Source organism: Shewanella sp. SR1 (assembly GCF_020447145.1).
GTDB lineage: Bacteria > Pseudomonadota > Gammaproteobacteria > Enterobacterales > Shewanellaceae > Shewanella > Shewanella baltica.
In genome coordinates, this window is sequence record NZ_JAJAEF010000024.1 from 1 (window position 1) to 57671 (window position 57671).

Genomic DNA, 57671 nt, shown 5'->3' on the forward strand with positions numbered 1-57671 from the left:
TAGTGTGGGGTCTCCCCATGTGAGAGTAGGTCATCGCCAAGCGCCTAATTATCTCATTGAGATGTAACGAAGCCAGCTGAATAAGCTGGCTTTTTTGCGTCTGCAATTTGTTAAATCAGCGTTAATACAGAACATTGTTCTATTCGTTTTAGCTCTGGTCATTTCGCTAGTTCTTTACGTTTTTTCCTTCCTATATTTCAGACTTTTATACTCTAAGTTCATTATTTACATCAAGATCTCGCTTAGTTTGATAAGTCCTTTTGCTTAGTGGTTAGTTTCCCGTTAGCATACAAAAACTATTCACATTTTTGTTAAAGGCTGTCTGTTGCCTATGCTTCGTAAGCTTTCGCTCGCGGTACTGCTCCCTCTGTGTATGCTGACACTATATTTAGTGTTGGTCATAGGCGAGTACCTGTTTGAAAGCGATCAAGTGCGTGCTGAATTGGCGCAGCGACAATCGACACTGATAAAGCAGCAGTTGTTCCGGATGCAGAATGTGGTTCAATCGGCGCAGGCTTTACAGGATGTGGAGCGGATCGAGCAGGAGGTTTCCTTAGCTGCGCTGGATATGGGCACTATGGTTTATATCTTAGTTGATGCTGATAGCCGTATTCGTTTTGCAAACCATACTGTTTGGCGCGATAGCAATGCCATGCAAGTCATTGATGGTTATGATGCTACTCGTCATCGTGCTGTGGTTCAGGCTTTCCTGCCACAAATTCTTGTTAATCTCGAACGCTTAACCATTCAAGCATATTATCCCGTCTTGCCTCAGTATGGTGGTGCGGTTGATTTGATTTATCTTGAAGCCGATTTAGCGCCTTTAGTCGCCGAAGCTTCCGCTAAGTTACAACAACGTTTTATGCGGGTTTGGGGGTTGGGTGGATTATTACTGATTGGTTTTACCTTCATTCTCTATTTCCTGTTGATCCGTCCATTCCAAATATTAAGCGAGGCCGCTAAACAGGTAGGGACTTCTTCCTTTTCGACATCGATCCCATGGAGCTCATCAGAAGTCTTATCATTGCAAGCCAGTTTGCAGCAGGTACATGAACGTTTGAGTCGTGCCGTGAAACAGTTGAATGACAGCGAACTGCGCTGGCTGTTTGCGGTGGAAGGCTCGCGGAACGGTATTTGGGATTGGGATATCAGTACGGGTGAGGTTTTTCTGTCTGATCGCTGGAAAGAGATGATCGGTTATGCGCCGGATGAATTAGCGGGCGTATTCCAGACTTGGGAAACGCGGTTACATCCCGATGATAGGGATATCGTACTTGATGCGTTGCAGGAGTACGTTAGCGGTAAGAGTAAAGAATTTGAAAGTGTCCATCGCCTGCGACATAGAGAGGGGCATTATGTGTGGGTGCTTGATCGCGGCATGCTGGTTGATTGGGACCCTCAAGGACGTCCGACTCGGATGATCGGCATTCATATGGATGTGTCAGAAAGTGCCAAGAACCATGCTGCGATTAATGAACTTGTGGATCAATCTGTTACGGGTCGTAAAATTTTGCCCGATGTCTTTATGGCGCGACTGTCGCAATTTTTAACCCAAGGTAATAGTTCAGGTCAATGGGGGGCATTGTTACTCGTTGAAGTGGATAGATTAGGCTTGGTCGCGACTCTAAACTCCCACGAATTAGAGCGCTTACTCACGCAAGTGGCTGCACGTCTATCGAGTTATTTCACTGAGAATATTACCGTTGGTCGATTGGAGTCCGGTGATTTTGTTTTGCTGGCGAAAGACTTAGCGATTGATGCTTCAGTGGCTGCGCGTCGTGCTTTAGCGCTTGCGAGTGAGTTAAGGCAAGTGATTGCTCGACCATTCCATTACGGTCATCATCACTTTGAGCTCAGCGCGAATGTGGGGATTTGTTTGCTCGACAGCATAGAGACCTTAGATCCAGCTTTAGTCATGCGCCGCGCCGAGCTAGCAACCTTGAGTGCTAAGCGACCTGGGCAAGCGGGATGCGCTTTCTATCATGCTGAGATGGATTTACGTCAGAGCCGTGATGAACAGTTACAACAGGAATTACAGGCGGCATTACAGCAAGATAGTATGACGTTAATGTTCCAACCTGTGATGAATGCGCACAGTGAATTGGTCTCGGCTGAAGTGCTCACGCGTTGGTATCGTGCCGATGGCGAGTTTATCCCACCTGCAGAGTTCGTGGCGTTAGCCGAACAGGGAGGAATGATTGCTGAACTCGATTTTTGGGTCGCTAATCGTGTGTGTCAGTTTATTCAGACATCCCATGCCCAAGGCCGGAGTTTGCCGACTTTAACTCTTAATATCAGTGCATTCTCATTTGGTCAGGCAGATTTTGTTGATGCATTGGTTGCGTTAGTTAAAGAGCATGGCATTACGGCTCATCAACTGGGTATTGAACTCAATGAGGCCGCATTGTTAATGCAACCACAGTTTGTGGCTGAGCGCGTGTCTAAGTTAGTTGATGCAGGGATAGGCATCGTCCTCGATCATTTCGGTTCTGGCTCGAGTGCTTTAAGTTGTTTAGCCAACCAGCCATTAGTTGCGGTTAAATTGGATATGAGTTGTATTGATTCATTAGCCGCAATGCCACAAAGAGTGAAGGCGTTAATTGTCTCTGCGCAGCAGTTTAATTTGCACGTGGTGGCTAAAGGCGTTGAATCACCCCAACACTATCAAGCCTTTGTTGAATTTGGCTGTGATGGTTATCAGGGCTATTTATTCAGCCGAGCGCTAAACCAAGCGGACTTTATCCAGCTTGTTTGTCCTCGTCCTTTATTGCGAAGCGTTTAAAGAAGTCGAGCGCATAATTTAAGGCTTGGTTCCGATAGGCGTCTTTTTCCATAAAAATCTCATGGGCAGCCCCTGCGATCACCTTCAATTGGCAATGAGTGCTCACCGCAAGATTTTGGGCCGCATTATCAACAATCTTATCTTCACTCGCTTGTAGTATCAGGATCGGCGTGCGAATTTGCGCCGTTGCCAGTACGCAGGTGTCTGCCGCGTCTAAAGACTCTGTCAACCAACGGTTAGTTGGGGAACCGAGTTGTAACTTAGGGGCCGCGTCATACAAGTCTCGATAGGCTTGGTATCTACTTTGGCAATGGGTTAGCTCATTTCCTTTGAAGGGAACCGGTTTATAGTTCTGTCCTCCAAGCACATAATTAGGTTCGCCGCCATTGAGAGTGGTATCGAGCTTACTGGCTAACCAGCGCACGAATGCTTTTGGCATAGGTAATTTGATGCCATACATAGGCGCTGAAAATGCCGCGGCGGTAAAAATATCGGGATGCTGTTTGAGATACAAAGTGCCAATCGCGCCACCCATTGAATGGCCAAGTAGCATGAGCTGTTTGTCGTTTTGTGGTAACACTTTCTTTTGCATAAACAGTGCAAAATCATCAATATAATCATTAAATCTTCGCACGTGACCCATGTGCGGATTGATTGTCATACGATCCGACAATCCTTGGCCACGGTGATCGATGGCATAAACTGAGTAACCCTGTTGGTACAAGTCGAAGACTAATTCTTGGTACTTTAAATAGGATTCAACTCGGCCACTACTGAGAACGATTGCGGTATGAGCTTGGGGATGTTTGACCATCATATAGGCCAGCGTGATGCCATCGGCTGTGATCAGCGTGTCTTGAACAACGCTTTTCCAGAAGGCTTGCTGCTCTGAGGTATTTAAATCGTGTTCTGTCGAAAATGTCGCTTTGGCTTGGCTCATACTCAGTCGCAAATCATTTGGCTTGAATGGTTTGCTAGAGTGTAACAGACAACCATGGGAGTCTGAAAATAACGACTCCCATGGTTGTGATTAACTTAGCGTGTCGCCTTTTTAGCTTCAATAAAATCATTGATTTGCTGTTCGAGGATCGACATAGGTACTGAGCCATTTTCTAGCACAGCGTCGTGGAAGGCGCGAATATCAAACTTGTCGCCGAGTTCTTTTTCTGCTCTGGCACGTAACCGCTTGATCGTTAACTCGCCAATCTTGTAGGACAAAGCTTGTCCTGGCCACGAAATATAACGGTCAATTTCGGTCGTGACATTGTGCAGTGATAGCGCGGTATTGCTGGCCATAAAGTCGATGGCTTGTTGACGACTCCACCCTTGAGCATGCATACCTGTGTCTACTACTAAACGCGCCGCCCGCCACATTTCATAGGTTAAGCGGCCAAAGTTACTGTAGGGATCTTGGTAGAAGCCAGCCTCCAAACCTAAGTATTCGCAATACAGACCCCAGCCTTCACCGAAGGCAGAGATATAGCCATAACGACGGAAGTCAGGGAGTGACGTTAGCTCAGAGTTGAGTGATATTTGCAGATGATGACCGGGTACGGCTTCGTGCAAAGTTAAAGCTTCTAACTCGTAGAGTGGGCGTTTGTCCAATGCATAAGTGTTGACCCAGTAGTAACCGGGTTCGTCATCGCTGTTCGATCCTGAATATCGTCCTGTGGTGTATTTCGGCGCAATTTCGGCGGGCACTGGCGCTATACCATAGGGTTTACGGGGAAGTTTGCCGAAGTACTTAGGCAGCATGGCATCGGCTTTTTTGGCAATAAATGCCGCTTCTTTGAGTAACTGGTCGGCACTGGTGGTGTAGAACTGGGGATCGGTCCGCAGGAAATGTAAGAAGTCGGCAAAGCTGCCTTTAAAGCCAACGGACTTGATGATTTGCTCCATCTCTTGGCGGATACGCTTAACTTCTTTTAAGCCCAGTTCATGCACTTCTGCCGACGTCATATTCAAGGTCGTATAGTAACGTACTCGATTCTCATAAAACTCAGCACCGTTAGGTAAGCTGCTGGCCGCGATATTTTCCCGTGCATTGGGAATGTACTCTTTGGTCATAAAATCATAGAAGTTTTGATATAGCGGTAGGACTTTTTGCTCGACTAAGGCGCGACCTTCTTGGGTCAGCTGAGTTTTTTGTGCTTCAGTGAAATAGCTGGGGTATTGCGTAAAAGGTTTGAAATAACCGCTCTTTTCCATAGGGACGATATAAGCACTGATACTGTCTTCAAAGCCATTGAGTGTCACTTTAGGCGGCGTTATTCCCTCGGCGAGTCCTTTTTTTAGCCAGTGAGTTTGCTGGGCGAAATAGGTCGGGAGTGCATTGAGTTTGGCAATATAGTTGCGGTAATCCTCAAGGGTGTTGAATCTTCCCTGTGCGATTGAGGTGATATAAGCGTGGAAGCCGCTTTCCGCGGTAATGGGTAAGTAATAATCTTTAAAGCGATACAGGTCGACATCGTTTTGGATCTGATCTTCCAGTATTTGAGCGTTAATCTTATCTTCTTTACTCAAACTGCTGCGGTCGAGTGCTTTGAGCTGCGCTAATACTGCGATTTGGCCTTGATTGAGCTTAGCGAGTGCAGCTGGCGAGAGATCCGATAACTTTCCTGCGGCACTGGCATCCCCCATACTGTAAGCCATTTCAGGACTCGCGCTGAGCTGTAATTGCCAGCTTTGGTCGATAATCGCCTGCAGCGCGGGTGCTATGGGCTCAACTTGCGATTGTGTTGCTGATATTGCCTGTGGCGCTGCGGTTTGGCTATTTTTTGTGGCTTGAGTGGCACTGCAGGCGCTTAATGCGCATATCAATAAACTGGGGGTTAAGAGTTTATGCATAGTCGATCTCTGATATTTTCGTTGTTATTGAAGTCATTATGCCTGATGAATACGGCAGTTCCTTGTATGGATATTAAGCAGAATTGTGACTGAATGTGAATTTAAATGCGTTTGGCGCATAAATGCCCCTGAAAATGCGTGTTAAACTTAGTGTCCGCCCGCGACCAAATAACAAAAGCATTGGCTGGGTAGTTCAAATAGGGGTTAAATATGATTGATACATCCATTCCATTGGTGGATCTGCATCGTCACCTAGACGGTAATGTGCGAGTAAACACCATTTGGGAACTAGGACACCAACACGGCATTGCGCTACCTGCCGATACTTTAGAGACTCTCGCACCTTTTGTGCAAATTCAGGGGAAAGAAACTAGCTTAGTCGCCTTCTTAAAGAAGCTCGATTGGATGGTTGGTGTACTCGCTGACTTAGATGCGGTTAAACGCGTTGCCTATGAAAACGTTGCCGATGCGGCGTTGTCTGGCTTAGATTACGCTGAGTTACGTTTTAGTCCTTACTATATGGCGATGAACCATAAGTTACCGATTGAAGGCGTAGTTGAAGCGGTAGTCGACGGCGTTAAAGCGGGCTTAAAAGACTATAACGTGAAGATCAATTTGATTGGTATTTTGTCACGTTCATTCGGTCAAGCCGCTTGTACTCAAGAACTTGAAGGCTTACTCGCCCATAAACAACATCTCGTGGCTATGGACTTAGCTGGCGATGAAATGGGTTTCCCTGGCGAGTTATTTAACGAGCACTTTAAACGTGTTCGTGATGCTGACCTGGCGATTACGGCTCACGCCGGTGAAGCCGCGGGTTCACAAAGTATGTGGCAAGCGATTCAAGAACTTGGCGCGACGCGAATTGGCCACGGGGTGAACGCGATTCACGATCCTAAGTTGATGGAATATCTCGCTAAGCACCGTATTGGTATCGAATCTTGCCCAACCAGTAACTTGCATACTTCTACAGTCGCTTCTTACGCTGAGCATCCTTTCAGAACCTTTATGGATGCAGGCGTATTGATCAACTTAAATACCGATGATCCCGGTGTGAGCGCTATCGACATTAATCATGAGTATCGTATTGCTAAAGCTGAACTCAAATTAACCGATGCCGAGTTAGCGCAGGTGCAACGCAACGGCGTTGAAATGGCGTTTTTATCCGACAGTGAGCGTAAAGCGCTGTATGCCGCTAAGGTATAAGCTCTGAGTCATTAATAAAAATAGCTATAAATAAAAAATCCGACTCTAGAGTCGGATTTTTTATGAGCGTTCGCGAGTGCAGCGATAAGCGCTTTAGATCACGCGCGAGAACTGTTGCTGACGCGCTTTTTGACGATAGTAAAGGTCGAAGCACATACAGATATTGCGGATCAATAAACGGCCAGTTGGGCTGATAGTGATCTGTCTGTCGACGATTTCAACTAGCTTGTCATCGATAAATGTCTGCATTAACTTAAGATCTTCCGCGAAATAGGTTTCGAAGTTAATCCCCAGTTTCTCATCAATTTTCGCCATATCTAATTCGAAGTGGCAAATCAGCTGTTTAATCACTACGCGGCGGATTTCATCGTCACGGTTCAGGCTACAACCTTTCCACAAAGCATGGCCTTCCTTATCTATGGCTTCATAGTAAGGGCGGATATCTTTCTGGTTTTGCGCATAGCAGTCGCCAATCTGGCTGATGGATGACACGCCAAGACCTAACAAATCGCATTCTTCTTGGGTGGTATAACCTTGGAAGTTGCGGTGCAGTCTGCCTTCGCGCTGTAACTTTGCTAACTCGTCATCGGGTTTAGCAAAGTGGTCCATACCGATATATTGGTAACCCGCGCCAGTTAAGGTCTCGATAGTTTGGTGCAGCATTTCGAGTTTTTGTTTTGGCGAAGGTAAATGCTCGTCTTTGATCTTACGTTGAGCGGCAAAGCGCGCAGGTAAGTGAGCATAGTTAAATACCGACAGGCGGTCAGGTGATAAATCTAAAACGCGCTGCATAGTGACGGCAAAGGTTTCTGGCGTTTGGTGTGGCAAACCATAGATTAAATCTATGTTGGTTGACACAAAACCCATGGCTTTCGCTTTGGCCATCAAGTCGAAGATAAATTGCTCGTCTTGTTCGCGATTAACGGCAATTTGCACTTCTTTATTGAAATCTTGTACGCCAATGGAGATCCGGTTGAAGCCCGCTTCTTTCAATGTGTCGAGCATTGACAGTTCTATCTCGCGAGGATCGACTTCAATCGAGTACTCGCCTTCTTCCGCAAAGTTAAAGTTAGCTTTAATCAATGACGTAAGTTTAAGAATCTGCTCAGGATTTAAGAACGTAGGTGTACCGCCGCCCCAATGCATTTGGGTTACGCTGTAATGTTTAAACAGGGGCGCACGTTTAATAATTTCTTGGCTTAAATATTCAATGTACTGATCGGCTTTGTGTTGGTGGCGGGTGATGACTTTATTACAGCCGCAGTAATAACAAAGCTTGGCGCAGAACGGGATATGAATATACAGCGACAGTTTATCGCTTTTGCTATTTTCAATGGCCGTCAGCAGGTTTTGTTCGGTGAATGTGTCATCGAACTCCAATGCCGTTGGGTAAGAGGTATAACGGGGACCGCTGTAGTTATACTTTTCGATCATCGACTGATCCCAGCTAATCTGAGTGGGCTGCTTCAAGGCGTGTCCTCCGTGGGTAAATTAGCAACAAGCGAAGTATGCAAGGTTCTTAAGTAAATAACCTTGATCTAGGTTGTAAAAATGACGTCTGTCTTTTTAGAAGTTACGCAATATCTATCAAAAAAGTACGCTTGTCTGTCGATATGTGGTGGTTTTGTGCGCAGGCTCACGGGAGACAGCAGAGTAAGATTGGAGTGGGTTTTATCGAGATGACCTCAAAACCACAACATAAGTGGTCTTGAGGTATAACAATGAGCGGGTTTAATGCATCGCTTTGGCTTGGTAATCCGCCAGTTTTTTCGCGTCATCACTAATGCCTTGCTCTAATGCCGCTTCGGACTTCATTCTGATCAAATCTAACTTCATCCTTTCTTGCTTAGGCAAGGCTTGGCGAGCATCCATGATGGGATGATCTTTAATTAGCTCAAAGTGTTTGAATAATGAAGGGTAATCGGGAGCCACGCGCTCACTCAATGACAGGATTTCAAATAATCGCCCAATTCTGACCACACCTTCAGAGATCTCACAGCGGTCTTCAATCATGGCAGTGGCGATATAGCGGATATCATCTAAAACTTGGGCGCGTTTTGCATTCGCCGTGACTTCACGCTCGGCTTGTTCGGCCTGCTGACGCTTTTTTTGCTGCTTGAGTTTTAGGATTAAGAAGGTGGCGTAGCTACTAAGCGCTACTATGATGATAAAACCGAGAATAATGATAGCCGTAGACACAGAGACTCCTTATATGAATGGCATAAGGAGCACAGCTAAAAAACTGAGTTCCCTATGCCTTAGCACTGAGAGGTTTAGAACTTGTCTTGATAATCTTTCAGTAAGTCAGCGCCTGATTCGAACTTGTCGAACAACTCATCGTCAGATAAAGACTTAGCTGGTGATGAAGGTGCGTCATCATCCATATCGTCGCTAATGCCCAGTTTAACCATCAGAGCTTCAATCTTATTCAGCTGTTGATCTAACCATTTTTGATCTACATCGTTGAGATCACGGCCTTCTTCCAGCATATCTAACAGCTGATTTAGTCTTGGATCTTCTTCCAATTTCAGCAGTTTTTGCTCGTCAGTCAGCTTAGCTTGTTTCACTTTTGGCTGGGCGGCTTTATCTGTAACCACTGCCGCTGGAATCGCTAAAGCAATAGGCTTTTTGCTGCCATGACGCGGGTCTTTTTTCTTCGCGGCCTGCTGTTGCGGCGCTTGCGCTAAAATTAAGCTTTCGTTATGACGACTGCCTGATTTATTGCCAGAATCTTTACGTTTGCCAGTCGCTACAGCGCGATCTTGCTTCTTCACTCTTGGCTGTAACTTAGGGCTGTTCTCGCCGCCCTTGCGTGTTTTCTTGCTACGAGACATGGTCTTCTCAATTGTTTACAACGTATGGCCCCGCAGACTAAGGTTGAGCTTGTCTACAAGGTGCGAAATTAGGCCGAGTGTTATACCAGATTATGATGTTTTTTGCATCAAAACGAGGTCCTTTGCGGCAAATAATAGTTCAAAATCGCTATTGTTTGCTAGGTACTCGAAGGTTTGTCGCTGGTAAAAGCTCACATGGGTGAGGTTGTTCTTGTAATGCCACTTAGCAAAACCATCTAATTCAGTCAGTAACGGTGTGCTTATCGCTAACCAACCACCAGGATGCAGTAGTCGAGAGAGTAAGGCCCACTCTTTTATTGGGTACTGAAAATGCTCAAAAACGCGATAACAGCAGATAAAATCATATTCTTGCTTTAACACATCATGATTCGGGGCAAAAAAGGGATCGTATTGGTTTAACTTGTGGCCCGCATTTTCTATGGTCGCTAAACTCTCATCATTGAGTATGCGTCCAAAATTCAATCCTAATAAACTACCAGCTTGCTGCTGCTCTAATTGCGCTAACAGCGGCAAAATAAATTGCGATAGCTGCTTTTGCTTCAACGCTATGCGTGAACGACCGTACCTTTGTTTCTCTGCCGCGGGTGGTAAATGGCTATTGGCATCCGCAAAGGTTAACTCACATGTCTTGCAAACATAAAAACTCCGTTTTTTATCTTGATGAAGGAGTTGTGTCTGACTGTTATGACAAAGAGGGCATCTGGGCATTGAGTCTGCTGAAGTGGTTATTAAGGCTTTGATTGTACCAATTATATTGGTCGAGTGCACATTTTAGACACTGGTGGTGTATTTACACCAAAGAAAAAAGGCGGCAGTTAAACTGCCGCCTTACAAAGGGTGCTTTAGCACCTTATCCTGATTCCAAGTATCCATACTTGCTATGCGACTTTCCCGGTCGGTATCCTTCTTTTTTTTACTGCTTTCCCTGCATTATTTTTGTTAACGGTCTTCCAGACACTTTATTTTTTCTGTCGCCATCCTGACCACAGTTTCCGTAGATGGTCTCGCGACACATCATTGTATAGCATCGTCATCATTGACGTTTAGTTAACCATCCGTGTTACTTAAGTACCTTCCAGTGATAACAAGCATCCAGCCAGTGCATCCTAAGCTTATCGCTTCCTTTGCTACAGTTTACATCATGTAAACTGTGTCCTGATGGGGCAAGTTACCCTGAGTGTAAGGCGTTTTGCTAGAAGCAAATTGGCGTTATCGGCCATCCCTTACAAAATTGTGCTGACCTGGATTTCAAGTGGAAATCACGACTCTTGTTATTATTAGAGAGTGGTCTTAAGTATATTATTGTTATTGAGTGTCTTTATTCTTATATCTTGAATGTTAATTATACCGAAACCTGTAAGTTATTATTAATCTTTTTGTACAAACAGATGGGTTTATCTCGGTACGGGGCTTATTAAACCCAAATCTGTGATCTATGTCAAGCATGAATCTTATGCAGTTTACGTTCACGTCAACTTGGTGGTGTAAAAAAAGGGTGATAATACACCCCTTTCTTAACTGACTAAGATTACTTCAGGCTAGAAAGATACTTAGATAGTGCGTCGATATCGCTATCGCTTAGCTTTTTAGCCACATCTTGCATCATGCCGTTCAGATCATTATGACGACCCGCTTCACGGAATTTTGTCAGTTGGATCTTGATGTAGTTGGCGTGTTGGCCAGCTAATGTTGGGAAGCCTGCAAGTTCAGCGCCTTTACCATCTGGGCCATGACATGCCATACAAGCGGTAATACCACGTGAAACATCGCCACCTTTGTAAAGTTTAGCGCCTAACTCAGGGACATCTTTCGCTTCAGCCACTTGGATTGCTTGGCTAGAAAAATATGCAGTAATGTCGAGAATATCCTGATCGCTTAGAGGCATTGCCATGCCACTCATGATAGGATCCATACGACCGTCTTTACCGCCAGTTTGCGCTGCACTACGGAAATCATGTAGTTGCTTTTGGAGGTAAGTGGCGTGTTGGCCCGCAAGTTTAGGGTACATATCGATCATACTGTTACCGTCCATACCATGGCAGGCTGAACAGACAATGATTTTCGTTTTTCCCGCTTCAGCATTACCTTCAGCAATCGCAGGTGAAGATATGGCGGCAATTACAACAGACAGCGCAAGAGCTAGCTTTTTCATGGCGTTCCAACTTCTGGTTAAGATTATTATCCTGAGCTTACTAGGGTGACCCGCAAGCGTGGTAAAATATGATTAATGTGATCGGAGTAATATTTTACACGAAAACGTGGAAAAGTAAGTAATTCTTCATAAATTATGGTATTGCGTAGAAAAATTTCGGAGTAAATAGTGACTGAATCTCGTATAGATTTTCGTAGGGCAAAGTTTTTAATCAGTGCACCTGACATTGCACATTTGGATCAATATCTGCCCGGCGATGTTGGAGTTGAGATTGCATTTGCTGGCCGCTCTAATGCTGGAAAGTCTAGTGCACTCAATGCATTAACTGAGCAAAAAAGTTTAGCAAGAACCAGTAAAACCCCTGGCCGAACTCAATTAATTAACGTATTTGAGTTAGATGCTCAGCGTCGTTTAGTTGACTTACCTGGCTATGGTTTTGCACAAGTCCCGCTTGCGTTGAAAAATAAATGGCAGCAGGCATTAGGTGAATATTTGCAAAAACGCGCTTGTTTAAGTGGCGTGGTTGTCTTGATGGATATACGTCATCCACTAAAAGATCTCGATATGCAGATGATCGAGTGGGCGGTTGCCAGTGAAATCCCTGTGTTAGCTTTGCTGACCAAGTCAGACAAATTAGCTCAAAGCGCTAAGATGAAAACGGTCAATGAAGTGCGTCTGGCGTTGAGTGAGTTTGGTGACTGGGTACAAGTTGAGCCTTTCTCATCGCTTAAAGGAACCGGTAAGCCTAAAGTGTTGGCTATTCTAAATGAATGGTGTCATCCGCAATGGTTGACTGATGAGTTAGATGCGGCGAACAACGCCGAATAATATTGCCTGTTTTGGCATACATGGTCGAGTTTGACTGTGTATGCCGCCCCTCTGTTTTTCCTGTAATTTTTCCTTATCTTTCCCTCTTGTTAAGCTTTTATCCCTATTAACTTTTCGTCAATTTCAGGCAAAAAAATAGCCGATGACAGTGTCACCGGCCAAAAATATTAGCTCTTTTGGGGAGAAGCTAAATTCAACAAGACTCAAGCACCACCAAATTAGCTTCAATGGTTCTCAATGAAACTAGCATACAGCCAATTTACTTTTTATTAAAGTAAATACTCTAAAATTTACCTAAAGTCTGAAAAAAGAGCAAAAAAAAGCCTCAGCAAACAAGTTGCTGAGGCGCCAGAATTTGGCTCATCACTATAAGTGAAATAAAGGTCTGAAAGATAGAACATCTTAACCTCTGTACCCTACGCAGAGAATATTACTCCATTTATCTTTAAATGGAAAACAGTTTTTTCAAAAAAGAGGTAATTATGTGCGCTTGATCTCAGGTTTTGAGTGAAAAAGCATCTTAAATTGATCTTAAAATTTCATTAAAAATGCTTAATCGGCTGATTTAGCGGGGTAATCCGAAATTTATATACAAAAGAGATCAATATTTGAGATTTAATGTTTTTACTCTAAATCTGGCTTAATGTTTTAGTGTACGCGTGAGAGAACAACCGTTATGACACTTTTGAGCATATATAGCTGGCTTTAACGCCGTTTCGATTCGCGTAATCACAACCTTGAGTCTCCATCTGCTGCGGCAGTGTATCGATGAGCTCTACTGCTAAATGTATCAGGTAAAGATTGTGTGGTAGTGAGTTATGCATATTGCTGCCGATGAAGTTGCATCGTACTTAAGGCTCTAGTGTTTGTGGGGAAAGGAATGTTTAGTTGTGAGTCATGGTTTGTGTCGTCTGTTAAGTTGCGCTGCGCTTAACGAACTCGCGTGTTCGGAATGCAGATTGTTTGGCTGTGAGTCATACATTATGTCGCCAGTTAAGTTGCGCCGAACTTAACGCTCTAAAGCGTGCGGAGTAGAGATTGTTTGGTTGCGAGTTAGGTATTGTGCTGCCGATGAAGTTTTGCCTAACTTAACGATCTGATTTGTATTGTGAAAAGATAATTTGCGCACAGTAATAAAAGGGACTCAGTATTGATGTGCTTAGAGATGATTAAGACGGGAGAGAGCTAACCTGAGTTCAAAATATTGAATTCAGGTTAGCTTTATTTACTTTAAATCATATTGATAGTGCTAGTTTTGATTTTAATGTCACTAAGGTTAGTGGGCTTCATCCCAGTTATTACCAATACCCGCTTCGGCAAGCAGTTCAACATCGAGATCGGCGGCTTGTGCCATTAAAGTACAGATTGTCTTTTTAAGCGCTTCTGCTTTATCCGCATCGACTTCAAACACCAATTCATCGTGAACCTGCATGATCATAGTGATTTCGCCTTGGGTTTCTGTCTTGATCCACTGGGCGATATTGATCATGGCCTTTTTGATGATGTCGGCAGCCGTGCCTTGCATTGGTGCATTAATCGCAGCACGTTCAGCACCTTGGCGGCGCATCGCGTTACGATCACGGATTTCGGGTAAGTAGAGACGACGACCAAACAGAGTCGATACGTAACCTAGGTCGGCTGCCCCCGCACGCGTTTCTTCCATATAACGTAATACGCCTGGATAACGGGCAAAGTAGGTGTCGATATAGGTTTGTGCTTCATGGCGCGGGATATCGAGCTGGCGCGCTAAACCAAAGGCTGACATGCCGTAAATTAAGCCGAAGTTAACCGCTTTGGCGCGGCGACGCTGTTCTGTGGTTACTTCATCAAAGTCAGTGCCAAACACTTCGGCAGCCGTAGCTCTGTGAATGTCTTTGCCCTCGGCGAAGGCTTTGAGTAAGCCAGCATCTTGGGATAAATGCGCCATGATCCGTAGTTCGATTTGCGAGTAGTCGGCGGCCAAAATTTTACGACCATCTGGTGCGATAAAGGCTTGGCGAATACGGCGACCTTCTTCGGTGCGGATAGGAATATTCTGCAGGTTAGGCTCGCTCGATGATAAGCGTCCTGTTGCCGCATTGGCCTGATGATAGCTAGTGTGCACACGACCCGTTTTAGCGTTGACCATTAGTGGCAGTTTATCTGTGTAAGTGCTCTTTAATTTAGATAGGCTGCGATGCTCGAGGATCACCTTTGGCAGAGGGAAATCTAACGCCAATTCGACCAACACTTCTTCCGCGGTCGATGGTGCGCCCTTGGGGGTCTTTTTGGTGATCGGATAACCTAGCTTTTCAAAAAACAATACTTGCAGTTGCTTAGGCGAGCCAAGGTTAAATTTCTCACCGGCAATGTCGTAGGCTTTTTCTTCTAAGGTATCGATTTTACGCGCCAGCTCGTCGCTTTGTTGGCCGAGTAACATGCTGTCGATTAATACCCCTTGGCGTTCAATATCCGACAATACTTGGATCAGCGGCAATTCGACTTCGGTAAACATAGCGGCCAGTTCCGCTTCTTTTTCAAGTCTTGGCCACAAATGTTGGTGTAAACGCAGGGTGATGTCGGCATCTTCGGCCGCATAAGGCGCAGCTGTTTCTAGTGGAATTTGGTTGAAGGTCAGCTGTTTTGCACCTTTGCCAGCGATTTCTTCGAAGCTGATATTCTTATGGCCTAAGTACTTGAGCGCTAAGCCATCCATATCATGGCGCGAAGCTACTGAGTTGAAAACATAGGATTCGAGCATAGTGTCGAAAGCGACGCCCTGCAGTTTGATACCCGCATTGGCTAAGATACTGATGTCGTACTTAAGATTTTGACCGACTTTCTTAAGTTTTGGATCTTCAAGCAGTGGACGCAGTTTTTCTAGCGCGACGGTTTTATCGATTTGAGTCGGTGCGCCAACATAATCATGGGTCAAAGGCAGATAAGCGGCTTTTCCTGCCTCAACGGCGAAGGAGATCCCGACTAATTCAGCCACCATGTAATCTAAGCTGGTGGTTTCAGTGTCTACCGCCATCAAGTCGGCTTGCTTAAGCTTAGCAATCCAAGCGTCTAATTCGGCTTCCGTGAGAATGCAGTCGTACTGCGTTGCAATCGCTTCAACTGGAGTTGAGTCTTCCTGTGTCTCGGATGCCGCATCAATTGGGGTATTTGCAGTGATTTTATTATCTAAGACTTCGGCTAACCAACGCTTAAACTCCATCTCGCCGTAGCATTTGATCAGTTCATCTTTGTCCGCAGGCTTGATGGTGAGTTCGTGCCAGTCTTGCTCAAGTTCGACATCGGTTTTGATGGTGGCGAGTTCGTAAGAAAGCTTGAGCATGTCGGCATTTTCAATGATCTTCGCCGCCATGGTTTTAGAACCCCTAAAGCCGAGCTCGGCGACTTTTTCGGGTTCCGCTAATAAGTTACTCACGCTGCCGGCTCCTGTGAGCATAGCGAGCGCTGTTTTCTCACCAACGCCGGGCAAGCCGGGAATGTTATCGGCCTTGTCGCCCATCAGCGCGAGCAAATCTATGATACGGTCTGGACCAACACCAAATTTAATCGCGACTTCTTCTGGGCCCATTATGGTGTCTGTCATGGTGTTGATGAGCGTGACGTTCTCATCGACTAACTGCGTCATGTCTTTATCGCCAGTGCTGATAAGCACTGCACGGTTTTCTAAACTGGCTTGGCGAGCAATAGTGCCGATCACGTCATCGGCTTCGACGCCGGAAATCGAAATCAGTGGTAAACCCAGTGCACGAATAATGCGGTGTAAAGGTTCGATTTGCGAACGTAGGTCATCAGGCATAGGTGGGCGCTGTGCTTTGTACTCGCTGTACATGTCATTGCGGAAGGTTTTGCCCTTGGCATCGAACACGACTGCGATATGGCTCGGCTGATAGCGAGTCAGCAAGCTGCGTAACATATTCACTACGCCATAAACGGCACCGGTTGCTTCGCCCTTTGAGTTTGTCAGGTGAGGAGGCGCATAATAAGCGCGATATAAATAGGAAGATCCATCCACAAGCACAAGTGGGTTTTTAGCGACGGTTGGCATAAGTATTTTTCGTTTATCGATGACTTAGATGGCGCTAAGCATGCCACATAAGCGCTATTTCAGCCACGGCAAAATGACTCCCAGCCTGTGGATAAGTCTGTGAGTGAAAAAGTCAACTGAGAATAATGGCGATGATTACGGCTTAGTGCGATATTTTTAAGTTGTTGTTTTTTATATTTATAAAAGATTTGTGTGAGTTCAATACTGTTTCTTAAAAAATCTTCCCAATTTGTGGATTTTTTATTGACTCCGTAAAATACATCTAAGGATTGGCTTAATTTTCGGCACCCGTCAGATTCGACGAATTAAGTTAGCACGATTTTTAATCAGATCAACTAGTTTGTTTGTAGTTTGTTAAAACTTAATGACATAAGAAGGATATTTTTAATGAAAAAAGTCGCAGTGTTACTGAGTGGATGCGGTGTTTTCGATGGAACAGAGATCCATGAATCGGTTTTAACGCTTTTATGCTTATCTAAAGCGGGGGCTCACTACCAATGTTTTGCACCTGATATCAAACAGATGCATGTGGTCGATCACCTCACTGGCGAGGTCGATGCGACAGCAAGTCGTAATGTGCTGGTGGAGTCGGCGCGCATTGCCCGTGGCGAAGTTAAAGCGACCACAGAATTAGCTATCGCCGAATTTGATGCCTTGATCATTCCCGGTGGTTTTGGTGCGGCGAAAAATCTGTGTAATTTTGCGACGAACGGCAGCGAGTGTGAAGTAGATCCGCTGGTGACTGATTTTATCAATGAGTTCATTCTGGCGAAAAAGCCCGTTGGCTTTATCTGTATCGCACCTATGATGATCCCGCGTTTATATCCCCATGGCGTAAAAGGCACTATTGGTAATGATAGCGATACTGTTGCGGCGTTCAATTTGATGGGTGGAGAGCATCAAGTCGCGACTGTGCATGAGATCATCGTAGATGAAGCTAATCGAATTGTCAGCACTCCCGCTTATATGTTGGCTGGAAGTATTGCTGAAGCGCATTCAGGCATCGAGAAGCTGGTTGCTAAGGTACTGGAGATGACTGACGCACGTTAGTTTGAGCGGTTTGTAGAAGTGTAAGAGCGCGTCATTGAACCAAGATAAATCCCCATGCGTTCTTCTGGATTTATCTTGGTATAACGGGATTAGACTGAGCTTGAGGACTTGCGGCTATCGAATAAACCTTGGGCTAACCCTATGAGTAAGCCACCAATGTGGGCACCGTTCGCAACGGCAACCCCTAGAATATCCGTGAATCCCAATGCCAACCAAATCATCATAAAGGCCATATATGATGGTGGAAAGTCTATTCCAGCAGCAGGTTTACGTATCCCCATGACCCAAGTGTAACCCACCACGGCATAGACAACGCCGGATAGCCCGCCAAAGTTAGGTCCACCGACATAAAATTGGATGACGTTTGGCAGTGTGCCCGCCACAAACAGCAAGATTAGCAATGGTGCTGTGCCGATTCGGGTTTCGATTTTACCGCCTAAATACCACCACCAGAGCAAGTTAAAGATGACGTGCATGGCTGAAAAATGCAGCAGGCTTGGGGTGAAAACACGCCAGAACTGGCTGAACTCTGAATTTGGTACCGCGCCAAAATAGGACAGTGCTGCGTAGGTTTGGTTGGCGAATCCTAAGTTCATCGCCGCAAAAATGAGTACGCAAACCGCAAAAACTATCAACGTGACTGGGCCTGCGCCGGTAATGAATTGGGTAAATAGCTGCAGCGAAGGCGCGCCGTAATCTATCTTAGTTTGGGTATCGCCGTGTTCCCACGAGGCTTGTAGATATTTACTGTCGTAGGGATGAGCCATGAAATGGGCAAACTCTTTGCGCGCTTGCTCCAGATCTTTGTCATGGATGACGAGAATGGCGACACCTTGCTCCAGCGGCTCAATTTGGCAGTCAATGTGTTCACCTTTGAGGTAATCGACAAATGCCTGCGCGGCTCTACTGTTGGGGAGTCGGCCAATTTCTATCATGCATTTGCCTCATGCCAAGCGCTATAGCCGCCGTCTAGACTGTAAACGTCATCAAATCCTTGCTCGCATAAATACTGCGCCGCATTTTGGCTGCTCATACCGTGGTAACAAACCACTACCAGTGGGCTGTCCATATCGGCTTGGCTAATAAATTGCGCTAGGTTTTCGTTATTCAGGTTAGTTGCACCTGCAATATGGCCGTTGGTGAAGCTATTGCCATCGCGGATATCGACGATTTGCACTGGCTGTGCTTCGGTCATTTGCAGCAATTGATTAACGCTTAAGTGTTTAAAGGAAGACATAATAAAACCTGACAGAGCTAAGAGATGGAAATCAAGATGGGATAAGTGTGCAACAAGGGGCTGCGAGTGTACAGCCCCTATCGAGGTTATGCTTTGCAGGATTAATCCCAGCTGAGGATCACTTTACCCGATTGGCCCGAGCCCATAGCGTCGAAACCTTGTTGGAAATCATCAATCTTGAAGTGGTGAGTGATGATAGGCGAAATATCTAAGCCCGATTGGATAAGGCTCGCCATCTTGTACCAAGTTTCGAACATTTCGCGGCCGTAGATGCCTTTAATGACCAAACCTTTGAAGATCACTTTGCTCCAATCAATCGCCATTTCGCCACCAGGAATACCCAGCATAGCGACTTTGCCGCCGTGGTTCATGGTATCTAACATGGCGTGGAAGGCTGATGGTACGCCAGACATTTCTAAACCGACGTCGAAACCTTCGGTCATGCCCAGTTCTTTCATCACGTCTTTCAGGCTTTCTTTAGACACATTTACAGCGCGAGTAGCACCCATTTTGCGGGCCAGCTCTAAGCGGTATTCGTTAACGTCGGTGATCACTACATGGCGCGCACCTACGTGACGACATACTGCCGCAGCCATAATGCCGATGGGACCAGCACCTGTGATCAACACGTCCTCACCGACTAAATCGAAGGATAATGCTGTGTGCACAGCGTTACCAAACGGGTCGAAGATTGACGCTAAATCATCGCTGATGTCATCAGGGATTTTAAAGGCGTTAAAGGCGGGAATCACTAAGTATTCCGCGAATGAACCTTCACGGTTTACACCGACACCTGAAGTGTTACGGCATAAATGGGTGCGGCCCGCGCGGCAGTTACGGCAGTGGCCGCAGGTAATATGACCTTCGCCAGATACGCGGTCGCCAATCTTAAAACCACGCACTTCTTGGCCGATATCAACCACTTCGCCTACATATTCATGACCAACAACCATAGGGACGGGAATGGTTTTTTGTGACCACTCGTCCCAGTTGTAGATGTGCATGTCGGTGCCACAAATCGCCGTTTTTTTAATTTTGATTAGCAGATCGTTGTGGCCCATTACTGGCTTAGGCGCATCGACTAACCAAATACCTTTTTCAGCTTTTAACTTGCTTAGTGCTTTCATTGTCTTGAGTCCTAAATAATGCCCATTTCTTTGGCAATACGGGTAAAGGCGGTGATCGCTTTGTCGAGTTGCTCACGGGTATGTGCCGCTGACATTTGCGTACGGATACGGGCTTGTCCCTTAGGAACCACAGGGAATGAGAAGCCAATAACATAAATATGTTCTGCTAATAAGCGGTTAGCAAAGTCGCCCGCCAGTTTCGCATCGCCAATCATCACAGGGATAATCGCGTGGTCTGCGCCGCCTAAGGTAAAGCCAGCTGCTGACATTTGCTCACGGAAATAACGGCTGTTTTCCCATACGGCTTCGCGCAGGGCTTGGCCTGATTTGAGCATTTCTAACACATGGATAGACGCAGTTACGATTGACGGTGCTAATGAGTTAGAGAAAAGGTAAGGACGTGAACGCTGGCGTAACCAGTCGATGACTTCTTTTTTACCCGAAGTGAAACCGCCCGATGCGCCGCCTAAGGCTTTGCCTAAGGTGCCTGTGATGATGTCGACTCTGTCCATCACATTGCAATATTCGTGGGTGCCACGACCATTTGCGCCAATAAAGCCTACCGCGTGAGAGTCATCGACCATCACTAGTGCGCCGTATTTATCGGCTAAATCACATACGCCTTGCAGATTAGCAATCACGCCGTCCATGGAGAATACGCCGTCGGTGGCGATCAAGATGTTACGGGCGCCTGCTTCTTTAGCGGCGATCAGCTGAGTTTCTAAATCGGCCATGTCGTTGTTGGCATAACGGAAACGCTTGGCTTTACATAAACGTACACCGTCGATGATAGAAGCATGGTTTAACGCGTCGGAAATAATCGCGTCTTCTGCATCTAACAGGGTTTCGAACAGGCCGGCGTTTGCATCAAAACATGAAGAGTAAAGAATGGTGTCTTCAGTGCCGAGGAATTCGCTTAGGCTAGCTTCTAGCTTTTTATGGATATCTTGGGTGCCGCAAATAAAGCGCACCGACGCCATACCAAAGCCGTGGCTGTCTAAGCCCTGTTGGGCGGCTTTGATTAGCTCTGGGTGATTCGCCAAGCCTAAGTAATTATTCGCGCAAAAGTTAATAACTTCTTGCTGATTAACTTGAATGGCAGTCTGTTGCGGTGAGGCAATAACACGCTCGCTTTTATATAAGCCTTCGGCTTTGATGTCTGCAAGCTGTTGATTAATCTGTGCGTAGAATGAGGTAGAGGCCACCTGATATCTCCTTAGTTAACTTTATTCTGATTTTGGGAGTGGCGGCATTCTAACTCTAAACCTAATCGGCCTACAGCCTTTTTTTCATGCAGGTTCGCAAGATAAACTAGTTTAGGGCTAAAGTGGTTTTTACATTATAAAAACTAATGTGCAACATAAGTTTGCCACTGTTTGGCTGAGTCTTCTTTTAAGGAATGTAGAGCGAAAAACGGGCTCGCACTCAGTACTATAATTGCTTTGAGTCTAGTACCGAATGCGAGTTCCCAACATAGGTGTTTGGGATGATGCTAGAGGGATTCTTGATTCGCTAACGCGTGATAATGCTGCTCTAGGCGAGTAAACGTTGCGACGGATGTCGGGGTTGCATAGGCTTTGAAAATCATCAGTACCCTCAACACACCTTCATAGAGCGTCGCTTTAGTGATGGTCGACGTGCTGGATTGCGTGAGTTGGTAACCAATCCAAAAGCTGACGATCATCTTGATGGTATCCGCCAGTGGCGTGATTTTGTCGCTCTCTAAGTGTAAAAAGCCATCTTGCTTAAGTTTATGCAGCACGTGGCTCGAACGCGTTAAAACTTGTTGCTGTGCATGCAAATAACGTTTTTTTAGCTCTTCATCGCGAGCGAGAATATCCGCAAGGTTGGCGTACATAAAGCGGAATTGCCACAGGGTATAGAACATCGCATCGAAGTAGCCGATTAACAGTTCTACATCCACTTGCTTATCTTCATAGGGTTGGAAACCCGATTCGAGATGATTCTCATATAAGCTGAAAATACAGCGGATAATGTCTTCTTTATTGCGAAAATGGTAATAAAGATTCCCGGGACTCATATTTAAGTGAGCGGCAATGTGATTGGTGGTGATGTTTCTTTCGCCATGCTCGTTGAACAGTTCAAGACTGGCATAGATTATTTTGTCGCGGGTTTTCATAAGTTATCCAAATTGCTAGTGAACGCCACATCATAGATAGAGTTAACCAACGACCGCCATACTGCTGGTAAATTATCCCTAATTTGGTGCATATGCTAACATTGCCGCCATTCAACAGGCAAAACTCATAAGCACGTTTTTAATGAATCGTTTTCTCTATTCCACGATCTTATATTTATTATCCCCTTTGCTAATCGTCTATTTAGCATTTCGTGCTATTAAAAGCCCTGATTACCGCGGTCGTTGGGGGGAGCGTTTTGGATTAACCCGACTAAAATCGACGGATTTACTGATCCATTCTGTGTCTATGGGGGAAACGCTCGCGGCAATCCCCTTGATCCGTTTGATTATGCAATCACACCCTGAGCTAAGCATTACGGTTACCACAACCAGTCCAACGGGATCTGCCGAAGTGCGCAAAGCCTTTGGTGACTCAGTGCAGCATTGTTATTTGCCCTTTGACTTACCTTGGTGTGTGCGGCGTTTCTTGCGCCAAGTCTCGCCCAAGTGGTGCGTGATTATGGAAACTGAGCTGTGGCCTAACTTAGTTGCTGTTGCTGCCAAACGCGGTGTGCGTTTGATGTTAGCGAATGCCCGCCTGTCGGCCAAGTCGGCGGCGCAATATGCTAAGCATCCAACACTCAATCGACCTATGTTGCAACGACTCGATGTTATTGCGGTGCAAACTCAAGTGGAAGCGCAGCGTTTTATTGAACTCGGTGTATCGCCAGACAGAGTGACAGTATGCGGTAGTTTGAAGTTTGATCTCAGTATTACGCCCGAGCGTTTAGCTAATGCCAAGCAGTTGCGTCAGGCTTGGGGGCGTGAAACATCGCCGATTTGGGTTGCAGGCAGTGTGCATCCTGGAGAATTTGACGCCATGCTCACCGCCCATAGGCAATTATTGGCTCAGTGGCCCGATGCCTTGATGATTATTGCACCGCGTCATCCTGAGCAGTTTTCTGCCGTTGCTGAGGTTGTTGCCAGCCAAGGTTTTGAATCTGTTCGTCGCAGCGGTAATTTTCCCGTGACGGCTACGACACAAGTGCTGGTGGGCGATACCATGGGTGAACTTCTGACCTTTTATGGCGCGGCGGATCAAGCTTTTGTCGGTGGTACGCTGATCGCTAATGGTGGTCATAATCCCTTGGAGCCAGTCGCTATGGGCATGCCTGTTATGGTGGGGCCGAACCATTGGGACTTTGCCCAAATTACGCAGATGTTGGCGGACGCTGGTGGGCTAAGGATTGTCGCTTCGGCGGATGAACTGGCGGCTAATTTGATTGCCTATTTTGCGAAACCTGAATTGCGCCAGCAGGCGGCAAACGCTGGATTAGCAGTGGTTGAGGCAAATCGCGGAGCCTTGCAACGACAATTTGCTTTAGTGCAATCTTTAATAAAGGCTTAATTCGAAAGGATAATCAGGCGCTTTGCATCGCCGCTTGGTAGCCCATCATCAGTGATGACCAGTTATCGGCGGTGAAGGCAAGACTTGGTAGCTTGCCTTGTTCTTTATTGAAAGAGCGTAACAGTCTGTCTAGATTCGATTGCTGCCATTGCGGGCTCGGTGTTTTTAACTCACCGCGGTCGAAATCGATAAGATAAAAGCGCTCTGGCGTTATGGGTGCAGTTTGCGCAGGCTGGAACAGAATATTTTTGGCATTGAGATCGGCGTGGTATACACCGCGCAGGTGGAATTGGGCGATAGTTGCTCCCAACGCCTGCCATTGCTCAGTGCTTATTATCCCTTTGCTGAGTTTAGCGACTAAATCTTCGGCGCCTTCGACCCGTTCGATAATGATATCGGCGCGGTAAAATAATCCATCGCGTACTATGTTGGCGGCAATCGGCTTAGGTACAGCAAAATCCTCGTGATACAAAATGTTTAATAAGCGTAACTCGCCCATAGCGCGGGTATTTTCGAGGCCAGTATAAACGTAAGCATCTTTGCTGAATTTCTCCATTAAGCCGCCACGCCAATAATGCCGCAATACCCAATGGCTGTGTTCAAATGCCACAAACCAAGTGGTGTAGCGGCCTTTGGATGAGCCGACGACAGCATCTTTAGCGCGCCAAAAATCCACCGCAAACCAAGCCGGAGCGATATCTGTTGGTGTATCTTGGCAAAGCGCTATGTGACCTTGGGCGGTTTTTATGATCTGTATCTGAGCATTCATGGGAGATTTGTTGACTTAAGCGTGGCACCTAGGGCCATTCTACATTAAGATCCTTAGCTTGCGCCAAATAACCTTAAGAGCTAATTAGCTTCAATCCCAATGAGTTTAAATCCCAATACCATGAATTCCCTTTGTTTGCTTCGCTTATCCGCAATCGGTGACGTCTGTCATGCCGTGGCTATGGTGCAGGCGATTCAGTGGCAATACCCCGAGCTCAAAATCACATGGGTGATCGGTAAACTCGAATATCAATTGTTGAAGCATTTACCCGGCATTGAGTTTGTTATTTTTGATAAATCTCAAGGATGGCGTAGCTATTTTAATTTACGTAAGGCATTAAAAGGCCGACGTTTTGACGTGCTGCTGCATATGCAGGTTGCGCTACGTGCAACTTTGGCTTCATTAGCCATCTCGGCAAAAGTACGCATAGGTTTCGATCGTGCTCGCGCTAAAGAAGGCCAGTGGCTAGTGACGAATCGTAGGGTTGAGCCCTTGGCCAAGCCCCATGTGTTCGAAGGATTTATGGGCTTCGCTAAGGCGATTGGCGTCAAGGATCTCACTCCCCAATGGCATATCCCTGTACCCATTGCGGATACTGAATTTGCTCAGACACAGATTAAAGACAATGAAAAAGTCTTTATCATTTGCGCCGCTGCCAGTAAGGCTGAACGTAACTGGTTGCCAGAGCGTTATGCCGCCGTCGCGAGCCATGCTATTGCGAAAGGATTTAGAGTCATGCTGTGCGGTGGCCCAACTCAACTTGAGAAGGATTTAGCAGAGCAAATTTTGCAGGCATGTCCATCTAAAATCGATAATTTAGTGGGCAAAACCAGTCTGGCTCAACTATTAGCCCTGCTAAAACGCGCTAGTTTAGTGTTAGCGCCTGATACAGGCCCAGCGCATATGGCGGTGACCCAAGGCACGCCAGTCATTGGCTTATATGCCCATTCAAATCCTGGGCGCACGGGTCCTTATCTATCGCAGCAATATGTGGCGAGCGTCTATGATGAGGCGATAGCATCCCAACATAGTGGCGAAGTTAAGTGGGGCACTCGCGCTAAAGGTGAACATTTGATGGCTTTGATCAGTGTTGAAGCCGTGATTGAGAAGTTTGAGTTAGTGGTGAATGATGGTCATGTATCAGACGGCATTTGCGGGTATTAAAGGGTATTTATGACAGTCCAAACGTCCACTAAATTTTTATTTATTCCCGTATCATCGGCCGAAGGCATTGGCGAATATATGCGTTCAATGATCATCGCCGATGAGGTGAAACGACTGTGGCCAAGTGCAGAGATCAAATTTATTTTGAGTCAACAGGCGCCCTATGCGGCTCAATGCCCTTATCCGGCAGTGCTACTTGAAGATACGCCGACTAAACAAGTCAAAGCTGTGAATCAAGTCATGTCTGATTACCTGCCCGATATTGTGCTATTCGATGCTTCTGGGCGTAAATCACAGTTAGCGCATGCCCATAAACTCGGCGCTAAGGTAATCTTTCTCAGTCAGCATAAGCGTAAGCGTAGTCGTGGAATGAAAATTGGCCGTGCTTTAGTCACGGATTGTCATTGGGTTGTGCAACCAGAATTTGTGATTGGCCCTATTAGTTGGTTAGATCGATTGAAGCTGAAACTCATTAATAAACCTGCGCCTTTAAATATCGGCCCCGTCTTTACTCAACCTGATGCAAGCACCCAATCGGCGTTATTAGCGCAATACCAGCTAACACACAATGAGTTTGTACTATTTAATGCGGGCTCTGGCGGGCATAAGGTAAATGGTGAGTTAGCTGCCGATATTTTTGCTAAGGCTGCTCATGATTGTTTTGTTGAATGTGGCATTGCGAGTGTCATGGTGTTTGGGCCGAATTATCCTAACTCATTGCCTAATTTAGCTGGCATTATTTTGATCTCGCAACTTGATAATCAACAGTTTATAAATCTTCTCGCAGCTTCTAAGGCTGCTGTATTGGGGGGGGGAGATACACTTTTACAAGCGATTGCGCTGCACAAAGCAATATTAGCGGTGCCCATTTCAAAAGATCAGTCCAATAGGATTGCTGCTTGCAAATTAAAACAGTTAGTTATGGCATGTACGGCTGAATCGAGCGAAATACAAGATGCGGTTAAAGTGCTAATAAAAAAAGTAGAAAACAATGATGGATATGAATTGCAATGTAAGGCCAGTGATTTAAATGGCTTAAATGTCGCAATTCGTGAGATTTATAATGTATATGATCGTTTAGGAGATAAATCATGCGGATAGCCATTGCCATCGACAGTTTAGCGGGTGGCGGAGCCGAAAAGGTCATGATTACCTTAGCCAAGCAATTTATTCGCTTAGGGCATGAGCCGCATTTTTTAGTCATGGAAGATAATCGCTATTATGAAACCCCTGAGGACTTACCCGTTCATCAATGTTTTGCCCCTAAGGATAAAGATTTCGACCATTTTGGGCGATTGAATGCTTCTGTTCACAAGCTCAGCGCAAAAATCGCTGAAATTGAATCTAAAGTGGGCAAGTTCGATTTGTTTTTATCTAACTTAGATAAAACCAATTTGATGATGACCAAAACAGGCGTTTCACCGCTTTATGTCATAGTCCATTCTTCAGTGGAAGAAGAGTTGAGCCGCCAATTTAAATTGGGGCCGTTCGCGTACTTTAAAAAGCTCAGAGCCAAAAAAGCGCTCAATGGCCAGCATTTGATTACCGTCTCAAATGGCATAGCAAATGAGATCAAAGATAAAGGTCGTTTGCATCCAGCATCGATGCAGACTATCTATAATCCATTTGAGTTTAATGAAATCACATCTCAATCACAGCAAGACAATCCGCAAATTCCTCAGGGTGATTATCTTATTCATGTCGGTCGCTTTGCTAAGCAAAAACGCCATGATGTGCTGTTTGAAGCCCTCAAGCTCACGCAAAATCAGCTTCCCGTGGTGCTCTTGTGCCACAACCACAAGAAAGCGATGAAAGCGGCGAAAAAGTTCGGTATTGAAAAGCGATTAATTATTCCCGGTTTCCAAAGCAATCCTTTTCCTTGGATTAAGCAGGCTAAGGCATTAGTGCTTAGCTCCGATTTTGAAGGCCTGCCGACAGTTTTGATTGAATCTTTAGCGTGTGGGACGCCTGTAGTGAGTACTGATTGTCCCCATGGTCCTAGTGAGATTTTAACTGGGAATTTAGTGCCGTATCTTGTACCGCGTCGCGATCCCGCGGCGTTGGCAAAAATGATAGATGAGGTTGTCAGCCTGCCGCCATCCCTCGAGCTGGTGGATATTTTGGCCAAAGTGGATGCCACCTTAATTGCTGAACAATATTTAGCGTTGGCAAAATAATTTAATTGTTTGTGTTGTTGGGGAGATGCTTGTGGAAGTAATTAAACAAGCTAAAAGACGTTACTTATTTTACATCGCGCAAAACTATTCCTATGCGATGTTAAGGCCACTTCAACAAGTCATTTGGGCGAGAGGCGATGAGGTTTGCTGGTTTTTAGAGGGAAATGAAGTCGACGCTAAGTTTCTAAAGACTGACGAGTCGCGTTTGTTGAGCATCGATGCCGTTAAGGCGTGGAAACCCGATGCGGTATTTGTTCCTGGGAACGTTGTCCCTCGTTTTATTCCTGGGGTTAAAGTCGGAGTATTTCATGGCTTTAATGCGGGTAAAATGAACCATAAGGGCCGCGAAGATCACTTCGAAATCCGTGATTGTTTTGACTTGTATTGTACCCAAGGCCCAGCGACAACTTTGCCTTTCCTTAAGCTCGAGAAAAAGTTTGGTACTTTTACAGTGGCTGAAACGGGTTGGCCTGCACTCGATCCCTTATTTCTTGAGAATAAAGATAATCCCTATATCAAAGCGGATGACCCAAGACCGGTGGTACTTTTTTGCTCGACATTTTCTCCTAGTTTGACCTGCGCACCTGTGGTATTTGAGCAGATCAAAATCCTGTCGCAAAAAGGTCAATGGCGCTGGTTAGTACAATTTCATCCTAAGATGAACCCTAAGATTGTTGAGCAGTACAGGGCTTTAGAAAACGAGAATTTACAGTTTGTTGAAACCGATAATGTGATCCCTTTGCTGCAGGCGGGTGATGTAATGTTGTGTGACACCTCATCGATTCTGCTGATGTTTTTAATGCAGCGAAAACCAGTGGTGACCTTTAAAAATCAGTCACCTAAAGATCATTTAATCGATATCAGTCAGGTTGAGGATATTGAATCTGCATTAACGCGAGCACTGAGTCGTCCAGATGATTTGATGGCGAATATCCATGATTATTGTAATCAAATTCACCCTACGGGGGATGGCCAATCTAGCCAGCGAGTTTTAGCCGCAACAGATGCTTTGATTGATAAAGGCACCGATTGGCTTAAGCCTAAACCATTAAACTTGCTGCGCCATTTTAAGATGCGTCGCAAGCTAGGTTATTGGAAGTTGTTTTAGTTTTTATTGGAAATTTTAATGAACATTAAAGAGTTTTTTTCGAATTTTTTCACCAAATATACTGGTGAACTTACTAGTATTAACGAGATTAAATTTAATCCAAATGTAATTCTGAATGCGAATCTACAAATTGGTGACTACATTTCAATCTCGCCAATTATTGATGCAGTTATTCAAAAGTGGTCTGATTCAAAAATTTATGTTATATGTTCCGGTGTAGATTATGATGTAGTAAAGTGTGACCCTAGAGTAATTGCTATTAAATATCCACCAAAAAAACATTCTTGGAAGTATTATCGTCATTCTAAAAAAATAGCTAAAGACATTGGTGATGTTGATTTATTGATAGAGCCTTGCAAGTTAAATCGTAGCTATAGGTCAATGATCGGCTTCTTATTTAAACCTAAACTAACAATTGGTTTGTATTGGGATAAATATTCTTGTATCTCAAAACCAATATTAGCTAGTGATATTTTTAGGTTTCATTCGATATCCAAGCCTAAAATGTTTAGCTTAATGATGAACTCATATGGCTTTATTTCTATTGAGGATAACTATAAGTTATTTGAAAATGAAGAGTCAAAATCTAAGATGTCTAAATACTTGGAAGATAATGAAATTTCTAATTATCTAGTAATAAATCCTTTTGCCTCAACCTATAAGCGAACATTGTCATTAGAGTCAGTAAGAATAATTTTGTCATTTTTAGAAGAGAAGTTTAGTCATATATTAATATTGATACCTCCTTATATTAAAAATATAGAAGAGTGGAGGGCACTTGGAGGAAATATTAATTTCCCACCTATAGATAATTTCATGGACTCAGTGTCTTTAGTCAGAAATGCTTCAGTAGTACTTTCTGTCGATACTTCAATTGTTCATGTATCAAGTGCTTTCGATAAACCAATAGTTGCATTGTTTAGGGGGCAAGATATAAAAACTTCTAACTGGTTACCAAGGTCAACATTTCATTCTGTTTTAGAAATCGATATGGCTGGTGAGGAAATCGCAAGCCAACTAATTAGTCTGAGGAATAAATTCTAAGTAAAATTTATCTTTAAGTGCATGCCACAGGGAAAAGATTCATGTGGCATGCATCGTTTGTCATATTTATTCCGCTAAGTTCAAATATTGCTGAGCAATATATTCACTATCTACGGCTTTAAGAATCGCAAGGTCTTCAAGTGATGGGGGCGATGCTAGGCACTCTAGTGCCTTCTGTGCCAGCAGTGCTGGTTGACGAACTGGGACTAAGTATTTGGCTAAGTGCCCTGTAAGGATTTCATTTGGGCCGTGCGGGCAATCTGTGCTGACAACGGGCGTGCCGCAGGCTAATGATTCAATGACCACAGTGGGTAAGCCTTCAAAGTCGGAGCTCAGCAGCATCAATTCTGCGTTAGCAATCCAAGCATAGGGATTATGTTGAAAACCAGGTGTGATAATTCGGTGCTCTACGCCGTATTTTTTGGCTAATTTACGCGCCTTATTTGGCCGGTTACAGAGAAGAACTAGCTTAGGTGCTGTCGGCATATCCCTCAATGCTTTGAAGAGAATGTCATGGCGTTTTTGACGAGTCACTCTACCCACATGGATCATGTAAGGTTCGTTGGGAATTTCGGCAATGACTTCTTGAGTCTTATTTTTTATTTCGTCTAGGCGAAAAGGGTTGTAGATGGTTTGCACGCTCTGAGGTTTTAACCACGACGTGGCTCTTAGCTCGTCGGCAATACCATTTGAAACTGTGATGATTTTTTTGCCGATCAGAGCTTTGGCTTTTTTCCATCTGCGCCAGAAGTGCACTGGACCGCGTTTTAACTCCATCAATAATTCTTGCTTTAAGGCGCAATGACAGAAGTAGTAGCAAGGATCGAAATGACAGCCGGAAACAACAACGTCGCAGTCGGTTGAATTGCTTAAAAAGAGTGAAAATTTCCCCGTTTTTTCTGCTTCGTTCACTTTCGTTATGAGTTGTTGTCTTTGCTCCTGAAGCGAAGGTTTTTGGCCCGCTTCAAACAGATAATGAATGGTTACATTTTGTGGCGGCATAAAATCGCCTTCCTTGTGAAACACAAACAAATGCACATCTTGACCAGCTTCCTGTAACACTTCTGCCTGCGATAAGGCTATTTTTACCGTGCCGTTGGAGAAAAAATTATGGCAAAAAATCGCGATTTTCTTCATATAAGTGCTCTTCTACGTGTCTTTAAGCGTCGCGGTTGCAACCTAGCTTTGGCTCAGCGTAATAGCGTTGAATGGGTGAGCGACATCGTATTTGGTCGGTTTCAATTAAGTGAAACATTATATCAGTTTGCGCCTTTATAGGGGCTTACTCACTTGGATTCTTGCCTATTTCGATGCTTTTTGTGGCTATTTAAAGCCGATTTTGCTTCGATTATTCACTCGCTTGGCTAAAACGAGTAGACTGACGAGCAATGATTTTTGGTATCCATGTGAGTTGAGTCAGTAAAGTGCATACAAGAGCGATTTATCCAGGAACGTTTGATCCTATCACCAATGGTCATGCCGATTTAATCGAGCGTGCCGCTAAGTTATTCAAACATGTGATCATTGGCATTGCTGCTAATCCTTCTAAGCAGCCAAGATTCACCTTAGAAGAGCGGGTTGAACTAGTAAATCGTGTCACAGCTCATTTGGATAATGTTGAAGTGGTTGGATTTTCGGGTTTACTGGTGGATTTTGCCAAGGAGCAAAAGGCCAGTGTGCTGGTGCGTGGCTTGCGTGCGGTATCTGACTTTGAATATGAATTCCAGCTAGCGAATATGAATCGCCGATTGAGCCCAGATCTAGAAAGCGTGTTTTTAACGCCCGCTGAGGAAAACTCATTTATCTCTTCAACCTTAGTAAAGGAAGTCGCTTTGCATGGTGGCGATGTGAGTCAATTTGTTCACTCAGAAGTGGCTATGGCTCTTGCGGCTAAGCTCGTAAAAAACTAGATTTTGCCCACGGATCAATGGTTTTTACGTGGGGGTTTTGTGTTAACTTTGAGGCATTGTGGCCTCGCGATGATACTTAAAAGGATGTTATGAAGGCTTTTTTAATTCCCACTCTTGCCTCTGGGCTACTATTTTCTTCAATACTTACTGCCGCACCTTGGGTCGATGCCTCTGATATTTATCTTAGAACTGATATTCAAGCACTTGCCGATGCGGGTGTGATTACTGTGCCTGTGAATACCTATCCTTTAATGTGGGCAGGGATTGGAGCTGATCTTGCGAAGGTCGAGCCAGAAAAGCTGAGCCCTGGCTTAGTTCAGTCTTTCGCAAGGGTTAATTTCAATTACAGTCGTGCCATTGGAAATCGTGACAATACTAGTATAAAAGTAACTGCTGCTACTGATGCTGCTCGCTTTCAGCATTTTGGTTCCGACTATCGCGAGCAAGGTGAATTAAATGTTTCCCATGAATACGTTGGAGAACGTTTTGCTTTTAAAGCTTCTGGAAGCGCAAATTATGATGCAACTGAAGACCAATTTCGCTTAGACGACTCTTATGTATCAATGATTATTGATAACTGGATTATCACGGCAGGGACTCTTGAGCAGTGGTGGGGACCTGGGTTTGACTCTTCGTTGCATAAGTCGAATAACGCGAGGCCAATGCCTTCAGTGATGCTAAGTCGTAATAATGCGGCGGCCTTTGAAACGCCTTGGTTGTCTTGGATCGGCCCTTGGAGCTTAACCGCCGGTTTTAGTTTATTTGAAAAAAATAGAGCTGTTGCTAATGCCGCATTATGGAATTTTAGATCGAGTATTAGGCCAATAAAATCGGTTGAAATGGGCGTTTCTTGGACAACACAGTTTTGTGGTGAAGGGCAGGATTGCGGTGTTAAAAGCTTTTTCAAAGCGATAACCGGTGGCACTGAGTGTGCAGATGGAAGTACAACATGCGATCCTGCGCTTAATACTAAAATTGGTAATCAAATGGCTGGGTTTGATATTCGCTATGCGGATACTTGGTTTAAGATTCCAGTAGGGCTCTATCTTGAACGAACCTGTGAGGATTCTAGCGGCTCTAACCCATGGGACCTAGCAGATTGTGCGTACTTATTTGGCGCTGATACGCGTTTTGAATTTACTGATCAACAGTATAAATTATTTTTTGAATATACAGATACTATGGTTGCATGTGGTCTAGACCCAAATGTATTCGATTGTTTTTATGAACATTCAACTTACTTAAGTGGTTCTCGATATAATAATCGAGCACTTGGTTCGACTTATGATAGTGACGCTAAAGTGTATGTTGTCGGTCTTATCGGCCAATTTAACAACAGCCGTGGTTTTACTTCTTTATTGCGTTACGCCCAGCTGAATAATGATGGCTCCAATGTGGCAAATATTTGGGCGCCGCAACCGCCGAAGGAAGATTTATTGATGCTTGAGCTTTCCTACCGTATGCCTGTGTGGAAAGGTATGTGGAGCTTGGGTGGAACGGTATCAAGATCGGAATTTGATGTTCAAGAAAATGATACTAATGCCACGCTCTTTAGCAGTTTTGAGTATCGCTTCTAACATTCATTGATAAAGCAAAGGCCTGCATTCTTGCAGGCCTTTTTGTTTGGCTTTTGGGCGCTAACTTATTTGTTATAGAACTGGCGATACCAGTCCACAAATTGCGTGACGCCAGTGTTGATATCCACCAGTGGCTTATAGCCAACGGCATCAAATAGGTCACTTGTGTCGGCCCATGTCGAATGCACATCGCCCGGCTGCATCGGTAGCAGGTTCTTGTTCGCTTTAATGCCTAAGGCATCTTCTAGCGCTGTAATAAAGTCGAGTAACTGCACTGGGCTACCATTGCCAATATTAAAGACGCGATATGGTGCGCTGCTGGTGGCCGGCGTGCCAGCTTCTACTGTCCAGTCCGTATTTGGGCGAGGTGGTTTGGCTTGTACCCGAATGATTCCCTCAACAATATCATCAATATAGGTAAAGTCTCGACTGAGGTCGCCATGGTTATACACATCGATCACTTCACCTGCTAGTATGGCTTTGGTGAATTTAAATAAAGCCATATCGGGACGGCCCCAAGGGCCGTAGACGGTAAAAAAGCGCAGACCTGTCGTCGGTAATTGATATAAATGTGAGTAAGTGTGCGACATCAACTCATTGGCTTTCTTCGTGGCGGCATAGAGTGAAATGGGATGATCTATGCTGTCTTCAGTGGAGAAGGGCATTTTCTGATTTAACCCATATACAGACGAAGATGAGGCATACACGAGATGCTCAATTTTATGGTGGCGACACCCTTCTAAAATAGTGAGATGGCCAACTAAATTACTGTCGGCATAGGCTAACGGATTGTCGAGCGAGTAACGCACACCTGCTTGAGCCGCAAGATGGATAACACGTTGGAATGCATGCCGTGCAAAAAGCGCAGCAATACCTTCTCTGTCTGCGAGATCGAGTTTAATAAAATGGAAATTATCTAAAGTTTGTAAAAGGTCTAAACGTGCCAATTTGAGATTGACGTCGTAATAGTCATTGAGGTTATCAATGCCGATAACTTCATGGCCAAGCGAGCAAAGGCGTTCACTGACTTTGGCGCCGATAAAACCCGCGGAGCCTGTGACTAAGTATTTCATTTAGAACCTTTATTATTGGATTAGAAAGTATATTAATCGTGGTGAAATAGATCTCGGGTATAGACTTTATCCGCAACATCATTGAGTTCATCAACCATACGGTTGGAGACGATCACATCGCACATTGACTTAAATTCAGTTAAGTCTCTAACCACGCGAGATTTGAAAAAATAATCTTCCTTAAGCACAGGCTCAAACACGACGACTTCAATGCCCTTCGCTTTAATGCGCTTCATCACACCTTGCACTGCAGAGGCGCGGAAATTGTCTGAATCGGCTTTCATGATCAAACGATAAATTCCTACACATTTTGGCTGCTTACGGATAATTGCGTCGGCGATAAAGTCTTTGCGTGTGGTGTTTGAGTCGACAATGGCACTGATTAAATTGTTTGGTACGTCATTGTAGTTCGCCAGTAATTGCTTAGTGTCTTTCGGAAGACAGTATCCGCCATAGCCAAAAGAGGGATTGTTGTAATAATCACCAATACGCGGATCGAGGCTAACCCCCTCAATAATCTGGCGAGTATTTAATCCTCGACTCTCTGCATAGGTATCGAGCTCGTTAAAGTAGGCTACCCGCATGGCGAGAAATGTATTAGCAAATAACTTAATCGCTTCGGCTTCGGTGCTATCGGTCAGCAAAATAGGAATATCTTGCTTGATTGCCGCCTTAGCTAAAAGGTCAGCAAAGACTTGGGCACGCGCCGAGCGTTCACCGACGACAATCCGTGAGGGATGAAGGTTGTCATACAAGGCTTTCCCTTCGCGTAAAAACTCTGGAGAAAAGAGTATGTTGTCGCTCTTAAACTTGTGCCTTAATGCAGCGGTATAGCCGACGGGTACAGTCGATTTGATGATAATAGTCGTATCAGGATTAACAGCGAGTACATCACGAATGACGCTTTCAACCGAATGGGTATTAAAATAATTAGTCTGAGGATCGTAGTCTGTTGGAGTCGCAATAATCACAAAGTCAGCCGATTGAAAGGCCACATTTTCCATTGTTGCAGTTAAATTCAGCGGTTTGTTTTGCAGATAGTCTTCGATTAATTCATCGACCACAGTGGATTTACGCTTGTTAACTTGCTTGACACGTTCAGGAACTAAATCAATTGCAGTGACTTGGTTTTGCTGCGCCAATAAGACGGCATTTGATAGGCCCACATAGCCCATCCCCACAACAACAATATCCATAGATTATTTTAAGGTTATGCGTTCTGCTTAATAAACTAACACTTATTTTATCGATAAATATGTCCATACTATGAAATCCACAGTTCCAAATTAAGTGCTGTTTCTTTATTGTTTGGCCAGTTTATAATTCTGAATTAGTGTTTTTTTGCCAATCATCCCTATTTTTCCAGATTTTAATTTTGCAATAATTATGTGGTACCGTATTTTTTGTCATAAAGTTGTGGAGCGTTGAATTGATCTCTATTGTGATCCCCGCTAAAGATGAGGTGGGCAATATTGGCCCCCTGATCGAAGAGATATGCCAAGCCCTCCAAGGTTTGACTGAGTTTGAAATCCTTGTCGTCGATGATGGCAGCCAAGATGATACCTTTGGTGAAGTGATGCGCACCGCAGCTGAACAGCAATGTGATGCTAAAGCGATTCGCCATGAGCGTAGCACTGGGCAAAGTACCGCGATATCTACCGGCGTTTTGCACGCGCGCGGCAAATATATAGTGACCTTAGATGCCGATGGTCAAAATGATCCCGCCGATATTCCTGCCATGTTTGCCCAGTTGCCTCAGATCCAAGCCGAGCACTTCTGTATTGCGGGCTACCGTAAAAATCGTAAAGACACGGCCTGGAAGCGATTCCAGTCTCGCTTTGCGAATAAGGTTCGCGATGCGCTTCTGCACGATGGCGTGCCTGATACGGGCTGCGGCCTTAAGTTAATTCCCCGTGAAACCTTCCTTCGCTTGCCGTATTTCGACCATATGCACAGGTATATTCCTGCTTTAGTTCGGCGTATGGGCGGTGAGATTTTTATTTCGGTGGTGAATCATAGGGATCGTCAAGTGGGTATCTCTAAGTACACAGCTTGGAATCGCGTCTGGGTTGGTGTCGTCGATATTGTGGGGGTGATCTGGCTAGGTCGTAGAGCTAAAGTTGCCAAGGTTGCACGCAGTGAATCGAACTGGCGCGACTAAGATGAAGCGACTCTATAAGGCGATATTTATCGTCTGTATTTTGTTGGTGTTGATGCTTGCCGCCCAACAGGGATTATTCGAGCACGTTACCGATAGCAACTGGGTCGCGCATTTTATTGCTGATAAAGGCAGGTTTGCATTTTTAGTGTTGTTAGCTATTGGAGCCTTGTTTACCGCTGTGGGTGGTCCAAGACAAGTCATCGCCTTTGTTTTTGGTTTTGCTTTGGGTGGCATCTATGGTGGGCTGTTTTCGACCCTAGCTGCCTTACTGGGCTGTGTACTGGCCTTTTATGTGGCGAGATTAACTATCCGCAGCAGTTTACAGCGCCGCTTTGGCCCTAGGTTGCAAAAGTTTGAAGCTCTTATCAGCGACAAAACCTGGTTGAAAGTGCTGATGATACGCTTACTGCCCGTCGGCAGTAATTTACTCACCAATCTGTTTGCTGGTGCAACTCATGTTCCTGCGCGTGGCTTTATGCTGGGCAGCGTATTAGGCTATTTACCGCAGATGTTGATTTTTAGCTTTGCGGGCGCGGGTATAGGTTTATCGGATCATCATCAGCTAGGGATTAGTATCGGATTATTTATCCTATCAAGTTTGATTGGCGCGTATTTGTACCGATCTAGCCTGCGTAAACAGGTCGATGAATTGGAAATCGAAGCATAAGGATTCAGGATGGAAGCTCTTAGTCGCCGTTTCAATAGTCAGGATTACTACCAAGTACTCTGGCCTTTGCTCTTGATAAGCTTGTTGATTTTGCTGGTTGGAGTGGGTTTTCGATCCCCTTGGCCTGCAGATGAGCCGCGGTTTGTGGAAGTCGCACGGGAAATGGTGTCTTCGGGGCAATGGTTATTTCCTACCCGTGGCGGCGAGTACTACCCTGATAAACCGCCGGTATTCATGTGGGCTATCGCGCTATTTTACCAGCTGACGGGTTCCCTTAAGCTCGCTTTCCTCCTCCCTAACGCCTTGTGCGGCCTGCTGGCTGTGTTCCTGGTTTACGATCTTGGCTCCAGATTGTGGAATGTACGTGTTGGCCGCAATGCCGCGCTGTTACTGTTAATTGTGCCGCAGTTTTTAATGCAGGCTAAAAATGCCCAGATCGATGCCATGGTGATGTGTTGGATCACTGTGGGATGCTACGGCTTGATCCGCCACTTTATGCTCGGTCCCCATTGGCGTTGGTATTTTGTTGGCTGGGCATTTATGGGGCTAGGGGTGATTACTAAGGGCGTCGGCTTTTTGCCTTTATTAATGCTGATCCCTATTGGTATTTATGCCGTTAAAGACAAAAGCCGTTTTCAAGGTCGTTTAACTTGGTTATGTCTTGCTGGGCCTTTGGTTATGCTTGCCGTGATTGCCTGCTGGTTGGTGCCCATGGTGCTGACAGTGCAAGCCCATGGCACGCCCGAACTTGTTGCTTATCAAAACAACATCTTGTTTAAGCAAACCGGTGAGCGTTATGTCAACGCTTGGCATCATATTAAGCCTTGGTATTTCTTTGTCTTAAGTGTCATTCCTTGGATGTGGTTCCCTATTTCGCTGCTGGTGGTTGCTTACTGGAAACAATGGGTGCAGAAGGTGAAGGCCGATCCTACTATTGCAATTCTGTTGATTTGGGTGGCACTTGTGGTGCTGTTTTTCAGTATCAGTCCGGGTAAGCGTAATGTGTATATTCTGCCGGCTTTGCCTATGTTGGCGCTGGCGGCCTCAGCGGTGTTAACGGGTGTTGCGCCTAAAGTGTGGTTTGAAAAACTCGTCAGCGGATTACTGTGGTTTTTAGGTGGAGTGGTCTTGCTGGCGGGTGTGCTTGCGCTTATTCATCATCCAGCATTAGTCAAAGCCCTTGCCGACTATACCGATGATTTAACGGGTATTGGCTACCTATTTATCCTGCTTGGTCTGCTCTGGTTCCTGCTGCTTTGGCTCGCCCGTAAACAGTTTGCTCTCGTTAAGATGGGGATTATCTCTGCCTTAGGCTGGGTGCTGATCAGTACTTGGGGGTATTCTATGCTCGATGAAATGCGCACTCCTAGAAGCTTGATGCTGCATACGGCGGAGGTGATTGGCGAGGACGCTGAGCTAGGCCTAGTGAACTTTAAAGAGCAGTTTATTTTGTTCTCTCCCATGAGTGTGACGCACTTTAGTTATCTTGCTTCGGTTGAGGAACAAGAGCGTAATGCATGGCAATGGATGCAGGAAAATAAACAACGTTATTTATTAGTGCCGAGCGGGGCTGAGCTGAGTTGTTTCGATATTAAAGGCGGCAAGAGCATGGGAATGGCCCATCGTGATGAGTGGATTTTGTTATCGACCACTGAGCTTAAACCGCAGTGCGAAAAGCCCAAACGCGAATATCGTTACTTTACTGAACATCCGGGGCGCTGGTTAAAAGAGTAACCAAAATAAAGAATAAAATGCCTGCAATTGCAGGCATTTTTACGCGTTAATGAAGATGTTTAGCGTGTCTGGCAAATGCCACAGAATACTGTGGTGCGTTGACCTAAACGGATTTCACTTAATAAGTTACCGCAGCTGGTGCAGGTTTCACCGCCGCGACCGTAGACATGCAGTTTTTGGGCGAAGTAGCCCGGCTTGCCATCGGCATTGGTAAAGTCTTTCAACGTAGTGCCGCCTTGCTTAATGGCGTGGGCTAAGATTTGCTTCACTTCGGCAACTAAAACGGTCAAGCGCTCGATATCGATTTTACCTGCTTCGGCTTCTGGATGAATGCCCGCCGCAAACAGGGCTTCATTGGCGTAAATATTACCCACACCCACCACGATATGATTATCCATCAGGCAGAGTTTGATGGCCTTTTTCTTGCCCGCTAAAGCTGCCGCTAATTGTGCGACATTAAAGGCTTGAGTCAGTGGCTCTGGCCCCAGTTTGGCGAGTAATGGATGGGCTTCTTCTGGGAGTTCACACCATAGCCAAGCACCGAATCGTCTCGGATCGTTAAAACGTAAAATGCGGCCATTGGCGAGCACTAAGTCGATATGGTCATGCTTTTCCACTGGGGTATCGTGGGGCAAAATCCGTAAACTCCCCGACATGCCTAAATGCACTATGCTAGTGCCCGCATCAGTGTCGATTAACAGGTACTTAGCACGGCGACGTACTTGGCGTATGACTTGGCCGATAATTTGTTTGGCGATGTCAGGTACTGGCCAGCGCAGCGAACCATTGCGGATCACAAGATCAACCACAGTTTGCTCGACAAGGAAGGGTGCAATACCCTGACGGGTGACTTCAACTTCAGGTAATTCCGGCATGGATTCTTTCTTATCTTAAGTAAAATTGGGGACATTAAGCTGCGGGTTTCGCATCGAGGATCGGTTGCAGTTTAGCTCGTAAACTCGGAGGCACTAAATACCAATTGCCCGCGGGAGACTTTAACGCGCCTTCATTGGGGAAATAGATCCACAGCTGAGCATCGCGGATATCTGCTATCTGGATGACTAATTCTTGTGGATTATCTGTTGTTTCTGGTGCCGCCGTTAAGGGAGACACCCGTATGGTTTGCCACGCCTTTGCCCATTCATCACAGTTGAGGACTGTAGTGTCGCACTCCCATTGTGATGCTTGCTTGTGCAACCATATCCCATTGAGTTGCAGCTGTGAAAGCGGCGCATTATCGTCAAATAGCAGCTGAGCATCACTCGGAACATTATTAGTCTTGTTATCCATAAAAGTCAGCACGGCGACCATAAAGACGCAGGCGACAATAATGACGTTATTCCATTGCTTACGAGTTAAGGCCATAGAAATTTGTGACGCTAAGTATGGGGTGATGCTTCGAGTTTATCACGGCCAAATTGAGATGCTAGCCCTTAAGCGATTGAGAGGTGATGCTTAACCGCCAGTGGCGTTCATAAAGCGTAGGATTTGTACCTGATTATTGCCAAAGTCGTGTTGCTTAGGCTTGAGGTTAATGCCCGCGAGAATAGCGGCTTTAAGTCTCTCAATATCTGCGGGAAATTCCCTGACTATGCTTTTGAGATCAACAGCATGCTCATTGCCCAAACATAGCAATAATTGGCCTTCGACTGTGACGCGTACTCGATTACATTCGTGGCAGAAGTTGTGGCTGTGGGGTGAGATAAAACCGATATGGATTGGGCTGTCGGCCATAGTGTAATACCGCGCTGGGCCGCCAGTACGTTTGTTAGATAGCTGCAGCGGATAGCGACTTTCTATGATGGCTTTGACTTCATCGCTGCTGCAATGACGGGCACGTTTACGCTCATCTATTTCGCCAAGCGGCATTTCTTCGATAAAGGCGATGTCTAAACGGCGACCACGGCAGAAATCAACTAAATCAATGACTTCATTATCGTTCTGCTGTTTTAAAATTACCGCATTAATCTTGATACGTTCAAAGCCCGCCGCAATGGCGGCATCGATACCGTCGATGACTCTGTCTAACTTGCCGTTACGTGTTAACTGGGTAAACAATGTGGGGTTTAAAGTATCTAGGCTGATATTGAGGCGCTTTAATCCTGCAGCAAACATGGGCTTAGCGAACTTTGTCAGCCTTGAACCATTAGTGGTCATGGACAAATCTGTCAGCCCAGGCAGTTTGCCAAGTAGACTCACTAGCTGATCGCAATCGGTGCGAACTAAGGGCTCGCCGCCAGTCAGGCGAATTTTAGTCACACCAAGCTCGGTAAAAGCTTGGGCAATCCAAGCTAACTCTTCGAGGTGGAGTACGTGGTCCTTTGGCAGAAAACAGGGATCTTCCGTCATGCAATAGACACAGCGAAAGTCGCAGCGGTCGGTGACCGAGAGCCGTAAATATTCGACCTTACGGCCAAAGGAATCCACCATTAGACTCATAAAAACTCACTGGATCTTAAAGCAGATCCGCAAAGGGTTGAATAAACACAGTTTCACCTGCATTCACGGCTTCTGCATCATCGCCTATGATGATGAGACAATTCCCTTTGACCATTGAACTTAACATCCCGGAACCTTGGTTGCCCGTGCTACTCACGTGCAGGCGTCCATCTTTGCCAAGCTGATAAATCCCGCGAATAAATTCGGTGCGGCCTTGGCGACTTCGCAGAGTTTCATCGCTTATTGCGGGGAATAGCTGCGCTTGCCAGTTCACTTCACCCGCCAATTTTCGCAAAGCGGGCTGCACAAATTGCAGGAAAGTGACCATTACCGCCACTGGGTTGCCCGGTAATCCGAAGAATAAGCTATCACCGATTTTACCAAAGGCGAGTGGCCGACCCGGACGCATGCTAATCCGCCAAAAATCGATTTTGCCTAAGCGGGCCAGTACGGTTTTAATGTAATCTGCATCACCGACCGATACACCGCCAGAGCTAATGACGACATCGGCAAGGGTGGCGGCTTTAGCGAGCGTCGCTTCGAGTGCGGTTTCAGAATCTTCGATAATGCCTAAATCAATAACATCACAACCAAGACGTTTCGCCATCGCTTTGATGGTAAAGCGGTTTGAGTCATAGATGCAGTTAGCTTTGAGTGTTTCGCCAGGTTGGCTCACTTCATCGCCGGTGGAGAAGACGGCAACGGTTGGGCGGCGATAGACACTCAGGCGATTGAGCCCGAGTGAAGCCAGTAAACCTTGTTCGGCGGCGCTTAGGCGAGTGGCTTTGGCGAGGGCGACTTGGCCTTGGGCGATATCTTCCCCCGCGAGGCGAACGTGTTGGCCAGAAAGAATGCGCCCTTCAAAGCTAACATTGCCGTCGACTTCTTCGGCTAGTTCACGGGGCTGCACAGTATCGGCACCCACGGGCACAGTCGCGCCCGTCATGATTCGCACGGTTTCGCCGACGTTAAGCGTGCCCGAATATTGATGACCGGCAAGGACCTCACCCACCCGTTTTAAGGTAGCAGGCATGGGGTCTTGATAGACAAAGGCGTAGCCATCCATCGCCGAATTGGTTTGTTGCGGCACGTCGACGGGAGAAATACTGTCGCTGGCCAGTACGCGGTTATCTAAGGCGTCTAAGTCAATCTCTTCGACTTCTGCCACGGGTGAAACATGGGATAAAATCTGCGCTAAACCTTGGCTGACGGTGAGGTTTTTGTTGTCGCCTATGGCGCAGGCATCTACGGCTGAAATCGGGTATTGGAGTGGTGCTTCCCAGTTTTGAGCATACTCAATGACAAAGTCGGCAATCTGGCTGACATTGTTGAGATCGAGTCGGCGCAGCTCACTTGGAAGTGCATCGCTTGGCAACTGAGTGTCATCGCAACAGGCGATGGCGAGGATATTTTCATCTTGGGTGTAGATAAAAGGTTTGCCGTGGGCGGCGCGGTGCAATTCAATTTTAGGTAAAGCGAGTTTTTTAAAGCCTTCGACGAGGACGATATCGACTTTGTCGGCTTCGATTTGCTTGAGCAAATGGACTAACTCAGGATCGCCATCGCGCGCATCTTCTGTCATCAGCGCCCAGCGCACATGGGAAGCGACCAGCATTTGCCGCGCACCCGCTTTACGCATTTCGTAACTGTCTTTGCCGGGAATATCCACGTCGAAATTATGGTGCGCATGTTTGATCACGGCTAAGCGCAGACCACGTTGATTTAGTTCGGGGATCAATTGCTTGAGTAAGGTGGTTTTCCCCGTGCCACTGTAGGCACAAAATCCGAGAACGGGAATAGCGAGCGGATTGACGAAGGGGTTACTCATTTGCACCTCTAATTTGGGTTATTGGAGCCTTAGCTATTTGGTAATTTCCATGGCCAGTCGTTGTTTTTGTTCTGGCGTATTCACATTCACAAAGGCATTGGGCTGGTCGGCGAAAGACTCCACAACGAAGTGATGCTTGGCATACCAAAAGTCCACTTTACGCTCACCCGCCTCAAGAAACGCTTTCATCGAGTCACGTAAGCTGGGTTTTAACAGTAAGACGACGGGTTGTTCATATTCACCGTCACTGGCGACGGCGATCTCCGCATCTTCAGCCTTAATCGCTGCCAGCATACGCGGCACAAGGTCGGTTGGTAGCAGTGGGCAGTCGCAGGGCACCACCAATAAGTAGTCTGCATCCGTTTGGCCCATTGCGGTGATCATTCCCGCCAAGGGGCCGAGGAAACCAGTATGTTCATCGCTTATCACCTTAAAACCGAACTCAGCATAACGTGTTTGGTTGCGATTTGCGTTGATCAGGATCTCCTTAACCTGAGGTTTTATTCTGTCTATTGTGTGCTTAATCATGGCTTCGCCGTTTAATTCGACGAGACCTTTATCGTCGCCGCCCATGCGACGCGCCATGCCACCGGCGAGAATAACGGCATCAATTTGCGATGACATATAAAGACTCCTGTGCTGGCAAAGATTCTGGGTGTTGATAAGAGGTCGTCACTCGTTCGCCTTCTATGTGCCACTGCTGTTCGCAGATGGAGGTTAACGCGCAATTCTGATGACTACTCAACAACATACCTGTGCCTTCGTGTTTGAGTTGTTGGATCATTTTTAATACTAGCTCTTGGGAATCCTTGTCCATATTGGAGGTCGGTTCGTCGAGCATTAACAGTTTAGGTTGTAGGATCCAAGCGCGTGCAATGGCGAGCCGCTGTCTTTCGCCGCCAGAGAGATTACTAGCTCTGGCGTGTAGCAGCGACCCTAGCTGCGCCATCTCAATCGCTTGAGTAATACGTTGTTTCGCCTTGGCTTTTGTTTCTGAACTGAAATTCAGCCCATAGGTGAGATTATATTCCACTGTGCCGTCGAACAAATAAGGATGTTGGTGCAGATAAACGGCTTTGCCTAATAAGGGATTGCGTCGCCACCAAGCATTTTTGGCAAAACCCACAGTCTCAATTTTACCTTTAGTTGGCGCCATCAAGCCCGCAAGAATTTTCATCAAGGTCGATTTACCTGTGCCGTTGTCGCCTTGCAGATAAATCACATCCCCTTGGCAGAGCGATAATGCGTCGGCCTTGAATAACAGGCGCGCGCCGAAGGACATTTCTAAGTCACGGGCGATCAGTTTGACCTTAGTCATTGCTTAATGGCTCCTTGGCATGGCTTTGCCGCGTAAACCACCGAGGGCAAAGTTGAGGATCAAGGCCAAGATTAGCAGCACTAGCCCGAGGGCGATAGCTTGGGCGAAGTCGCCTTTGCTGGTTTCGAGTGCGATAGCTGTGGGTATGTTACGGGTTACGTTTAAAATATTGCCGCCGACCATCATAGAGCAACCCACTTCGGTCAAAATACGACTAAATGCCGCGACAATCGCCAGCAGTAAGGGCATACGTAGCTCGCGGCAGACAGTCCACACTGCGCGGCACCAAGAGGCACCTAAAGTGCGTGAGGTTTCCCATGCTCTACGGTCAACGCTAGTAAAGGCGGCTTGGCTCATCGCAATCAGTACCGGCGCGCAGATCAACATTTGCCCGAGGATCATACCTTCTTGGGTAAATAACCATTTTAGATCGCCCAAGGGGCCATTGCGGGTAAGTAATAAATAAACCAGTAGACCAATAACAACAGTGGGGATGGATTGCAGAGTTTGAACTAAATTAGTGACGATCCATTTGCCACGAAACGGCGCAAATGCCAGCACAAAGCCGAGTACCATAGAAGGCACCAGCGTGATGAGCAGCGCCGCGAAAGAAACCGAAAACGAGATCGAAATGATGGACCAAACGTCGGGGTCTAAAGAAAACAGCAGGCTTAACGCCTGCTGTAATAGTGCTAGCCAGCCGTCGCTCATTCGCTATAAGTTGCCTTGAACAATTGCTCGCCATCAACTTTGAAGTTATTGATCATGCTTTGACCTTTTTTGCTGATCAACCAGTCACTGAACGCTTTAGCGCCTTTGTGGTTTAGATCTGGGTACTTAGCAGAGTTGATCAGGATAACTTGGTATGGATTGGCTAAGGTTTTGCCGCCATCGAAATCAACACCAAGATCTAGCTTAGTTTTGTAAGCTACAAAAGTACCACGGTCAGACAGAGTGTAACCTTGCATTTCGTTTGCCATTAGCAGGGTTTTGCCCATGCCTTGACCTACTGAAGTGTAACCTTTGAAATCGGGTGTCACACTTGCCGCTTTCCATACTTCTAACTCTTTGATGTGAGTGCCTGAATTGTCACCACGAGAGATAAAAGGTACGCCTGATTTTGCAATTTTAGCGAAAGCTTCTTCGGCATTTTTGCTGTCACGGATTTTTGCTGGGTCATTTTTAGGGCCCAGTACCACGAAATCATTTTCCATGATGCCACGGGGCTCAACACCAAAACCGTCGGCGACGAATTTAGCTTCGGCACTTGGCGCATGAGTCATAACTAAATCCACGTCACCTTGCTCACCCAGTTTCAGGGCTTTACCTGTACCAGTGGCGATAACTTGAACCTTGTAGCCAGATTCACTTTCAAACTTAGGTAACAGTTCTTTTAATAGGCCTGAGTTTTCAGTGCTGGTGGTAGTGGCTAACTTGATAACTTCAGTCGAGTGAGCGGGTAAAACGGTGAACATACTGGCTGCAACAACCAGGCCCAGTAGTGACTTAATATGAGATTTCATGTTTAGCATGGGTACTCCTTGGCGAAAAATAGGATTCCAACTCAAATGCCTACTGAGTGGAAGGTCTCGTAAATTGTAATACGTTCGGTTGAAAGCAAATTAGATGCCAAGCTGAGAATGCGGTCATTTTCTTCACAGCTTAACCTAATTTGTGAGCTTGATCCCAAGCTTAACAAATACTCTACAGACAAATTGTCTCAGCACCTACTTCCTGTGGTTCATAGTGACCTATTCATCTATTTTCAGTGCTAGAATTGGTCGCAAATGAGTCAAAATGTCCAGAAGCAGACAATATGAGCCAGATAGATAATAACCTCAAGCCTCTTCCATCGGCAGTATCGGTACTGATTGTTGATGATGAACCCGGAATGCGCAGTTTTTTAAATAAGGCACTCTCGAAGAAATTCGCCTTAGTCGAAACAGCGGGCAGTATCGAAGATGCGGAGCAGCTACGTAGCCGCTGCCATTTCGATTTGCTGATCGTCGACATTCGCCTCCCTGGCCGCTCAGGTATCGAATGGCATGAAGCGCTAGATGAGCAGGGTCGTCGTTCGGACATCATTTTTATGACTGGCTATGCCGACATGGAAGTGGCGATTACTGCGCTGCGCGCGGGTGCGTCTGACTTCATCATGAAACCTTTCCACCTTGAGCAGATGATGACAGCGGTCGATCGTTGTATCGAACGCCGCCTGCTCAAACGCGAAAACTTGATGCTGCGCCGTGAGGTTTCAATCGGTTACTCATCGACCATTATTGGCAGCAGTGAGGCCATGAAGTCGGTGAAACATATTATCGAACGTGTGGCGCCGACCAATGCGGTTGTGCTGATCCAAGGTGAGTCGGGTACGGGTAAGGAATTAGTTGCACGCCAACTACATTTACTCAGTGGACGTCAGGGACCTTTTGTCCCAGTCAACTGTGGCTCTATCGCTCCTGAATTGCTCGAAAGTGAACTGTTTGGTCATACCGCTGGTGCATTTACTGGTGCCAAAGGTAATCGTGAAGGTTTATTCAGTTTTGCCTCGGGCGGGACGATTTTCCTCGATGAAATTGGCGAAATGCCACTGAAAATGCAAACGGCATTGCTCAGAGTATTAGAGCAAAAAGCGATTCGCCCAGTGGGCAGCGAGAAAGAAGTGAACATCGATGTGCGAGTGATCGCGGCCACCAACCGCACTTTGATTGATGAAGTAGATGCGGGGAATTTCCGCCGTGACTTATATTATCGACTGAATGTGCTCGATATTTTAATCCCGCCATTACGTGACAGACCCGAAGATGTGGTCGAGTTAACCCATCACTTCACCCGTCAACTCGCCGCCGAATTAGGGGTTAGAGAAGTCGTGTGGAGCCATGAGGACATGGTGAAGTTGCAACAACACGAGTGGCCAGGCAATATTCGCGAGCTGCGCAATATGATTGAGCGCTGTATTTTGCTCGGCAAGCCGCCTGCGGAATATTGGAAACAACAGCTGAAGAGTGAGTCTTTATCGACATCGGGTTATCCATTGGATTGGCCATTAAAAGAAGTCGAAAAACACCATGTGACCAGCGTTGTGGACTTACATTCTGGCAATAAGTCTGCCGCGGCGAGGGATTTAGGCGTTTCGCGTAAGACCTTAGATCGTAAGTATAAAGAGTGGTTTGATTTCAGCGGCGATCAGGAGTCATAGGGTGTCATTCTTCACTCACTTTTTTGGTGTCAGTTGGCAGCAAATGCAGGCCAAGGTGCGCTATCGCATATTAATCCTGACATTACTGCCTATTCTGCTGACACTGGTGAGTTTAGTGTTTATCACTATTTACTGGAATATCAGTTATACAGGTAAGCAGCTGTTTATGAAGGTTAAAGCTGACTTATCTGTTGCCGAAAATACCTTGCAGCAAGTGCAAGTACGGCAAGAAAAACAACTCGAACGTGTGGTAACGTCTTGGACCTTTCAAAATGATTTTAGGCCACTTTTCAGTGGTAAAGAATTAACTGGTGAAGTCATCCACAGAGCCAGTCTCGACGCATTTCTCCTGGAACAGAAAAAACAACTTAACCTCGATTATCTGCGTCTCGTCACTGTCGCCGAAGCGGCCGCTGACACTGATTTACGGCAGATCCTCCCAAAGATAAACGGTTTATTACCTTATTCCGGCTTGATGGTGTTGCCGCCCGAACGCTTATCTCGCATCGACCCAGAATTAGCGGTCACTGCGAGCATCCCGATAGTCGCGACTTTGCGGGCGCAGAGCCCGACAAAAACCGTTGAAGAACGCGGTTTATTGAGCCGTAGTCTACTGCCCGTGCCTGATATGCAAGGTAAAGTGGCGTGGTATCTGGATGGCGGGATTCTATTCAATCGTGACATTCGGATTGTCGACCACATTCGTGATCTGGTGTACGACAAGGGCACCTTGCCCGAGCGCTCCATCGGCACTGTAACCATCTTCTTAGATAACATCCGTATCTCCACTAACGTGCCGCTGCACTTTTATCCGACGGGCAACGAGACGCAAGGTCGCGCGCTGGGCAGTTTAGTGTCGGAGGAAGTTAAGGAGAAAGTGTTAACCCAAGGCGAGCAATGGGTCGATCGTGCCTTCGTGTTTAACGATTGGTTTATATCCGCTTATGCTCCCTTGGAAGATATTCGTGGCCAGCGTGTTGGCATGATCTATACGGGGTTTTCTGAGTCGCCTTTTATCCATAATTATTTATTAAATATCATAGAGCTAGGCACGATTCTAATGTTGGTTCTGTTGGTGTCAGGCTTGCTGGTTTATCGCGGCGCCTATAGCTTGTTGCAGCCGATCGAGCGTATCCACCATGTTGTTCAAGCGGTGCAGTCGGGGCGCAATATTCGTATCGGCGCTTTAGGGTTAGATAGGGATAACGAGTTATCGAACTTGGCCGAGCAGTTCGACAGTATGCTCGATCTGCTGCAGCGCCGAAATGCTCAGATCCAAGCGGCGGCAGAGCAGCTTGAAATGAAGGTCGAAGAGCGTACCCGCAGCTTGCAGGACAAAACCTTAGAGCTGCAACGTAACGTGGCGTTACTGAATGAAACACGTCAACAGCTCGTCACCAACGAGAAGCTTACCGCTCTGGGTGAGTTGACCGCAGGTATTGCCCACGAAATCAATAATCCGACCGCCGTTATCCTCGGCAACATGGAGTTACTGCGCTACGAGCTTGGCGATAATGCTGAAGTGGTAAAAGAAGAAATTGATCTCGTGATTCAACAGGTGGGGCGGATCAGCACCATTATCCGCAGCCTGTTGCAGTACAGTCGTCCGGGCGAATTTAACGCCCCGCTAGAAATGCATCCGATTACCCCCATTATTGAAGAAATGCTGGTGTTAGTGCGGCATTCGATTCAGAAACAAGAAGTGGTTTTGATCACTGAGTTAAACGCCAGCTGTCCAGTGCAGGTCAATCGACCGCAGTTGCTGCAAGTCTTGATTAATCTGGTGGTAAACGCGGCGCATGCGATGGACGGTAAAGGACGTATCTGGGTGCGAACCTATGATTGGGTGCAGCAAGATATGCCGATTGGCGTCAAAATCGAAGTGGAAGATGAAGGTTCTGGAATTGCACCAGAGCAGCTAGGGCGGATTTTCGACCCCTTTTACACCACGCGTAAGGATGGCACTGGTTTAGGGCTTTCGCTCAGTTACGGCATTATTAAACGGATTGGCGGCACGATAGAAGTGAGCTCAACCTTAGGTAAAGGCACATTATTTACCATAGGTTTGTACCATGAGGCGAAGGAAGATCAGCAAAATAATCCCTACGAGGGCTTACATATTGCGGGCAACTACAGCGACATGTCTGCCGATTAGCTTACCGATGAGTTTTACCGAGTGAGATATGGCAGCTTGCCGTATTCGATTGATTACCTATCATTAAAATATGGCTGCAGTTGTTAGTTCTGCTTTATGTGGCTTTGCATCACCGAATTTTAGGCAAAAAAAAGCCGGATGATGAATCCGGCCACAAAGAGTGTGTGTGAGCAATGTCGTGCTTGCAAACTCAGGAGCTCCGTAACAACGTCGATTACCAGTCATCGTTGTTAAAGATGAGTTTTGGAACGCACGTTAACGATAATCATTCTCAATCGTGTTTGCAAGCTATTTATTAAAAAAAAGTGCACATCTATACAAATATCGTTTCGCTCTCATCTATTAACGGTTTAGATCGACTTACGTAGATGCAGTTTATGGTTGGTTAAGCTTTTTGGATCGGCGTTGAGCTCGGTAATTAAATATTGATTACTGATCAACAAATTAAGCATCGCAGGGAAACGGTTCATCGTTTTCACCTGAATATGGTTATAGCCTTGACGGCGTGCCCAGGTTTCTTGGTATTCGAGTAGACTCTGCGCTAAGCCTAAACGTCTAAAATCGGAGGCAACGCCACCTAACCAGCTATAAAATATAGCCTCTTCTTGCTCGTAACCCAGTTTAAATCCCGCCAGTTCACCTTCCACATACGCGACTAAGATCAAACACTTCTTGCCCTGTAAGCGCTGATTTAACACTTCGCTGGTGAGGGGACGATCGAGTTCAGGGATTTGTTTGCTAAGTTCGATAAGCTGAGTGGCTAACTCGGGAGTCAAACCTGACTCTGCTTTAATTTCGATAGAATACATTGCTTGCTCTCATAAAAAATCAGCCCCACTCGCGCGTTAACAGGAGCAGGGCTGAACTATTAACTGGTCAAATTATAACAGGTCTGGCCAGTTGAGTTAATCAGGAAATTGATTCTTGCGGATTGGTGCGCAAAATCTTGTCTTGTAAGACTTTTAGCAGAACTCCGTAGGCAGGCAGGAAAAGGCCTAAGCTAACGATCAGCTTAAAACCGTAATCGACAGTGGCGATTTCGGGCCAATTGGCCGCCATAAAGCTATCGGAAGAGGCGTAAAAGGCGATACTGAAAAACACTAAGGTATCGACCAGATTACCCACTAAGGTCGATGCTGCAGGCGCGACCCACCAAGAGCGGCTCGTTCGCAGACGGGCAAAAACCTTAATATCCATTAACTGGCCAATCAAATAAGCAGCAAAGCTGGCGAAGGCGATTCGGAACACAAAGGTATTCCACTCAGCAAGTGAGTCAGCGCCTTGGAAGCTACCTTGATGGAACACGACTCCCATCACGTAGGAAATCATCAAAGCGGGAACCATAGCTTTGAGTATGATGCTACGTGCGGCTTGTTGGCCAAAAATACGGACAGTGAGATCTGTGGCTAAGTACACGAATGGAAAGCTAAATGCGCCCCAGGTTGTGTGGTAACCAAATAGCTGAAATGGCAATTGTACTAAGTAGTTGCTGACGCAAATAATCAGTATGTGGAATCCTACTAATAGGAATAAGGCGCGGCGAAGCTGCGCTGTGGTTAACATTAACATATGTGGCCTTTTTAGTTGTGTAGGGCGGGGTGAGGGAACCCGCTAATTTTCAATTTATTATGTTTACGACAATATCACCGAACATTACCGATCGCAGCGAGGCGAAATCGGGTCGCCATTATAGTGGTCGAGTTTTAAGATGCAAGCCTGCTGTTTAAATGTACGCATAGAATGAAAACTCTTCTACACTTTGTGTACGTCGAAGGAGGATAGCCATGAGACGATTCTTTGCTATTTTTTGCTTACTTTTAGCCGTGTTACCTGTATCCATTTGCGCCGCCCAGCCGATTGTCGTCAATGTAGCGACGGCATCGTGGGATGATTTTGCCAATCGTGATGAAACGGGCTATTACTTCGAGTTACTTCAGCGGGTTTTCCCTGAGCCAGAATGGCAACTCAAGGTGCAGTTTATGCCCTTTGCCCGTAGCCTTTATCTGGTTGAGCATAATCGTACCGATATCACCCTCAGCGTTTATAAGGGAGATACTAAAAAGGCGCTGTTAACTGAGAATACGGTTGAAGTGGATTCTATCGATGTAGCGGTGACCGCCGAGTTAGCGGCGACTTGGACAGGGCTTGAGAGTCTATCCCATAAGAGGGTTCAGGCCATGTTGGCCTATCGATACAATATGTTGACTCCCGTGCCCATGTACTACGAAGAAAGTAGCGATATGCTGACTATGCTCAATAGCTTAAATGCAGGGCGCATAGATGCCGTGCTGGATTATAAATCTAATCTGCTTATGTATGTGCCTAAGCTGAAGGCGCCACAAAATTTTGTGATTATTCAAGGCGTACTCAAGGCCGAAACCTATTTCGCCTTTGCTAATACTGAAAAAGGTCAGATGCTGAAACAACACTTTGACCTTGCACATAAACGTTTAATCGATTCGGGTGAACAGGACAGGCTTTACCTTGAAACGCTTGAAAAACGAAGGGTTGATGGTGAAAAATAGACCTTAGGCTTATTACATTTCGAACAGAATCGACATGATAGTCGCGAGTTTATTTTCAAGCTCTTGCCACTCAGCTTCGGGCTCAGAACCCGCAATAATTCCCGCCCCCGCAAATAGGTTAATCCGACCCGGTTCGATCAACGCACTGCGGATAGCCACCGAAAACTCACTCTCATACTTATTGAAATAACCGCAGGCACCAGCGTACCAGCCACGAGTATAACCTTCGCGCTGACGAATAAAGTTCAATGCCGAATGTCGCGGCAAGCCACCCACAGCAGGGGTTGGATGCAGAGCTAGCAACAGTTGGAAATCATTCACGCCCGGCTTTAGTTCGGCTCGAATCGCGCGGTGCAAATGTTGAATATGATTCAGTTTAAAGATGGTCGCTAATTCATCGGCGCCGACATAATTGCTCAGCGGCGTGAGCATATTTACTATATGGCTACGAACGAGTTGGTTCTCTACGCTATTCTTGTTGTCTTCTAACAAGGCATTCGCCAGCGCAATATCTTCTTCTTGGCTCAGGCCGCGCACTGTCGTACCTGCTAACGCCTCAGTGAATAATTCCTGCTGACGGCGGCGGAACAAACGCTCCGGTGAGCAAGAGATAAAAGTGCGTTCTGGGCTGAATTGAAAGCCAAATTGGAAGCTGTTGGGATTACGTCCCTGCCAGCACGCCAGTACCATCCAAGGATCGATAGGTTCGTTCACTTCAAGCTGAGTTAAGCGGGATAACACCACTTTTGGGGTGTCTTGATTGAACTTTGGCTCGACCACTTGCTCGACTAATGTCTTCCAGCGTTCAAAATCAGGCTTGTCACTACGGCCAAGTGGAACGATTTTCTTCGGCGGCGAGAGTGGTTTCGCGGGCATCACAGCTTCGATAGCGGCGATGGCCTTGTCGATTTCGCTATGGTGATCATTCTCGGCAAAATTAAGATTCACCAACAGACTAAACTTGCTACCGCTGCGTCTAAATTCAATGCGCGGCAGGATAAAGCGACTATTACCGAACTCTGGCCAAGATTCTATGGTGCGATCGAAGGCAACGCCGCCGTAGTAACGAATATTTTGATTCGTCGATAAGGCTCGCTGCTCTTGGTAGGCCATGGCCAGTTGTTGATCGTTAATACCGGTTTCAAATCTGAAGTCTTTACACGCCCCAATCGCCGCGACTTCTTCGATTCTGTCGCGCCCATGCCAGTAGATACGCGGAAATTGCGTCTGCGATGCCAACCATGAAATTAAAGGCATAGCGACAGTATTAAGTGACAACTGCACTATCGGCTCCGTCGGCGGAACTTGCTTTAATTGAATGAGTTTGTCGATGAGAGACTTAAGGTCTTCAGACAGGGCATGAACGGGCAAATAGAACTCCAAAGCAAAGATAAGGGATGAAGGCGAAAGCTGAAGGTCACTCTGTCAGCGTCAATGAATTCGACTCAGGTTAATGTACTCTTTTTCAAGTCATTACCTTTAGTTGATTCAGCCTGTAAATAAGAATCTTTCGCTCAAATTAAAGGCCACGGTCGAGTGTGTCAAGATGTAAGCCCCCAGCGTGTGACTTTCGCCATAGTCTCATTTTACGCTGATAAAAAATGTGACTTGAGTGGGTCTTTTTGTCGGGCAAGTCACCCTCGGTGGACATTTTGTCTCTTAGTCGCTAAATATACTTTCCCTTTGTCGTAATTAGTCGATCTAGGTTGGTTTTTAAACGTTTTTCGGTTGAGACAGAATAATCGCGGTCCACAATAGCTGGCACATCTTAAATTTTCTACGTGACAAGTTAGATGTCTATTAACGTATGACTCGCCGTGGGAATGAAAAGACAAGTAGGGTGAAGCCTTGTCATAGGCTGTTCGTTAGATCTTTATAGGCAGATATAGCATGAAACTCTTAGCGCTCGAAGGCGTTAGCTTCAACTATGGCAGCCAGTTACCGACTGTATTGCAGGAGGTAAACTTGGCCATTGGCACCGGCCAATGCCATTGCGTGAGCGGTCCTACGGGCTCTGGGAAATCGAGTCTGCTAAACCTACTGGCGGGCGTGTTAAATCGCCCGCATGAAGGTGACATCTGGCGTTACCCACAACTGGTTACGGGTCTGGTGATGCAGGACCCGCAAACTCAGCTCCTTCGGCAAACCGTTGGTGCCGAAGTGGCTTTCGCCTTAGAAAACCTCGGTATTCCCGCTGAGCAAATGCTACCTAAAGTGCAATTGGCTCTGCGGCGCGTGGGCTTGTATCTGCGTCTCGATACCCAAGTCAGCACGCTTTCCCTCGGCCAAAAATATCGTCTAATGATTGCCGCCCAACTGGTGTGCGAGCCACATTTACTGCTGCTCGATGAACCTTGGGCGCAACTCGATGATCACGGTGTGAGTGAGCTGCTGGTCGTGCTTCGCAATCTTATTCAAGATGGCATGGCGCTAGTGTTGGTTGAACATAACGCTGCGGCCTTCGCTGAGATTATTCAGCATTACTGGCAGTTAGAGGCGGGCAAGCTATCCGAAGGCATCTATACCGTGAACGATGCGCCGCAAATTGAGGCGCCTGCGTGGCGAAATCAGCCTAAGTTTGAGCATTTAGGCAAAGTCTTGGTCAGCGCCGAAGCCTTTGATTTTGGGTTCGATGCTTGCCCTACATTATTTGCGTGTCCGCAGGGATTTCAACTGCAGGCGGGTGAGATAGTGACCTTAGTGGGAGATAACGGCTCAGGTAAAACTAGTTTGTTGAAAACCATAGCGGGCGTACTCAGTTCAAGACAGCGTCTTCCGCTTAAAGTGCTCGGGCGAAGACCTAAGCTGGGGATTTATGGCGCTGAGCTGGGTCTGCTGATGCAAAGGCCGAGTCGACAATTATTCGAGACCAGCGTGCTCGCCGAAATGCAGTTTAGCCTTAGGCGTTTTGAACTTCCCAAAGAACGCGCGGCGCAGATGTTGGATGAATTGGATTTATTTAGCTTAGCTCTGCTGTCGCCCCACAAATTATCCTACGGTCAACAGCACTTGATTGCCTTAGCGTCACTCGCCTGTTTACGCCCTAAAGTATTGCTTTTGGACGATCCATTGGCGGGGATGGATAAGCATTACTACGGCAAAGTGTGGTACTTGCTGAAGCGGTTAAGCTCGCAAGGTTGCGCTATTTTGCTCAGCAGTCACAGAAGCATTGAACACAGCGCTGTATCACGGCAATTGAGTTTGCGTAATGGTTTATTGATGGAGGAATTGATTGAAACAGGAGAGCGTTATGTGGGCTAGTTGTCGGCGCCTACGCGCGTGATGGTCGCCGGTTTTGAATGCCTAGCCCTTAGGCATTTATTGAAAAAGTGAGAGTGTGAAATGGGCCTTGCCTAAGCCTTAAGCCCTTATTCCATCGCATTCTGTTTAGGGTATTTTGTTTACCAAGAAAGTCTATGGTGATTTTCTAATGCGCGGCTTAGAATGCCCCTCACGTCTGTTCTATAATAATCAAGAATAACAACAGAACATTTGAGCGTAGGTCGCTTTTATGTCGTATGGTTAAGTTGATATTTTATTCGGGCACATCATCCTTGGGGTTGTAGATATGAGTGAGTCGGCAGAATCAGTTGAGCTTATCAAATTACCTGTGTCGCAATTGACATTAGGTATGTTTGTCAGTGCCATAGACAAAAATGATAAAGGTCAACTTGCTATTGCAAATGCTGGACAAATTAAGCACAAGGATGCGATTTTAAAACTGGCCAAAAGCGGTATTAAATTTGTTTGGGTAGACGCCGAGCGTTCGGCAGAACATTGCGGTTTAAAGAAAAAAGCCACTAACGATAGTCAAACCGACAATCGAAAAGCGCCAGTGAGTCGCGATAAGCAACAAGCTCAAGCTAAGGTTATGCTGACCGAAGCGAAAGATCTTATTCGTAAAGTGTTATCCGAAACCTTCGAAGGTAAAGCCATCGAAGTTGCGCCCTTCGAAGCGTTAGCCGATACCATGATTGAGTCTGTCATGTTAGATGCTGATGCACTTAAATGTATGTCTGCGCTCCGTTCAAAAGATGCCTATCTACTCGAACATTCAGTGAATGTCGCCTTTCTGCTGGTAACCTTTGGCAAATACCTACAGCTCGATCGTGATATGCTGCGGCAAATGGCGGTCGGTGGGATTTTGCACGATATTGGCAAGATTAAAGTCGATAATAAAGTGCTGCACAAGCCGGGTAAACTGACACCAGAAGAGTTCGAACATATGAAGCTGCATCAAGTGTATGCGCTTGAAATTATGAACGAAACTACTGGTCTGTCGCAGATCAGTAAAGATATCTGCTTGATGCACCACGAAAAGTTAGATGGCCGTGGTTATCCAAGGGGCTTGAAAGACGATGAAATCCCTCGCCACGGTCGTATGAGCTGTATCGTCGATATCTTTGATGCGTTAACCGCGACGCGCTGTTACAAAGAGGCCATGAGTCCTGCCGCAGCTTTTAAAATTTTACTCAGTCTGACGCCATTTCACTTAGATCAACAATTGGTCTACGAGTTTATTCGTTGTATCGGTATTTACCCTGTGGGTTCCTTAGTTGAATTATCGGACGGCCGAATTGGTATTGTCTGGGCTTCGAAGGACAGAGATGCACTGCATCCAATCGTAAAGTGCTTTTATTCTTTAAAAGTAAAACGTTACACAGATGTCGCTATGGTGGATTTATTAAAATCTGAGCTGTATATCGAGCGCGGCGTGTCACCGAGTTCATTGGATATTGATCCAACGCCTTTCTATTAATCCTCAAATCTTGTCTCTAATGCCGGTCATCTAAGTCGATGGCTGGTGCGAACGATTGCAGAGCCTGCGCTAAAAACCGTAAACTGAATGTCTTCTCCTGTCTGGCAATGCGATGAACAGTGCTATGAAATCATTATTTCCTATTTTTATCATTCTCTTATCTTTGGCTTTATTAATCCCTGGGGTGACTCAACCTATTTTGAGTATTAGCGGCACTATCGATAAGGCCAAGCTGACCGAGCAGGGCATAGAGCAAGTTGCTCAACGTTTCGATGAAGACTCGGGGCGCGACAGCGCTCGCGGCATGCTGAGTATGGTCAGTGGTTTGCTGGGGCTGAGTAGCCTTAAGGGAGAAGTCGAAGTGTTGCAGAAAACCCGCAGTATTTGGGG

Annotated in this window: 49 protein-coding genes (1 of these 49 running past the window's edge); 21 read left to right on the forward strand and 28 right to left on the reverse strand. The window is 46.1% G+C overall.

What is annotated here, in order from left to right:
* Window positions 1-331: 331 nt before the first annotated feature.
* Window positions 332-2782 carry a GGDEF domain-containing phosphodiesterase gene (locus KV201_RS18010; protein ID WP_226060110.1) on the forward strand — a complete coding sequence of 817 codons (2451 nt, stop codon included), beginning with the start codon at window positions 332-334 and terminating at the stop codon, window positions 2780-2782.
* On the opposite strand, the gene KV201_RS18015 is transcribed toward KV201_RS18010, so the two are convergent.
* Both KV201_RS18015 and KV201_RS18020 read right to left on the reverse strand, forming a co-directional pair.
* Window positions 2739-3722 (reverse strand): alpha/beta fold hydrolase, encoded by a 984-nt coding sequence (locus tag KV201_RS18015; protein ID WP_226060111.1) that lies wholly within the window; start codon window positions 3720-3722, stop codon window positions 2739-2741. The genes KV201_RS18010 and KV201_RS18015 overlap by 44 nt on opposite strands.
* A 95-nt stretch (window positions 3723-3817) precedes the next feature.
* On the reverse strand, window positions 3818-5629 hold the full coding sequence (locus KV201_RS18020; RefSeq protein WP_226060112.1) for a DUF885 family protein: 1812 nt from the start codon (window positions 5627-5629) through the stop codon (window positions 3818-3820).
* A 210-nt stretch (window positions 5630-5839) separates the two neighbouring features.
* On the opposite strand from KV201_RS18020, the gene add reads away from it, so the two are divergent.
* The gene (add, locus tag KV201_RS18025) at window positions 5840-6835 is read left to right on the forward strand and encodes an adenosine deaminase (RefSeq protein WP_226060113.1); all 996 of its coding nucleotides are present in this window, start codon (window positions 5840-5842) and stop codon (window positions 6833-6835) included.
* Between the two features lie 93 nt (window positions 6836-6928).
* Here the strand turns inward: add and hemN are convergent, their stop codons facing one another.
* From hemN to KV201_RS18050, 5 genes are all read right to left on the reverse strand, one after another.
* Window positions 6929-8305 (reverse strand): oxygen-independent coproporphyrinogen III oxidase, encoded by a 1377-nt coding sequence (gene hemN / locus KV201_RS18030; RefSeq protein WP_006084752.1) that lies wholly within the window; start codon window positions 8303-8305, stop codon window positions 6929-6931.
* Between the two features lie 261 nt (window positions 8306-8566).
* Window positions 8567-9034, reverse strand: coding sequence for a DUF2489 domain-containing protein (locus KV201_RS18035; protein WP_006079358.1), 468 nt, complete (start codon window positions 9032-9034; stop codon window positions 8567-8569).
* 74 nt (window positions 9035-9108) lie between these two features.
* Window positions 9109-9669 carry a Der GTPase-activating protein YihI gene (gene yihI / locus KV201_RS18040; protein ID WP_006079359.1) on the reverse strand — a complete coding sequence of 187 codons (561 nt, stop codon included), beginning with the start codon at window positions 9667-9669 and terminating at the stop codon, window positions 9109-9111.
* A gap of 90 nt (window positions 9670-9759) precedes the next feature.
* Window positions 9760-10398: a class I SAM-dependent methyltransferase gene (locus tag KV201_RS18045; protein ID WP_226060114.1), complete on the reverse strand. Its 639-nt coding sequence runs from the start codon at window positions 10396-10398 to the stop codon at window positions 9760-9762.
* A gap of 820 nt (window positions 10399-11218) precedes the next feature.
* Window positions 11219-11842 (reverse strand): cytochrome c, encoded by a 624-nt coding sequence (locus KV201_RS18050; RefSeq protein WP_006084749.1) that lies wholly within the window; start codon window positions 11840-11842, stop codon window positions 11219-11221.
* A gap of 168 nt (window positions 11843-12010) precedes the next feature.
* On the opposite strand from KV201_RS18050, the gene yihA reads away from it, so the two are divergent.
* Entirely contained in the window at window positions 12011-12670 is a 660-nt protein-coding gene (gene yihA / locus KV201_RS18055) for a ribosome biogenesis GTP-binding protein YihA/YsxC (RefSeq protein WP_006079362.1), read from the forward strand.
* 1276 nt (window positions 12671-13946) lie between these two features.
* On the opposite strand, the gene polA is transcribed toward yihA, so the two are convergent.
* Window positions 13947-16712 (reverse strand): DNA polymerase I, encoded by a 2766-nt coding sequence (gene polA / locus KV201_RS18060; protein WP_226060115.1) that lies wholly within the window; start codon window positions 16710-16712, stop codon window positions 13947-13949.
* Window positions 16713-17099: 387 nt separating this feature from the next.
* Here polA and elbB point away from each other — a divergent pair, with 387 nt between their 5' ends.
* Window positions 17100-17762: an isoprenoid biosynthesis glyoxalase ElbB gene (elbB, locus tag KV201_RS18065; protein WP_226060116.1), complete on the forward strand. Its 663-nt coding sequence runs from the start codon at window positions 17100-17102 to the stop codon at window positions 17760-17762.
* 89 nt (window positions 17763-17851) lie between these two features.
* On the opposite strand, the gene glpG is transcribed toward elbB, so the two are convergent.
* The 5 genes from glpG to KV201_RS18090 form a co-directional block, all read right to left on the reverse strand.
* A complete protein-coding gene (glpG, locus tag KV201_RS18070) occupies window positions 17852-18697 on the reverse strand; it encodes a rhomboid family intramembrane serine protease GlpG (protein ID WP_226060117.1) in 846 nt (281 codons plus the stop codon).
* The gene (glpE, locus tag KV201_RS18075) at window positions 18694-18999 is read right to left on the reverse strand and encodes a thiosulfate sulfurtransferase GlpE (RefSeq protein WP_006084745.1); all 306 of its coding nucleotides are present in this window, start codon (window positions 18997-18999) and stop codon (window positions 18694-18696) included. Before glpE ends, glpG begins: the two co-directional genes overlap by 4 nt.
* A gap of 101 nt (window positions 19000-19100) precedes the next feature.
* Complete coding sequence (tdh, locus tag KV201_RS18080; protein ID WP_006079369.1) at window positions 19101-20126, reverse strand: L-threonine 3-dehydrogenase; 1026 nt, start codon at window positions 20124-20126, stop codon at window positions 19101-19103.
* An 11-nt stretch (window positions 20127-20137) separates the two neighbouring features.
* Window positions 20138-21331 (reverse strand): glycine C-acetyltransferase, encoded by a 1194-nt coding sequence (locus tag KV201_RS18085; protein WP_006079371.1) that lies wholly within the window; start codon window positions 21329-21331, stop codon window positions 20138-20140.
* A 287-nt stretch (window positions 21332-21618) separates the two neighbouring features.
* Window positions 21619-22266: a TetR/AcrR family transcriptional regulator gene (locus KV201_RS18090; RefSeq protein WP_011845372.1), complete on the reverse strand. Its 648-nt coding sequence runs from the start codon at window positions 22264-22266 to the stop codon at window positions 21619-21621.
* Window positions 22267-22408: 142 nt separating this feature from the next.
* Here KV201_RS18090 and waaA point away from each other — a divergent pair, with 142 nt between their 5' ends.
* Entirely contained in the window at window positions 22409-23674 is a 1266-nt protein-coding gene (gene waaA / locus KV201_RS18095; protein WP_226060118.1) for a lipid IV(A) 3-deoxy-D-manno-octulosonic acid transferase, read from the forward strand.
* A 13-nt stretch (window positions 23675-23687) separates the two neighbouring features.
* Here the strand turns inward: waaA and KV201_RS18100 are convergent, their stop codons facing one another.
* Window positions 23688-24443 (reverse strand): 3-deoxy-D-manno-octulosonic acid kinase, encoded by a 756-nt coding sequence (locus tag KV201_RS18100; RefSeq protein WP_226060119.1) that lies wholly within the window; start codon window positions 24441-24443, stop codon window positions 23688-23690.
* Window positions 24444-24542: 99 nt separating this feature from the next.
* Here KV201_RS18100 and KV201_RS18105 point away from each other — a divergent pair, with 99 nt between their 5' ends.
* From KV201_RS18105 to KV201_RS18125, 5 genes are all read left to right on the forward strand, one after another.
* Window positions 24543-25607 carry a glycosyltransferase family 9 protein gene (locus tag KV201_RS18105; protein ID WP_226060120.1) on the forward strand — a complete coding sequence of 355 codons (1065 nt, stop codon included), beginning with the start codon at window positions 24543-24545 and terminating at the stop codon, window positions 25605-25607.
* A gap of 87 nt (window positions 25608-25694) precedes the next feature.
* Window positions 25695-26708, forward strand: coding sequence for a hypothetical protein (locus KV201_RS18110; protein WP_226060121.1), 1014 nt, complete (start codon window positions 25695-25697; stop codon window positions 26706-26708).
* A complete protein-coding gene (locus KV201_RS18115) occupies window positions 26699-27784 on the forward strand; it encodes a glycosyltransferase (RefSeq protein WP_226060122.1) in 1086 nt (361 codons plus the stop codon). The genes KV201_RS18110 and KV201_RS18115 overlap by 10 nt, the downstream gene beginning before the upstream one ends.
* Window positions 27785-27815: 31 nt before the next feature.
* A complete protein-coding gene (locus KV201_RS18120; RefSeq protein ID WP_226060123.1) occupies window positions 27816-28892 on the forward strand; it encodes a CDP-glycerol glycerophosphotransferase family protein in 1077 nt (358 codons plus the stop codon).
* Window positions 28893-28910: 18 nt separating this feature from the next.
* A complete protein-coding gene (locus KV201_RS18125) occupies window positions 28911-29936 on the forward strand; it encodes a glycosyltransferase family 9 protein (RefSeq protein ID WP_226060124.1) in 1026 nt (341 codons plus the stop codon).
* A 66-nt stretch (window positions 29937-30002) separates the two neighbouring features.
* On the opposite strand, the gene KV201_RS18130 is transcribed toward KV201_RS18125, so the two are convergent.
* Entirely contained in the window at window positions 30003-31073 is a 1071-nt protein-coding gene (locus KV201_RS18130) for a glycosyltransferase (RefSeq protein WP_226060125.1), read from the reverse strand.
* Between the two features lie 287 nt (window positions 31074-31360).
* On the opposite strand from KV201_RS18130, the gene coaD reads away from it, so the two are divergent.
* Entirely contained in the window at window positions 31361-31846 is a 486-nt protein-coding gene (coaD, locus tag KV201_RS18135; protein ID WP_226060126.1) for a pantetheine-phosphate adenylyltransferase, read from the forward strand.
* A gap of 89 nt (window positions 31847-31935) precedes the next feature.
* Window positions 31936-33423, forward strand: coding sequence for a capsule assembly Wzi family protein (locus KV201_RS18140; RefSeq protein WP_226060127.1), 1488 nt, complete (start codon window positions 31936-31938; stop codon window positions 33421-33423).
* 65 nt (window positions 33424-33488) lie between these two features.
* On the opposite strand, the gene KV201_RS18145 is transcribed toward KV201_RS18140, so the two are convergent.
* Window positions 33489-34496, reverse strand: coding sequence for an NAD-dependent epimerase (locus KV201_RS18145; protein WP_226060128.1), 1008 nt, complete (start codon window positions 34494-34496; stop codon window positions 33489-33491).
* Between the two features lie 32 nt (window positions 34497-34528).
* A complete protein-coding gene (locus tag KV201_RS18150) occupies window positions 34529-35692 on the reverse strand; it encodes a nucleotide sugar dehydrogenase (RefSeq protein WP_226060129.1) in 1164 nt (387 codons plus the stop codon).
* Window positions 35693-35925: 233 nt separating this feature from the next.
* Between KV201_RS18150 and KV201_RS18155 the strand changes: the two genes are divergently transcribed.
* The 3 genes from KV201_RS18155 to KV201_RS18165 are packed head-to-tail and all read left to right on the forward strand — an operon-like array spanning window position 35926 to window position 39058.
* Window positions 35926-36657 (forward strand): glycosyltransferase family 2 protein, encoded by a 732-nt coding sequence (locus KV201_RS18155; RefSeq protein WP_226060130.1) that lies wholly within the window; start codon window positions 35926-35928, stop codon window positions 36655-36657.
* Window position 36658: 1 nt separating this feature from the next.
* Window positions 36659-37324 (forward strand): TVP38/TMEM64 family protein, encoded by a 666-nt coding sequence (locus tag KV201_RS18160; RefSeq protein WP_226060147.1) that lies wholly within the window; start codon window positions 36659-36661, stop codon window positions 37322-37324.
* Between the two features lie 9 nt (window positions 37325-37333).
* A complete protein-coding gene (locus tag KV201_RS18165) occupies window positions 37334-39058 on the forward strand; it encodes a glycosyltransferase family 39 protein (protein WP_226060131.1) in 1725 nt (574 codons plus the stop codon).
* A gap of 59 nt (window positions 39059-39117) precedes the next feature.
* Here KV201_RS18165 and mutM read toward each other — a convergent pair whose 3' ends face one another.
* The 8 genes from mutM to KV201_RS18205 form a co-directional block, all read right to left on the reverse strand.
* Complete coding sequence (gene mutM, locus KV201_RS18170) at window positions 39118-39933, reverse strand: bifunctional DNA-formamidopyrimidine glycosylase/DNA-(apurinic or apyrimidinic site) lyase (RefSeq protein WP_011845381.1); 816 nt, start codon at window positions 39931-39933, stop codon at window positions 39118-39120.
* A gap of 34 nt (window positions 39934-39967) precedes the next feature.
* Window positions 39968-40423 carry a hypothetical protein gene (locus tag KV201_RS18175; protein ID WP_006079392.1) on the reverse strand — a complete coding sequence of 152 codons (456 nt, stop codon included), beginning with the start codon at window positions 40421-40423 and terminating at the stop codon, window positions 39968-39970.
* A 90-nt stretch (window positions 40424-40513) separates the two neighbouring features.
* A complete protein-coding gene (moaA, locus tag KV201_RS18180; RefSeq protein ID WP_226060132.1) occupies window positions 40514-41497 on the reverse strand; it encodes a GTP 3',8-cyclase MoaA in 984 nt (327 codons plus the stop codon).
* Window positions 41498-41513: 16 nt separating this feature from the next.
* Entirely contained in the window at window positions 41514-43325 is a 1812-nt protein-coding gene (locus tag KV201_RS18185) for a bifunctional molybdopterin-guanine dinucleotide biosynthesis adaptor protein MobB/molybdopterin molybdotransferase MoeA (RefSeq protein WP_226060133.1), read from the reverse strand.
* Between the two features lie 33 nt (window positions 43326-43358).
* Window positions 43359-43949 (reverse strand): molybdenum cofactor guanylyltransferase MobA, encoded by a 591-nt coding sequence (mobA, locus tag KV201_RS18190; protein ID WP_071940244.1) that lies wholly within the window; start codon window positions 43947-43949, stop codon window positions 43359-43361.
* A complete protein-coding gene (locus KV201_RS18195) occupies window positions 43933-44643 on the reverse strand; it encodes an ATP-binding cassette domain-containing protein (RefSeq protein ID WP_012588941.1) in 711 nt (236 codons plus the stop codon). Before KV201_RS18195 ends, mobA begins: the two co-directional genes overlap by 17 nt.
* A 3-nt stretch (window positions 44644-44646) precedes the next feature.
* A complete protein-coding gene (locus KV201_RS18200; RefSeq protein WP_006079398.1) occupies window positions 44647-45354 on the reverse strand; it encodes an ABC transporter permease in 708 nt (235 codons plus the stop codon).
* On the reverse strand, window positions 45351-46175 hold the full coding sequence (locus KV201_RS18205; RefSeq protein WP_226060134.1) for a substrate-binding domain-containing protein: 825 nt from the start codon (window positions 46173-46175) through the stop codon (window positions 45351-45353). Before KV201_RS18205 ends, KV201_RS18200 begins: the two co-directional genes overlap by 4 nt.
* A gap of 284 nt (window positions 46176-46459) precedes the next feature.
* Here KV201_RS18205 and KV201_RS18210 point away from each other — a divergent pair, with 284 nt between their 5' ends.
* Together KV201_RS18210 and KV201_RS18215 are read left to right on the forward strand one after the other, a co-directional pair.
* Window positions 46460-47842, forward strand: coding sequence for a sigma-54 dependent transcriptional regulator (locus KV201_RS18210; protein WP_006079400.1), 1383 nt, complete (start codon window positions 46460-46462; stop codon window positions 47840-47842).
* Window position 47843: 1 nt separating this feature from the next.
* A complete protein-coding gene (locus KV201_RS18215) occupies window positions 47844-49997 on the forward strand; it encodes a cache domain-containing protein (protein ID WP_226060135.1) in 2154 nt (717 codons plus the stop codon).
* A gap of 350 nt (window positions 49998-50347) precedes the next feature.
* On the opposite strand, the gene KV201_RS18220 is transcribed toward KV201_RS18215, so the two are convergent.
* Entirely contained in the window at window positions 50348-50806 is a 459-nt protein-coding gene (locus KV201_RS18220) for a GNAT family N-acetyltransferase (protein WP_226060136.1), read from the reverse strand.
* 100 nt (window positions 50807-50906) lie between these two features.
* Window positions 50907-51566, reverse strand: coding sequence for a 7-cyano-7-deazaguanine/7-aminomethyl-7-deazaguanine transporter (locus KV201_RS18225; RefSeq protein ID WP_012588938.1), 660 nt, complete (start codon window positions 51564-51566; stop codon window positions 50907-50909).
* A gap of 215 nt (window positions 51567-51781) precedes the next feature.
* On the opposite strand from KV201_RS18225, the gene KV201_RS18230 reads away from it, so the two are divergent.
* Complete coding sequence (locus tag KV201_RS18230; RefSeq protein ID WP_226060137.1) at window positions 51782-52522, forward strand: ABC transporter substrate-binding protein; 741 nt, start codon at window positions 51782-51784, stop codon at window positions 52520-52522.
* Between the two features lie 12 nt (window positions 52523-52534).
* Here KV201_RS18230 and KV201_RS18235 read toward each other — a convergent pair whose 3' ends face one another.
* Window positions 52535-53893, reverse strand: coding sequence for an isochorismate synthase MenF (locus tag KV201_RS18235; protein WP_226060138.1), 1359 nt, complete (start codon window positions 53891-53893; stop codon window positions 52535-52537).
* Window positions 53894-54412: 519 nt separating this feature from the next.
* Between KV201_RS18235 and KV201_RS18240 the strand changes: the two genes are divergently transcribed.
* The 3 genes from KV201_RS18240 to KV201_RS18250 form a co-directional block, all read left to right on the forward strand.
* Window positions 54413-55783, forward strand: coding sequence for an ATP-binding cassette domain-containing protein (locus tag KV201_RS18240; protein WP_226060139.1), 1371 nt, complete (start codon window positions 54413-54415; stop codon window positions 55781-55783).
* A gap of 307 nt (window positions 55784-56090) precedes the next feature.
* Complete coding sequence (locus KV201_RS18245) at window positions 56091-57281, forward strand: HD-GYP domain-containing protein (RefSeq protein ID WP_226060140.1); 1191 nt, start codon at window positions 56091-56093, stop codon at window positions 57279-57281.
* A 112-nt stretch (window positions 57282-57393) separates the two neighbouring features.
* Window positions 57394-57671 carry the 5' portion of a paraquat-inducible protein A gene (locus tag KV201_RS18250; protein ID WP_226060141.1) on the forward strand. The gene runs 358 nt beyond the window's last position, so only the first 278 of its 636 coding nucleotides appear in the window; its start codon is at window positions 57394-57396; its stop codon lies off the right edge, out of view.

Bases quoted from the DNA above. Each gene is read 5' to 3' on its own strand.
- KV201_RS18010 (WP_226060110.1), top strand. From the start codon at position 332: ATGCTTCGTAAGCTTTCGCTCGCGGTACTGCTCCCTCTGTGTATGCTG.
- KV201_RS18015 (WP_226060111.1), bottom strand. From the start codon at position 3,722: ATGAGCCAAGCCAAAGCGACATTTTCGACAGAACACGATTTAAATACC.
- KV201_RS18020 (WP_226060112.1), bottom strand. From the start codon at position 5,629: ATGCATAAACTCTTAACCCCCAGTTTATTGATATGCGCATTAAGCGCC.
- add (WP_226060113.1), top strand. From the start codon at position 5,840: ATGATTGATACATCCATTCCATTGGTGGATCTGCATCGTCACCTAGAC.
- yihI (WP_006079359.1), bottom strand. From the start codon at position 9,669: ATGTCTCGTAGCAAGAAAACACGCAAGGGCGGCGAGAACAGCCCTAAG.
- KV201_RS18045 (WP_226060114.1), bottom strand. From the start codon at position 10,398: ATGCCCAGATGCCCTCTTTGTCATAACAGTCAGACACAACTCCTTCAT.
- KV201_RS18050 (WP_006084749.1), bottom strand. From the start codon at position 11,842: ATGAAAAAGCTAGCTCTTGCGCTGTCTGTTGTAATTGCCGCCATATCT.
- polA (WP_226060115.1), bottom strand. From the start codon at position 16,712: ATGCCAACCGTCGCTAAAAACCCACTTGTGCTTGTGGATGGATCTTCC.
- elbB (WP_226060116.1), top strand. From the start codon at position 17,100: ATGAAAAAAGTCGCAGTGTTACTGAGTGGATGCGGTGTTTTCGATGGA.
- glpG (WP_226060117.1), bottom strand. From the start codon at position 18,697: ATGATAGAAATTGGCCGACTCCCCAACAGTAGAGCCGCGCAGGCATTT.
- glpE (WP_006084745.1), bottom strand. From the start codon at position 18,999: ATGTCTTCCTTTAAACACTTAAGCGTTAATCAATTGCTGCAAATGACC.
- tdh (WP_006079369.1), bottom strand. From the start codon at position 20,126: ATGAAAGCACTAAGCAAGTTAAAAGCTGAAAAAGGTATTTGGTTAGTC.
- KV201_RS18090 (WP_011845372.1), bottom strand. From the start codon at position 22,266: ATGAAAACCCGCGACAAAATAATCTATGCCAGTCTTGAACTGTTCAAC.
- waaA (WP_226060118.1), top strand. From the start codon at position 22,409: ATGAATCGTTTTCTCTATTCCACGATCTTATATTTATTATCCCCTTTG.
- KV201_RS18100 (WP_226060119.1), bottom strand. From the start codon at position 24,443: ATGAATGCTCAGATACAGATCATAAAAACCGCCCAAGGTCACATAGCG.
- KV201_RS18105 (WP_226060120.1), top strand. From the start codon at position 24,543: ATGAGTTTAAATCCCAATACCATGAATTCCCTTTGTTTGCTTCGCTTA.
- KV201_RS18110 (WP_226060121.1), top strand. From the start codon at position 25,695: ATGATCATCGCCGATGAGGTGAAACGACTGTGGCCAAGTGCAGAGATC.
- KV201_RS18115 (WP_226060122.1), top strand. From the start codon at position 26,699: ATGCGGATAGCCATTGCCATCGACAGTTTAGCGGGTGGCGGAGCCGAA.
- KV201_RS18125 (WP_226060124.1), top strand. From the start codon at position 28,911: ATGAACATTAAAGAGTTTTTTTCGAATTTTTTCACCAAATATACTGGT.
- KV201_RS18130 (WP_226060125.1), bottom strand. From the start codon at position 31,073: ATGAAGAAAATCGCGATTTTTTGCCATAATTTTTTCTCCAACGGCACG.
- KV201_RS18140 (WP_226060127.1), top strand. From the start codon at position 31,936: ATGAAGGCTTTTTTAATTCCCACTCTTGCCTCTGGGCTACTATTTTCT.
- KV201_RS18145 (WP_226060128.1), bottom strand. From the start codon at position 34,496: ATGAAATACTTAGTCACAGGCTCCGCGGGTTTTATCGGCGCCAAAGTC.
- KV201_RS18150 (WP_226060129.1), bottom strand. From the start codon at position 35,692: ATGGATATTGTTGTTGTGGGGATGGGCTATGTGGGCCTATCAAATGCC.
- KV201_RS18160 (WP_226060147.1), top strand. From the start codon at position 36,659: ATGAAGCGACTCTATAAGGCGATATTTATCGTCTGTATTTTGTTGGTG.
- KV201_RS18165 (WP_226060131.1), top strand. From the start codon at position 37,334: ATGGAAGCTCTTAGTCGCCGTTTCAATAGTCAGGATTACTACCAAGTA.
- mutM (WP_011845381.1), bottom strand. From the start codon at position 39,933: ATGCCGGAATTACCTGAAGTTGAAGTCACCCGTCAGGGTATTGCACCC.
- KV201_RS18175 (WP_006079392.1), bottom strand. From the start codon at position 40,423: ATGGCCTTAACTCGTAAGCAATGGAATAACGTCATTATTGTCGCCTGC.
- moaA (WP_226060132.1), bottom strand. From the start codon at position 41,497: ATGAGTCTAATGGTGGATTCCTTTGGCCGTAAGGTCGAATATTTACGG.
- KV201_RS18185 (WP_226060133.1), bottom strand. From the start codon at position 43,325: ATGAGTAACCCCTTCGTCAATCCGCTCGCTATTCCCGTTCTCGGATTT.
- mobA (WP_071940244.1), bottom strand. From the start codon at position 43,949: ATGTCATCGCAAATTGATGCCGTTATTCTCGCCGGTGGCATGGCGCGT.
- KV201_RS18195 (WP_012588941.1), bottom strand. From the start codon at position 44,643: ATGACTAAGGTCAAACTGATCGCCCGTGACTTAGAAATGTCCTTCGGC.
- KV201_RS18200 (WP_006079398.1), bottom strand. From the start codon at position 45,354: ATGAGCGACGGCTGGCTAGCACTATTACAGCAGGCGTTAAGCCTGCTG.
- KV201_RS18205 (WP_226060134.1), bottom strand. From the start codon at position 46,175: ATGCTAAACATGAAATCTCATATTAAGTCACTACTGGGCCTGGTTGTT.
- KV201_RS18210 (WP_006079400.1), top strand. From the start codon at position 46,460: ATGAGCCAGATAGATAATAACCTCAAGCCTCTTCCATCGGCAGTATCG.
- KV201_RS18220 (WP_226060136.1), bottom strand. From the start codon at position 50,806: ATGTATTCTATCGAAATTAAAGCAGAGTCAGGTTTGACTCCCGAGTTA.
- KV201_RS18225 (WP_012588938.1), bottom strand. From the start codon at position 51,566: ATGTTAATGTTAACCACAGCGCAGCTTCGCCGCGCCTTATTCCTATTA.
- KV201_RS18230 (WP_226060137.1), top strand. From the start codon at position 51,782: ATGAGACGATTCTTTGCTATTTTTTGCTTACTTTTAGCCGTGTTACCT.
- KV201_RS18240 (WP_226060139.1), top strand. From the start codon at position 54,413: ATGAAACTCTTAGCGCTCGAAGGCGTTAGCTTCAACTATGGCAGCCAG.
- KV201_RS18245 (WP_226060140.1), top strand. From the start codon at position 56,091: ATGAGTGAGTCGGCAGAATCAGTTGAGCTTATCAAATTACCTGTGTCG.